Below are 53641 nucleotides of genomic sequence, written 5' to 3'. Positions count from 1 at the left end.
GCGGCCGCGACGAGTTCCTCGGGCGCTGCGGGATCAAGGCGCCGCATGAGAGATTGTAGTTGCTCTTTCGCGAGTTCCCGGTCGTCGAAGGGGTCAACGAAGCGCACTGACAGGGGATGCAGGTCATAGTCTGTGAAATCGATGCGAGCCGCGAGAACGATCTGGGCCGGCCTCAGCTTTGCGGCCAAGAAGGCAAACTTCATGACCGGGAACTCTGCATGCATCAGCCAGATGCCCCGCGCGACGAAGGTCGGCTCAGCGGCCCGATAGGCCGCGAGCTCGCGCTCGAACTTCGCCCGACTGACGCTAGGATCGACGACCTGGCTCATCCCGCCGCTCCGGTCTGAAGGCTGGCCACGAGGATCGCGCCGTCTTTGAGACCCAGCGCCCCGACCGTTTCGTCGAGGGAGAGCAACTCACCCGCCTCGTCGCGAAGCTCCCACTTCTCGACCGGCTGACCGACGTTCTCGGTCTCCTCAAGGGCCTTTTCGAGCAGCGCGCCGAGCTTGTCGTCCGGCTTCGCCCGAAGTTCCGCGGCAACCCCGTTCACGAGAATCGAAAGGCTGATCTTGCCTGGCGGCTTGCGGCGACGGCCGACGATCTGCTCGCTGCCGCGCTCACGCAGAGAGATCGTGCCGCCCCGCGCGACAACGATATCAGGATCGCCCTCGACGACGACGTCCTGGTCGGCTGGGATCTCCGCGATCAGGCGGACGTCAGCTTCGCCAATTTCGCCGATGCCCCATTCGAACCCGCGCTCGTTCACCGTGAAGTTGAAGGTCCTGTCGCTCTCGAAAGTGCGGAAGGAGCGCTCCGACTTCGACAGGTCGATTTTCTCCTCCAGGCCGACGGAGCGGGTCGAGCGATGAAGGATTTCGACGAGCACGTAGGCGCTCGCGGGGTCACGATCCGCGGCGTGCCTAATCTCGCGTCCGTCTACTTCGGCATCATCGAATGTCAGCTGCCGTCCATCGACCTGGGCCGTGTACCGCTTGCGCTCGTTCATCTCATACTCCGTTCACCTCACCGGACGCTCGACTCTTGATGCCGAGTCCCGGCGGGACTAGGGTCTGATTCGAGTCCAGATCTGGACTTGTATCTATATGGACCAAATGGCTGCATCAAGTCCGAATCTGGACTCCGCTCGGAAGGGGGTGCGCGTGCCTGCCCAACCCACGTCCCCGGAGCGCAATTCGACGACAACTTCAGAGCAGGAGGCCGCGGCATTTGCGTCTTTCGCCAGACTTGCCGACCTCTGGAGCCTGACCACCGAGGAACAGATCAAGTTGCTCGGATCTCCCGCGCGGTCGACATTCTTCAAATGGAAAAAGGACGGCGGCTCGCTCCCGCGTGACACGGTCGAGCGGATCTCGCATCTATTTGGGATCTACAAGGCCTTGCAAATCCTGCTGCCGGAGCCGAAGAATGCGGATGGATGGGTGCGGCGGCCCAACCGCTATTTCGACGGCCAGAGTGCGCTTGACGTTATGCTGAAAGGGCAGGTCGTCGACATCTACCGCGTGAGACAGTATCTCGATGCGCAACGAGGCGGTTAACCCGTCCAGGATCAAGGTTCGGGGTCAGCACTTCAACTTGATCCCGTCCCGCTTCCCGCCGGTGAACCTCTTTGAGCGGATCGGGCAGGGCGACGGCAACGACGTCGCCGAGATCGAAGCGTTGACCAATCCGAGGCTGCGCGAGCGGGAGCGTCTTATCGGGACCCGGGCCACAGACGTGGCATCGGCGAGGCTTCAGAACTGGAACCACGCCGCCTTTGCCTATGGCAATCCGGAGGGTAGCCGCTTCTTCCCGCCGACCATCCCGGTCCTCGAACTTGCCGCGGACCTCCAGACTGCCCTGTCGATCTCCGTTGCGCGGCGTGAAGCCTTTCTGGCGCGCACCGCGGAATCCGCCATCATGCTGGACATGCGAGTTCTTGTCCGAACGGTCGAGGGCACGTTCTCCGACCTTCGCAGCCTGCCCCTCGACATGCCTACCGAGGAGCGCTGGAAGCTGGGCCGCGAACTCGCTGAAACTGATTGCGCCGGCGTTATCTTCGAGTGCCCGGAACGACCGGGGGCGTCATGCGTCGCGGTTCTCGACCCCGATTCGTTGGGCCGAGCAACGCAATCCGAGCACTTCAGGTACGTCTGGAACGGCCAGAAGATCGAAGCGCTCTATTCGTTCGCTGACGGCTTGACGATCATCCCCGACGAGCTTCGGTCCGCGAAGTCGGTGCGGGCAGCGTAGCAGATGTTGCCACCCCCGCTCTGGTCAGCAGGACGGGCCACCTCTGTGGCTGAGCGCCGGGCCTAAAAAGTCGGATCTTCTGGCACCCGGTCGCGACTTATGTGGCGTACAAGAAGAGGGTGGCGCACCCGACACGATTCGAACGTGTGACCTTTGCCTTCGGAGGGCAACGCTCTATCCAGCTGAGCTACGGGTGCTTGCCGACGCGGCGGACCATAGGCGAGGCGGGCCGGAAGGGAAAGGGCTTTCTGCACGCGGCGGGTGACGCTGGGTTCTCCGGCCGGCCGGATGCGTCTCACGTGCCGCAGCCCTGGCGCATGATCTGGGCGGCCTGCCCGGCGCCGGCGAGCGGAAAGGTGATCACGTCCCTGCCTTGGCCATTGCGGATCGTGAGCGTTTCGCCTCGCGCAAATGCGGCCAGGAAGGCGGCTGGCAAACCGGCCTGCATCACCCATGCTTTCTCGGGCGCGTAGTAGACCAGCCTGGCCGGGAACGATGCCAGATCGCCACCGCCTGCGACGGCGAAGTGGACAGGTTCGTCCCGATCGTCGATGCGCCTGAGCTCGCTACCTGGGTAGCCGTAGAGCGATCCCCAGAAGCCCGGCCCTCCCGACCTGTTGCAGCTGCCGGAGAGCGTGACCCGCCGGTCTGCCGCCGTTCCGTTGAGGGTCACCCCGGGAGGATTGCTGCTCGCCCGAGCGACCCAGTTCGAGCCGGCCTTGCCGGAGGCGTCCCGCGTCTGCTCGCCGGTACTCTCCGCTTTCGCCGTCGCGCTGCAGCGCGAGAACTTGGCCCCCACGAGGGAGCTCACCTCGCGGCCATGATCCGGATGTCCCTCGTCGAGGGTCATCAGGCCCTTCTTCCCATACGGGGGAGGCTCGAGGACGAAAGCGTAGGGGCCATTCGGCTGCCTGCTGATGGGTAGCCACACCTGCTTGCCGCTCGCCCGCACGCCACCCATCCAGCTGTGACTGGCCGTCACGCCGGCGTAGCTGTGGCGCTCGCCCGCTATGCTGATCATGACCCTGTTCGATTCCAACGTGATCCGTGGCGCAACCGGGTCACCGCAGCGTTGGGCCCACACACCTCGGAATTCGGCAGGGATGACGTCTGCGGGCGCCTCGGAGGGCATCAGCGCGAGCACGGCGCCGCAGAGGACGCTGCACCAAGCCGAGCCTGTCATCGCCGCCCCGCGCACCGTACGAAGCGCTTCGGATCGAAGGCGAACCCCTTCTGGCCGACAAAGGTGAGGACGTCGCCATCCACCCGGACGGAGAACGTGGCCCGGCTCGATCCGCCCTCCCCGCGACAGCCCGTATCCAGCTCATAGACGTCGCCGCGCCGGCCCGCGCGGCGAACCGTGCAAACGGTCTCGAACGTGGATAGATCAAGCGTCCGTCGGCCCAGGACGATCTCGGTGGCGTCCGCCCCGCAACGCGGCGATGCCCAGCGCCCAATCCACGGATCCTCCTGTGCGAAGCCGGTCGGCGGCAGCGCTACGGTGGCGAAGGCCAAGCACAAGGGTCGGACACACCGGATCCTGGGCATGCGGCTCCCCCGGCAGGCTCGGAGAAGTCCCTGCGGATGACGGCCGCCCGCCGGAACTTGTCGCACGCAGCATAACCGGGGGAAATCAACACGCCCGTGATCTTTGGAAGAGATCAGGCGACCGAGATGATCTCGAAAGAACTTACGTTTACCTCGACCGAAAGCTTGACGTTTTTTGGATCTCCGCCTCGGGCGCTCGGCGCGGCCTGCCGCGGTGCGTCGGGCCTCGTCAGCCGGAGGGCTGAGCGCGCGGTCCGGCGTGCAGGGACATCAGCAGCGGCTTCCACTCCTCGGCCGGCTGCGCACCGGAAACTCCCCGGCCGCCCTCGAGGATGAAGAATGGCACGCCGCCAATCCCCATCTCGGCAGCGCGACGCTCCAGCGCGATGACCTCGCCGCGCAGATCATCGCTCGCGAGCGCCGCCGCGATCTCGTCGGCCGGAAGGCCGTGCGCGCGGCCGATCTCCGCCAGGACGCTCGGATCCCCGATGTCTTTCCCGTCCTCGAAATAGGCGTGGAACAGCGCCTCGTCGCGGTCCCGCCGGCCCGCATAAGCGATCAGCAGATGCGCGCGCCGTGTATTGGGTATGCGGGCCATGCGGTCGAACGCGAAGGTCACGCCCTCCTCGGCGCCGAGCGCCTGCATCCGTGCATCCAGCTCGGCGCTGCGCTCCGGCCCGAACTTCCGCGCCCGGTACTCGGCCCGCGGCATCCCGTCCTCGGGCATGTCCGGGTTGAGCTCGAAGGGCAGCCACCTCAGCCGCAGCGCTCCGCGGAGACCCGTCTCGTCGAGCGCCCGTTCCAGGCGCCGCTTGCCCAGATAGCACCACGGACAGATCACATCCGAGAAGACGAACATCTCCGGCATCCTTCCCTCCCATTCCCGCCTCAGCTTTGACGTAACGTCAGCCTAGACGATCCGCCTCGCCGGCCGGCGAGAAAACACAGGGTCGCGATCCGGAACCTCACTACTCGAGAGAGGTTCGCCATGGACAAGCGAACCCGAATATGTTGCACTGCACAAAAGCCGAGATTCTTTCCGGCTCAAGGACAAGACGCATGCGCCCGCCCCGCAAACCGCTCCCGCCGCCGCGTGTTCGGCGCGAACCGCCCACGATCGAAGAAGCGATCCTCGCCGCCCAGGGTCTGACGGACGACACTCAGGCGCAGATCGAGATCGCGGCAGGCCTGATGGGCGTCACCGAAGACGAGGTTCGCCCTCATCTCGCCCGCATGAACCGGCTCCGCAACGCCCCCGTCGCCTCACCCGCCTCGGTCATTACGGGCAAGCGGACGGTGGTCGTCGAGCGCAAGGTGAGCCGCGCGCCCGGCGCCCGGCCTCTGATTACGCTCTCCCCACGGACGAGCAGGGCCGGCTGAGCCGGCCCATCTCCCCTCAGCCGGCGAGCGCCAGCTTCGTGCTGCCCGCGCCGGTCGGGATTTCGATGTCGACCTCGAGCGTCGAGATCGAATCGCCGCGGTCCATGGTGACGCGGACCTTGTCGCGGTCGACGCTCACATGCTTGGCGATGACCGCGAGGATCTCCTCGCGCAGGAGCGCCACGAGGTCGCGCTGCCCGAACGCCGCGCGCTCGTGGGCCAGCAGGATCTGCAGCCTGTCGCGCGCGACCGGGGCGGAGCTGCGGCGGTTGAAGAAGCTCAGAAGGTTCATGCCGCCCTCCTGGTGAAGAACTTCGTGAACAGGCGCCGCTTCTCGGCCGGCACGGTGACGGGGATCGTCTCGCCCTTCAGGCGCTTCACGGCATCGATATAGGCGCGGGCGGGCGCGCTCAGCGGCGCGTTGAGGGTCACGGGCGAGCCGAGATTGGAGGCGCGCAGCACCTCCTCGCTCTCCGGGATGATGCCGAGCAGCGGGATCGACAGGATCTCGAGGATATCCTCCGTCTTCAGCATCTCCCCGCGGGAAGCGCGGGCTGCGTCGTAACGCGTGATGAGGAGGTGCTTCTCCATCCGCTCGCCCTTCTCGGCGCGCTCGGTCTTCGAATCGAGGAGCCCGATGATGCGGTCGGAATCGCGGACGGAGGAGACCTCGGGATTCGTCACCACGATCGCGACGTCCGCAAAGCGCATGGCCAGCGTGGCGCCGCGCTCGATCCCGGCCGGGCTGTCGCAGATGATCCAGTCGAACTTCTCGCGCAGCTCGTCGATGACGCGCTTCACGCCCTCTTCCGTCAGGGCTTCCTTGTCCCGCGTCTGCGAGGCCGGAAGGAGGGAAAGCGTCTCGATCCGCTTGTCGCGGATGAGCGCCTGCGGGAGCTTGGCGTCGCCCTGGACCACGTTGATGAGGTCGTAGACGACGCGGCGCTCGGCCCCGAGGACGAGGTCGAGGTTGCGCAGGCCGACGTCGAAATCGATGACGACGACGTTCTGACCGCTTTGCGCCAGCGCGGCGCCGAGGGATGCCGTGGAGGTCGTTTTTCCGACGCCTCCCTTACCTGAGGTGACGACGAGTACTTTTGCCATGTGGGTTCCCCCTTCTTGGGCGGTCCTTTCACCGGGGACGATCCTCGCCCCCGAATCTCGCTAGTCGAGGCTCGCCAGCGCGATCGCGCCGTTGTCGAGCCAGGCCTGAACAGGGCGGCCACGCAGGTCCGGCTGGACCTCGTCGTCCGTCCGGAACGAGCCGTCGATCATGAGGAGCTCCGCTTCGAGCTTGCGGCAGTAGATCCGGGCCCCGGGATCTCCGGACGAACCCGCGACCGCACGGCCGCGCAAAGCGCCGTAGACGTGGATCGAGCCGCCCGCGATCACTTCGGCGCCCGAGGCGACCGAGCCGACGATCGTGACGTCCCCTTCGGGGAAGCAGATGGATTGGCCGGATCGAACCGGCTTGTCCACGAGGAGCGAGGCCTTCTTCGGTGCACCCTGCGGGTCCGCCTTGATGCGGTCCGTCGGGATCTCGAGCTGCCCGGTCTTGTTCCCGCCCGCCATCGCAGGCGGCAGGTCCGGTCCGAGAACTGCAGGGTCCGCCCCCTCGAGGCCCATGACGCCGATCCCGCGTTCCGACAGGTCGGCAACCAACGACTTGAGCATCGCCCTGTCCGGCGTCAGGTGCGAGACGTCGAGGATCACGGGTCGATTGACGAAGAAGCCGGGCGAGCGGCTGGCCAGCCCGTCGAGGTGGACGAGCCATTCCGCCACCGGCTCCTCGGGCACCACGACGAGCGCGATGAAGGAGTGGCCGCGGAAACGAATCGATGGGCGGGCTGTGCTGGTCACGGGCACTTACGAAACCGTTTCGGAGGCCCACTTTGGCGCCCGATACGGTTACCCATCGGTTAACGCGATCCGATTCCCACAGGCGGGTGCAAGTCGTCGGCGAGCTGCCGCAGGCCTTTCAATGCATGTGCGGACAGGCGGAAGCCGGCGCCTCCGTACGGCTGCGCACGGAGGCTTGGGCCCGCCGGTGGAGCGTCATCGGCAGGTCCTCGCCCGGCCGCAGCGTCAGGCGGCAGATCGGCTCGACCGTATGGCCGGGTTTCAGGCGAAGCGAGAAGCGCTGCGCCAGCGTCGCCAACGAGAGGATCGCCTCCGTCTGGCCGAAGGAGAGCCCGGCGCAGATGCGCGGCCCGATCGCGAAAGGCACGTAGGAGAATTTCGACTTGGCGCCCGAGCCTCCCGGCATGAAGCGCTCCGGCCAGAAATGATCCGGCTTGTCCCAGAGCAGCTTGTGCCGGTGGATCAGCCAGGGCACGACCATCACGAGCGAGCCCTTCGGCACCGGCCGGTTGCGGATGGACTCGTCTTCCAGCGCCTCGCGAGCGAGGATCGGCACGGGCGGATACAGCCGCAGGGTCTCGTCGATCACGGCGCGCGTGTAGCGCAGCCTGGGGACGTCGGAGAGGCTCGGCGCCGCCCCCCCCAATACGCCGTCGACCTCCTCGTGCAGCTTGGCCTCCACGTCCGGGGCCTGCGAGAGCAGGTACCAGGCCCAGGCGAGCGTGTTTGCCGTGGTCTCGTGCCCGGCCATGAAGATGACCGCGGCCTCGTTCCGGATCGCCTCGTCGCTGAGCGGCTGGCCCGTCTCCTCGTCCACGGCGTCCAGGAGATGGCCGATGACCGAGCCCTCGGCGGTGTCGCCGCGCTTCCGGTAATCCGCGATGATGCCGTCCAGAACCCGATGGATGCGGTCCTTTGACTTGCGCAGGCCCGGGCGGTGGAAGCGCGGCAGCCAGTCCGGCAGGCCGAGCAGCGACAACGCATCCGTCTGTCCGACGAGCCGCTGGTAGTCCGAGAAGCCCTCGACGACCTCGCGGGCATGCTCGCCGCCGAGCTGCCGTCCGAAGATGGTCCGGCAGATGATCTCGGCCGTCAGTTCGGCCATCTCGGAGAGCGCGTCGACCTCCGCGCCGTCGGCGGCCGCCTCCCAGCGCCCTCGCGCCTCAAGGATCGTGTCGACCATGACGGGCGCGAATTCCGCCAGACGCGAGACGTGGATGATGGGCGCGACGACCTTGCGCCGCCGCCGCCAGATCTCCCCGTCCGAGATGAAGAGCCCGTCCCCGAGGAGCGGCTCGAGCGCGTGCCGCATCTGCGGTGACTTCCGCTCGAAGCTCGCGTTGTGGGTGCTGAACGCGTACTGGACCGTGTCCGGGAAGTTGCAGATAAAAACCTTGCGGGCCAGGAGCTTGGTCTGCATGAACTGCGCCTGGAAGGCCTTCTCGGTCCAGATCTCCAGGAAGTTGCGCCGGGCGCGCCGGATCAGCTCGAGCGCCGGATAGGGCTTCTCGGGCCGGGGCGGGTGCGGGGGAACGAAGTCGCTCAAATTCGGGCCTCAGCCGGCGGGCAGTCCCCAGGAAGCGCCTGCAATACGGGCCCGGCTGTCCAGCGGCAAGCCGAGGGCCGGCCAGCCCGGGCGGCGGCGGGAACGGAGCGGCAGGCGCCGAGTTCAAGCCGGGTTCCCGGACGAAACTGGATGTTGGGACGATGAGACTTCTCGGAATTTCGCTGGTGGCGCTTGGGATTTCGTTCGGCATGAGCGGGACCGCCGCGGCCCAGGACCGTGCCGTGAATACCGGCCTGGGCGCCGTCGCCGGGGCGATCGTGGGCGGCCCGGTCGGGGCGGTCGCGGGCGGCGCGATCGGGTATGGGGCGGGCCACCGGATCTCGCGCGGGCTCGGGCTCAGCGGGCGCAAGTCGAACCGGCACCGCCGGGCCTACCACCGCCGGCACCAGGAGCGGCGGGCAGCCCGGTAGAGCCGGCTACTTCGCCACCTTGACCCTGCCCGAGCCATCGCAGTTGATTGACGGTCTAAACTGCATATGTCAGCATTGCTGACGTATTCGAACGAGACCGGCGGCAGTCGGCGGCTGGAGCCCCGCGGGGCGTGGAGGACCGGGTCATGAGCCTCACCGAGGTAGCTCTCGACTCCGTATCGCTCGACGACAAGTACGACCTCTCGAAGGAGCGGGTCTTTCTCACGGGTACGCAGGCCATCGTCCGGCTGCTCCTGATGCAGCGCGAGCGCGACCGCCGCGCGGGCCTCAACACCGCGGGCCTCGTCTCCGGCTACCGCGGCTCCCCGATCGCGGGACTCGACCTCAATCTCTACAAGGCCAAGAAGCAGCTCGAAGCCTCGCATGTCGTCTTCCAGCCAGGGCTGAACGAGGAGCTCGCCGCGACGGCCCTCTGGGGTGCGCAGCAGGCCGAGATGCGCGGCGAGGGCAAGTACGACGGCGTCTTCGGCGTCTGGTACGGCAAGGGCCCCGGCGTCGACCGCACGGGCGACGTCTTCCGGCACGCCAACCAGGCCGGTACCTCCCGAAATGGCGGCGTCCTCGCCCTGATGGGCGACGACCACACGGCCGAATCCTCCACGGTCGCGCACCAGTCCGAATTCGCCTTCGTGGACGTGATGAGCCCGATCCTGAACCCGGCCGGGGTGCAGGAGTTGCTCGATTACGGTCTCTACGGCTTCGCGCTCTCCCGCTTCTGCGGCGCCTGGGTGGCCGTGAAGTGCGTGAAGGACAACATCGAATCCACGGCCTCCGTGGACGGCAGCATCGACCGGGTGAAGATCGAGATCCCGACTGACTTCGCGATGCCGCCCGGCGGGCTGAACATCCGGCCGCGCGATCCCTTCCTGGAGCAGGAGGCGCGCCTCCACGACTTCAAGCGCGACGCCATGCTGGCCTTCGTGCGGGCGAACAGCCTCAACAAGATAATCCTGTCCGGGGGCCGCAACCCGAAGATCGGCATCATCACGGTCGGCAAGAGCTATCTCGACGTCCGCGAGGCCATGGACGAGCTCGGCCTCGACGAGGTCAAGGCCAACGACATGGGCCTGCGCCTCTTCAAGATCGCCTGCCCCTGGCCGTTGCCGCAATCGGAGCTGGTCGATTTCGCGCGCGGGCTCGACCTCGTGATCGTCGTCGAGGAGAAGCGCTCGCTCATCGAGGTGCAGGTCCGAGAGGAGCTCTACGGGACCGCGAACCAACCTGTGGTCGTGGGCAAGAAGGACGAGGGCGGCAACTGGCTCTTTCCTGTCAAATATGCGCTCGACACGAACGACATCGCGATCGCCATCGGCGAGCGCCTGTTGCGCTATCACCGCAATGACGATCTCGCCGGCCGCCTCGCGAAGCTGAAGGAAGCGCAGGAGATCCTGGCCATCACGAGCGATGCCGGCGTGCGCACGCCCGGCTTCTGCTCGGGCTGCCCGCACAACACCTCCACCAGGGTACCCGAGGGCCACCGCGCCTATGCGGGGATCGGCTGCCACTTCATGGCCCAGTGGATGGACCGCTCGACCGAGGGCTACACCCAGATGGGCGGCGAGGGCGCGAACTGGATCGGCGAGGCGCCGTTCTCCAGGCGCGGCCACATGTTCCAGAACCTCGGCGACGGCACCTACAACCATTCGGGGTCGCTGGCGCTGCGCTGGGCCGTCGCGACCAAGACGAACGTCACCTACAAGATCCTGTTCAACGACGCGGTCGCCATGACGGGCGGCCAGCCGCACGAGGGCTCGCTCACGGTCGACATGATCGCCCGGCAGGTCGCGGCCGAGGGCGTGCAGACCATCCGCCTCGTCACCGACGAGCCGGACAAGTATCCGGCCGTCGTCCGCTGGCCGGCCGGGCTCTCGATCCACCATCGCGACGAGCTCGATGAGGTCCAGCGCGAGCTGGCCGAGGTGGGCGGCGTCTCCGTTCTGATCTACGACCAGACCTGCGCGTCGGAGAAGCGCCGGCGCAGGAAGCGGGGCGCCTTCCCGGATCCCGACAAGCGCGTGATCATCAACGACCTCGTCTGCGAAGGCTGCGGCGACTGCTCCGTGAAGTCGAACTGCGTCGCCGTGCAGCCGCTCGAGACGGAGTTCGGCCGCAAGCGCAAGATCGACCAGTCGAACTGCAACAAGGACTTTTCCTGCGTGAAGGGCTTCTGCCCGTCCTTCGTGACGGTGCATGGAGCCAAGCCGAAGAAGATGGAGCCTGCTGCGATCCCGGCGGCCGCCCTGCCCGCCGGCGAACTGCCCGAGCCGGCCGTCCCCGGGATCGACAAGACCTTCAACGTGCTCGTCACCGGCATCGGCGGCACGGGTGTGATCACGGTCGGCCAGATCATGGGCATGGCCGCGCATCTGGAGGGCAAGGGACTCGGTCTCATCGACATGGCCGGGCTCGCCCAGAAGGGCGGCGCGGTGACGAGCCACCTGCGTCTCGCCAACCGGCAGCAGGACATCACCTCGATCCGGGTGACGGCCGGCATGGCCGACCTCGTTCTCGGCTGCGATCTGGTCGTGACCGGCTCAAAGAAGGTGCTCGGCGCCATGAAGGCCGGCCGCACGGCCGCGGTCGTGAACACGGCCGAGGTCATGCCGGGCGACTTCGCCCGCAATGCCGATTACTCGCTGCCGGCCGAGCGCCTGAAGCGGGCGATCGCCAATGCAGCCGGGGCCAGGACGGAGCAGGGCCCAGGCCTCTCCTTCGTGGATGCCACGGAGGCGGCGCTCGCGCTCCTCGGCAATGCGATCGGCGCCAACATGTTCATGCTGGGCTATGCGTGGCAGACGGGCCGCGTTCCGCTGTCCCGGGCCTCGCTGCGGCGGGCGATCGAGCTCAACGGCGAAGCCGTGAAGATGAACCTGGACGCCTTCGAATGGGGGCGCCGTGCAGCCGCCCAGCCCGAGGCCATCCGGGCGATCGTCGCGGCCTCCAAGACTTCGGCCGACACGACGGAGCTGTCGCAGAGTCTCGACGAGATGGTCGCGCGCCGCATCGCGTTCCTCAGCGACTATCAGGACGCCGCCTATGCCAGGCGCTACCGCGACCAGGTCGAGCGCGTCCGGGCCGCGGAGGCCCGGGCCGTGCCGGGCTCGACGGCCCTCACGGAGACGGTCGCGCGCTCGCTGTTCAAGCTGATGGCCTACAAGGACGAGTACGAGGTGGCGCGCCTCTACACGAACGGCCACTTCGCCAAGCAGATCGCGTCGACCTTCGAGGGCGAGAACCTCCGGTTCGAGTTCCACCTCGCGCCGCCGCTCCTCGCCCGGATCGACCCGCATACCGGCGAGCCGAAGAAGATGAGCTTCGGCCCCTGGATGCTGAAGGCCTTCGGCGTGCTGGCCCGGTTCAAGGGCCTGCGCGGCACTGCCTTGGACGTGTTCGGCTATACGCATGAGCGGAAGGTCGAGCGCCAGCTCATCGCCGATTACGTGGCGCTCCTGGACGAGCTCGTCGCCGGGCTCGATGCGGCGAACCACGCCACGGCCCTGGGCCTCGCCGGCATTCCGGGCAAGATCCGCGGCTTCGGCCACGTGAAGGCGCGCCATCTCGAGGCCGCCAAGAAGGAGGAGGCGGAACTCCTCGCCCGCTTCCGTTCGCCCGCCCCCGTGCTGGCCCAGGCGGCGGAGTAGGGTCAGGCGTGCAGCCGCAGCCCCTTGAGGGCGCGGTCGACCGCGTTGCGGGCGCCATAGACGGCGAAGCCGGCGAGCGGGAGCGCCTCGGTCGCGACCGAGGCCACTGCGGCGCGGTTGTCCGCGTCGTGCCCGGTGCCGAACATCGCGTCGGTATAGACGGCCATCCGGAGCGCGCGTCCGAGCGAGCGCGAGAACGTCTCGCGCAGGAGGGCGGCATCCCCCGTCAATACCGTGACCGGCTGCCGGAAGAGCGTCGCATAGGCTGCGCCGGAGCCGTCCCGGTACGGCTCGCCCCTCGTCTCCGGCTCCGCGAAGGCGATTCCGCTGGCCATGAAGGCCGTCACGTTCAGCTTCTGCCAGGCCTGCAGGTCATCCCTCACGATGACCGCGATCTTGGTGTCGAACCGCATATCCTTCTCCCGAACCGACAGGACGGGTAAGAGGATGCGGCCCTCGGCGTCTTGAACGGGTGTGCGCCATGCGGAACCCCGCTTCGGAAGCGCGCGACGTGTTCCGGCGCCGGTTCGCCGGCCCGATCGAATCCCTGCACGCGCGGCTCGAGACCTGGAGCTACGGCCGGCACGCCCATGTCGATTATGCCGTCGGGATCACCGAAGCCGGCTCGCAGACCTTCACCTGCCGCGGCGTGCGCCACAGGACGCGTCCCGGATCGGTAATCCTGTTCAACCCGTTCGAGCTCCACGACGGGCATGCGACGACGTCGGCCGGCGTGCTCTACCGGATGCTCTACATTCCCGTCGCCGAGATGCGGGAAGCGGTCGGCGATGCCGCGGGCATCGCCTCGCCCGAGCCGGCCTTTCGCGTGCCCTCGCCGGACGATCCGGGGCTGTTCGCGAGCATCCGGCGATTGGCCGAGGCGAGCGAGAGCGGGGACGGCTTCCTTGTGGAGGAAAGCCTCGTCCTCCTCGCGGGCCGTCTTGCCGAGCTCCCCGCCCGCGAGCGGCGCACGCGCTCTGCGGTGGTGGACCTGCAACGCATCTGCGACCGGCTCCGTGCCGAACCGGCGTCCCAGCTCCGGGTCTCGGACCTGGCCCACCAGGCCGGGATCGGGCGGTTCGAGCTGATCCGGGCGTTTCAGCGCCGATTCGGCATGCCGCCGAGCGCCTGGATCCGCACGGTCCGGCTGGAGGCCGCGAAGGCGCTGCTGGCGAAAGGCCTCGCGCCGGCATCCGTCGCGGCCGAGACGGGGTTCGCCGACCAGGCGCATCTCACACGGTGGTTCCGGCGCAGCTACGGCGCCCCGCCCGCCGCCTTTTCCAGAGCCGCGATCCGGCCTCCGGAGGCGGATTAGACACTTCTCCCGCATTCCGTGCGACTTCCGTCGCGTTGCGGCTCCGCGACCCTCAGGCGAGATAGATGTGGCCGGGATTGATGCGGCGAACCGCCCGCCCGAGCTGGGGTCAGCGGACCTGCCGGGCAGGATCCGCAACTTCGGTCTCAAGGCGCGTGACCTCGGGTGGCCAAGAACGACAAGTGGGACCGCTGACCATCGCTGCAATATCCAAAAAGCGGGGAGTAGCCGGCCTGTCGTTCAGGGCAGGCCTGGGACGCCGAGCCAGGCCACCAGGAACGAGGCGCCGGCAGCCGCCACGACGACCCTGCTCGCGCCATCCTTGAGCGCGAACACGATCGGGTCGTCGTCGAGCTGCGAGCGACCCGAGACGAGCCACACCCGGGCTCCGAACAGGAAGACCAGAAGCGGGAGCGCCCAGAGCATGCGCGGCAGGGTGAGATGCGCCGCCACGAAGGCTTCCTGAGTCATGTAGAGCACCAGCACCACCACGGCGCCGATAAGGCTCGCCGCCCCGAACGCGAGCAGGAAGGGTGCGTCGCTGGACTGGTATCCGCGGCCGTGCGTGGCCGTCCGACGCTCAACCGCGCGAACCACCTCGGTGTGTCGCTTCGCGAGCGAAAGCGAGAGGAAGAACAGCATCGAGAACGTCAGGAGCCAAGCCGAGAGGTGCACGCCCGAAGCTGCGACGCCGAGCGCGAGGCGGAGGGTGAAAAGCCCGGCCAGCGTCACGACGTCGATGATCGGCTGCCGCTTGAGCAGGAGCGAATAGAGGACCGTCGCGACGAGATAGGCGGCCAGCACCACCAAAGCCGCCGTGCCCGCGACCGCGCCCAGCGCCGCCCCGACCGCCACCAGGATCGCGGCGGCCACATAGCCTTGGGCAGGCGAAAGGGCGCCGCTGGCGAAAGGCCGTCGCCCTTTCGACCAATGGAGCCGGTCGCTCGCCCGATCGAGGATATCGTTGACCAGATATCCGGCCGATGCCGCGAGGCACAACGCAAGCGCAGCTGCCATGCTCGCCAGCGCGATGGTTGGCTGGAACATGACCCCGCCAAGGGCGGGCGGCACCAGGACGAGGACGTTCTTCGCCCATTGATGCGGCCGTACTGCGCGGAATAGAGGATGACCTGGGACGGCGGGAGTCGGCGCGAACTCGGCGGCAAGCTGTTCAAGCCTCGCAAGAGCGGGACTTTCGAGCTGGTCGGCCCTGTCGGCAATGCGAGCATACTCCTCGGGGGAAGAGGATGGGAGGGCGGCTCGGTTCATCACCCTCGATCCTGCGGCACAAGCGTCACCGAAAGGTTGAACCGGTCGTTGGCGGGGGCGCAATCGCGCTGCGTGCCTTCGCGACCTCTGGACACCCGCCCGAATCCGGCGCCTCCGCACGGGTCGCTCGGAGCAGTCTCGCCGTCTCTGGCCGAACCGGGGCCAGATAGGTCGACATGGGGAAGCCACCGAAGCTCGACGAGCGCCAGGCAGAGACGAGATCGCAGCCCGCCGGCGGATTGAGCGGGAACAGCACGGCGCGGGTGATCTCGGCTGCTGGCGTCGCGAGGCCGAGGGCGAAGACGAGCGCATAAGGCACCAGCGCTCTGCGACTGGCCCGTGCCGCCGCCCGGGCCCTCTCGATCACCACCACGGCCAGAAGCGCGAGCGCCGGGATGGATGCCCGCATGGTGAAATCGTTGGAGAAGCCGATCTTGTAGAGCGGAAATGCGAGTAGGAGCACGCCGAGGAGCACGAGCTCGCTTCGCGACGCCTTGTTCCCGGAGCGGGCCAGGAGCCAGAAGAAGGGCGCAAGCTCGACCATGAGGAAGAGCAGGTAGGTAGGAACGAACTCCGGATCCGAGATCAGCAGCTCACGCTCAACCATGCCGCTCCCGAGCGTGAGATAGACCACCGCCGGGAGCGTTGCGGCCCCTACAAGCGCTGCGCCAAGAATGGCCCGCAGGGAAAGCTTTCGGGCGCGGAGGTCGGCCATCGCGGCGAGGATGACGAATGGCACTGCGCCCGCGATGGCAAGCGGCGACCACAGGAGGGCGAGGCACAACCCCGAAAGCACCTGCGGCGAACCGAGCTCACCCTCACGCCAGCGAATGAGCAGGACGGCCGCGAACCATCCGGCGAGTGCATGATGCGGCACCCAGAAGAGCTGGGTCGTGTGCGACGAATACTGAAACAATCCGTTCCAGTGCTCCAGGTGCCACGGCCAGGGCGCAGGTGCCCCGACGGTCGCCGCCTTGGCGGCTTTGGCGAGGAAGATCACGACGTCGGCCCCGCTGAACAGCAGGAACAGCGGGGCGACGACGAGCACGTCACGCAGCCCCGGCCGGCGTCCGGCCATGCGAAAAAGCAGCAGGCCGAGGATTGCCGTGTTCTGGAGAAGAAGCGCCAGATGGGCAGCCCACAATCCCGCGGCCTTCCCGACCAGCGCGGGGACGAGATACATGCCGACGGGCGCGCGGAGCACGAAGGCCCCGCTCTCGAGCAGGTAGCCGGGCGGCCAGGGCAGCCGGACGAGGTCGGCAAGCACTGCGTCGCGAACGACCCAATCGTCGGGCGCGTAAACGATCCTTCCCTGGCCGCCGAGCAGGCAGCCGACCAGCGCGATCATCATGCTGGCGAAGAGAGCCCGCCCGTCGACGGGTTCGCTGCATGCGAATCCGCGCCCCAGAAGCAGGCCCGCCACAAGAAGCGCAGCCGCCGGCAAGCCAATCGAGAGTTGCAGGAAACCGAGGCAGAAGGCGACGAACGGCGTCGCCATCAGAATCACGAGAGCGGCGGAAGGCGGTATGCGAAGGGCGGGCACGGCCTAGGAACCCTACGGGGGCATGGTTAACGGGAGCGCTCCCGCGGCCGCTGTTCCCGTGCGACTTCCGTCGCGTTGCGGGCCGGGAATCCGCGTGCGACATACTCCTTCAGGCCGGGCTTGAAGCCTTGAGACGCGGAGCCAATCCGCGCTTGGCCGTGGATGCTCCACCGGAGCTCAGGGAGGTTGCTGGTGACGGCTCCAGCGCAAGGCGCCGAGGACACGTTCCCCAAGCTGCTCGTGCGCAATGCCCGCATTCGGGGCGCGCGGCCGGCCTTCCGCCACAAGGACCTGGGCATCTGGCAGAGCTGGACCTGGGCGGAGGTGCACGACATCGTGCGCGCCTTCGCGGCCGGGCTCGACAAGCTCGGCGTGGAGCCCGGCTCCAAGGTCGCCATCGTCGGCCAGAACCGGCCGCGGCTCTATTGGGCCATCGCGGCCGCGCAATGGCTCGGCGCCGTGCCGGTGCCCGTCTATGCGGATTCCGTCGCCGACGAGATGGCCTATGTGCTCGACCATGCCGAGGTCACGCTGGCGGTCGCGCAGGACCAGGAGCAGGTCGACAAGCTCCTCTCCGTGTCCGACCGCCTGCCCAAGCTGCACCAGATCCTCTACGACGAGGAGAAGGGCCTTCGGACCTACGATCACACGCGCCTGACCTCGATCGACGATGCGGTGGAGCAGGGGCGGCGCCTTCTCGAAACGCTGCCTGAGTTGGGCGAGAAGCTCGACGCCTCGCTCGCCCGGGCCAAGGGCTCGGACCTGTCCATCATCCTCTACACGTCGGGGACGACCGGCCGGCCGAAGGGCGTGATGCTGACCTTCGACAATGTCAGGCTGGCCGGCGAGATCGGCTCGGCCTTCGACAAGCTCGACGAGACGGACGAGATCATCGCCTATCTGCCCGTCGCGTGGGTCGGCGACCACATCTTCTCCTACGCGCAGGCGATCATCACGGGGCTCTGCGTGAACTGCCCCGAAAGCCCGGACACGGTGGTGGACGACCGGCGCGAGATCGGCACCACCTATGCCTTCGCACCCCCGCGCGTCTTCGAGAACATGCTGACCCTCACGATGGTCCGCATGGAGGATGCCTCGGCCCCTAAGCGGCGGATGTTCCGTTATTTCCTCGACCATGCCCGGAGGGTGGGCGAGCCGATTCTCAACGGCGAGAAGGTCGGGCTGCTGGACCGGCTGATCTATCGGGTCGGCGACTGGCTGATCTATGCGCCGCTGCGCAATCGCTTCGGCCTGTCGAAGATCAAGGTCGGCTACACGGCCGGCGAGGCGATCGGCCCGGAGATCTTCCGCTTCTACCGCTCGATCGGCGTGAACCTGAAGCAGCTCTACGGGCAGACGGAAGCCTCGGTCTACGTGACCATGCAGCCCGACGGCGAGATCCTGGCCGACACGGTCGGCCGCCCGGCCCCGCAGGTCGAGATCCGCATCGACGAGAACGGGGAGGTTCTCTACCGCTCGCCGGGCGTCTTTCAGGCGTATTACAAGGACCCGGACAAGACGGCCGAGACGAAGACGCCGGACGGCTTCGTCCGCTCGGGCGACGCCGGCTTCTTCGACGCGCGCGGGCACCTGAAGATCATCGACCGCGCCAAGGATGTCGGCCGCATGCGGGATGGCGCTCTGTTCCCGCCTAAATACGTCGAGAACAAGCTGAAGTTCTACCCGAACATCAAGGAGGCGGTCGCCTTCGGGGACGGGCGCGACTTTGTCGCCTGCTTCATCAACATCGACCTCGTCGCTGTCGGTTCGTGGGCCGAGCGCAACAACGTCACCTACGCGTCCTACCAGGAACTCGCCGCCCATCCCCGCGTCTACGCGATGGTGGCCGAGCATGTGGACGAGGTGAACCGCTCGCTCGCGGCCGAGCCTCGCATGGGAGGCGCGCAGATCCGCCGCTTCCTGATCCTGCCCAAGGAGCTCGACGCCGATGACGGCGAGCTGACCCGGACCCAGAAAGTCCGCCGCGGCTTCATCGCCGAGCGCTACGCGCCGCTGATCCAGGGCCTGTTCGACGGCTCGCAGGAGGCGAGCATCCGCACGGAAGTGACCTTCGAGGACGGCCGCAAGGGCGTCCTGGCCGGCACGGTCGCGATCAGGGACATGATGATCCACCCCCCGGCCGAAGCCGCGCTCGAACTGGAGAAGGCGGCGTAGATGACGCTAGGCCGCCTCATCGATCGGCGCGACGCCGACCACCAGCTTCTGTCCCAAGGCTTCGAGAGCTTGCGCCAGGAGGGGCAGTTCCGTGGGGTCGAACGGGTCCAAGATGCTACGAAGCTCAAGGTCCGTCTTTCCGCCCAGCATGGCCGCAAGTTCCTCGCGCGTTCGGCTCGATGCCGCGAAGGCCTCCAGAACGGCCAGCTTGGCCGTCACGTCGGGAGCTGGGCTGATGTCGAGGCCGGACGTCCCGCTCGTTTGGGAGGGCTGCGTGGCTATGCCTTGACGCCTTTGGGGCAGCGGGCGTCCGCGCGCCGGGTAGGACAACAGGGCAAGCCCGAGCGCCTCCTGGGCGGCAATGCGGGCCCCCTCGACCGTCTCCGCTTGCGTGACAGCCTCCGGCACGTCCGGAAAACTAACGACCCAATCCGCCTCGTCTCCAGGCTCGATCGTCGCGCGGTAGGTGTAAGTTCTCACTTTGGGTCCTCGCGATCGCTCAGCATCGAGATCGCTCCCGACAAGACCTCAATCAAGCCCGAGCGCCTTCCTGATCTTCGCCGCCGTTTTCGGGTCGATCTCACGGCTGGGCAGCGTCGACACTCGATCACCGATCCAGATCATGGCGTGCCCTCCCTTACCACGCCCTTTGGTCAGCTCGAAAGACAACTCCTTCCGCCGCGCCTCCTCCCGCAAATCTGCAATGAAACGGTCGCGCTTCTGCAAGATTTGACCCCGACGGCACGCTCCATCATCGAGATGCCAGGCAGCATGCGCAAGTGGATACGGCGACCGTTCATCTTGGAGTCTCTTCGATGAGAGCCCCGGACGGACCGCTCATCGTGAAGGGCGAGGTTCTGCTCGCAGTCGAGAATGTCTCGCTCGCCTTCGGGGGCGTGAAGGCGCTGACGGATGTGTCCTTCGACATCCAGAAGGGCGAGATCCGCGCCATCATCGGGCCGAACGGCGCCGGCAAGACCTCGATGCTGAACTGCATCAACGGCTTCTACCATCCGACCGAGGGCGCTATCACCTTTAAGGGGCAGCGCCGGCCCCGGATGCGTCCCTCCACGGCCGCGCGCGGCGGCATCGCGCGCACCTTCCAGAACGTCGCGCTGTTCAAGGGCATGACGACGCTCGACAACATCATGACGGGGCGCTCGCTGAAGATGCACAAGGGCCTCCTCTGGCAGGCGCTGCGCTTCGGCCCGGCCATGGCCGAGGAGGTCGAGCACAGGCGGTTCGTCGAGAACATCATCGACTTCCTGGAGATCCAGGCTATCCGGAAGGTCCCGGTCGGGAAGCTCCCGTACGGGCTGCAGAAGCGCGTCGAGCTCGGCCGGGCGCTCGCCATGGAGCCCGAGGTGCTGCTCCTGGACGAACCGATGGCCGGCATGAACCTCGAGGAGAAGGAGGACATGTGCCGCTTCATCCTCGACGTGAACGCCCAGTTCGGCACGACAATCGCGCTCATCGAGCACGACATGGGCGTCGTCATGGAGCTCTCCGACCGGGTCGTGGTGCTCGAATACGGCCGCAAGATCGCCGATGGCATCCCGGCGGACGTGAAGCGCGACCCGAAGGTGATCGACGCATATCTGGGGGTCGCGCATTGAGTGGGCACTGGTTCGTTACCCCTCCCCGCCCAGCGGGGAGGGGTCGAGCAGGCCGCGGCAGCGGCCGTCCGGGTGAGGGGTGTCTCGCTGAGCCAAGCCCCTCATCCGGTCGCGCTGCCGCGCGACTCGACTTCTCCCCGTCTGCGACGGGGAGAAGAGGGCTTCGCTGATGGACCTCCTCTACAAGATCTTCATCGACCCCTTCGTCCAGATGGGCGGGGCGCCCGATCTCCTGGTCCAGACAATCTGGGAGGGGCTCGTCTCGGGCGTGCTCTATTCGCTGATCGCGCTCGGCTTCGTGCTGATTTTCAAGGCCTCGGGCGTGTTCAACTTCGCGCAGGGCATCATGGTCGTGTTCTCTGCTCTGACGCTCGTCGGCTTGGCCGAGAAGGGCGTGCCGGCCTTCCTGGCGCTGGCGATCACCATCGGGGTCATGTTCGTGCTGGCGGTCGGCATCGAGCGCGTCGTGCTGCGCCCGCTCGTGAACCAGCCCGACATCATCCTGTTCATGGCGACGTTCGGGCTGACCTACCTGCTGATCGGGCTCGGCGAGATCATCTTCGGCGGCAATCCGCGCCGCATGATCACCGAGCAGCTCTACCTGCCGAGCGGCGCCGTGGACCTGCCGATCCTCGGCGGGCTCGTGTCGCTGCAGAAGATCGACATCGCGGCCGCGATCATCGCCTCCCTTGCCGTCGCGACGCTGGCCGTGTTCTTCCAGAAGACGCGGATCGGCCGCGCCCTTCGGGCGGTGGCGGACAGCCACAAGGCGGCGCTCTCCGTCGGCATCTCGCTCAACCAGATCTGGGTCGTGGTCTGGTTCACGGCCGGCATCGTGGCGCTCGCCACCGGCATCATGTGGGGGGCCCGCTCGGAGGTCTCCTTCGCCCTCCAGGTGATCGCCCTGAAGGCCCTGCCGGTTCTCATCCTCGGCGGGCTCACCTCCATCCCGGGCGCCATCGTGGGCGGGCTGATCATCGGCATCGGCGAGAAGCTCGGCGAATTCTACTGGGGTCCGCTCATCGGAGGAGGCGTCGAGTCCTGGCTCGCCTATTTCATCGCGCTAGCCGTGCTGATGATCCGCCCCCAGGGACTGTTCGGCGAGAAGATCATCGAGCGGATCTAGCATCCGCCAGCGGCGCCAAGTCGATGCAGTTCGTTGAGGAACGGCAAAGCATGTTCCTCAACGGCCCATGAGGACCCGGATCGTATGTTGCATCCGGATCCTCGGGGTTTCCTGTCCGGATGTTCTTTCCTTCGCTCCAGGCGGGCGACCTTCTTTTCCTGCTCTCGGTCGCGGCGTTCTCGTTCGGGGCCGGAATTCTGATCGCCGTCAGGCTGTTGACCCGCTCCGCCGGTAGCAGGACGGATTCGCCCGCGGACCTGGAGGAGACCCAGGCCGAGACCCTCTCCATCCTCGACATCCTGCCGGACGCGATCGTGCAGCGCGATCCGGGCGGCCGGATCACGTTCACGAACGCCGCCTATGAGGAGCTCATCGGGACGCGGCGGCGCGGTGGCGATGCCCGGCTGACCGAGTTGGACGTCGTCGAGCGCAGGCCGGCCGAGCAGGTCGGGGATGGCCTCCGCCGAGTGGACGAGGCGATCCGGACCGAAGGCGGGACCCGCTGGTTCAGCTGGGCGGAATCGGACATCGTCGGCCCGGATGGCAGCAAGTCCGTGCTGCGCAGCGGCCGCGAGATCACCGACCGGATCGAGACCGAGGCGGCCCTCGAGGAGGCCCGGACCAAAGCCGAGGCGGCGAGCGAGGCGAAGTCCCGCTTCCTGGCGACCGTGAGTCACGAATTCCGCACGCCCCTGAACGGCATCCTGGGCATGTCGGATCTCCTTCTCGAGACCCAGCTCGAGCCCGAGCAGATCACCTATGTGCAGGCGCTGCGCGGATCGGCGGAGGCATTCCTGTCGCTCATCGAGGAGATCCTGGACTTCACCAAGATCGAGGCCGGCCGGATCGATCTCGTCCGCGAACCCTTCGAGCTGGAGAGCGTCGTCCAGGGCGTGGTCGAGCTCCTCGCGCCGCGTGCTCAGGACAAGGGCACGGAGATCGCCTCCTTCGTGTCCCGCGACGTGCCCAGAATGGTGCGGTCGGACCGGGACCGGCTGCGGCAGGTCCTGTTCAATCTCGCCGGGAATGCGGTGAAGTTCACGGACGCGGGCGGAGTATGCATCAAGGTCGAGCGCGGCATCGGCGAGGAGATCGTGTTCGCGGTCGAGGATACCGGGCCGGGAATCGGCGCAGACCGGCTCGGCACGATCTTCGAGGAGTTCGACCAGGGCGGCCTCGCCGCGGCACGCGGCGCGGGAACCGGCCTCGGCCTCGCCATCACGCGGCGGATCGTCGACCGGATGGCCGGCCGGATCGAGGTCGACAGCATCCCGGGCCGCGGGTCGAGCTTCCGTGTCCGGCTGCCCCTGGAGCCGGCGGTATGCGAGGCCCTGCCGGGCGATGCGGCAAGCGACCTGCGGGTGCTCGTGGTGGGTCCCTCGCCCCACGAGCCGCGCTGTCTCGAGCGACGCCTGCAGGAGGCCGGCGCGGAGACGGCACGGGCGCGTGATCCGGCAACGGCCGGCACGATCATGCGGGCCGCCCGCTTCGACGTCCTTATTGCAGATGCGGCGCTCGGCGAGGCCGCCGTGAAGGAACTCGCGCGCGCCGCCAAGGACAGCGGCGTGACCCGGACGATCGTGCTGCTATCCCCCTTCGAGCGCCGCGATTTCGGCTCCCCGCACGCGGCCGGCTACGACGCCTTCCTGATCAAGCCCGTCCGGGCACGCTCGCTCTTCGAGCGGCTTCGTCCCGGGGCGGGCATGGAGCCGCTTCACGATAGGGGAGCCGCGCCTCTCCCGGCGCCTTCGCCCGCCCTGCCGCCGCTTCGCGTTCTCCTGGCGGAGGACAACGAGGTGAACGCGCTGGTCGCCATGAAGACGCTGCAGAAGCTCGGCACCTTCGTAGACTGGGCGCGAGATGGGAGGGAGGCTCTCTCCCATGCGGAGGCGGCGCTCGCGGGCGACAGGGAGCCGTACGACGTCATCCTGATGGACATGCGCATGCCCGGAATGGACGGCGGGGAAGTGACCCGGCGCATCCGCGAGTTGGAGACCGCAATGGGCCGCGACGAGCGCATCCGCATCGTGGCCCTCACGGCCAGCATCATCGGCGAGCGGGAGCGCTACAGCGAGACCGCCGGGTTCGACGGCTTCCTCCTCAAGCCGTTCACCTTCGAGGCGCTTGCCTCTACACTGCGCGGGAGTACAGGGATGAGCGCCGTCGCGTGAGCGATACCAGCGCGTCAAAAATCCGTCAGGGCCGGGTGGTGTATGACCGTCTCGATCGCGGGACCACGCGGCCGATTCGCTGGAGCACACGCCACCCCATGCCTCCCCCGGCAGAGCGAGATTCGACGGCGCAGCCGCTTTCCATGACGCCCCTTCCGCCGGTTGCCCTGCGCGAGCGCATGCGCGAAACCGCGACGCGTCTTCTTCCGCGCCTCGCGCCCCCGATCGAGCTGCCCCAGGCGCTGGGCCGCCTCGGTTCTCTGGAGGTGCGGCTTGCTTCGGGGGAGCGCGAGGTCAAGCGCGCCCAGCGGCTGCGCTACAAGGTGTTCTATGAGGAGATGTCGGCCGTGCCGGTCGGGCTCGCGGCCCTGAAGCGGCGCGATATCGACGCCTATGACGAGATCTGCGACCACCTGCTCGTCCTCGACCACGACGTGAAGCCGAAGCCGTTTCAGGCCCATAAGCCGAAGGTCGTCGGCACCTACCGGCTGCTGCGGCAGCAGGTGGCCGATGCGCATTTCGGCTTCTACACGGCCGACGAGTTCGACATTGCGCCGCTGCTCGCACGCCACCGCGGCAAGAACCTGCTCGAGCTCGGCCGATCCTGCGTCCTGAAACCGTACCGGAACAAGAAGACGGTCGAGCTCCTCTGGGCTGGGCTGTGGGCCTATGTGCAGCGGCACCGGGTGGACGCGATGATCGGCTGCGCGAGCCTGGAGGGCACCGACCCGGACCGGCTCGCCGTGCCCCTGAGCTTCCTGCATCACTTCGCTGCCGCGGAGCCCGAATGGCGCGCCCGGGCGCTCCCCGGGCGCTACATCGGCATGGACCGGCTCGCGGCCGACGCCATCGACCGCAAGGCAGCGCTGCTGAGCCTGCCGCCCCTCGTGAAGGCGTATCTGCGGGTCGGCGCGAAGTTCGGCGACGGCGCCGTCATCGACCGGCAATTCGGCACGACTGACGTCTTCGTGGTGATGCCCGTCGAGGCGATCAGCGGCCGCTACCTGAGCTATTTCGGCCCGGCGGCGCAGCGCTACGCGGCGTAATTAAAGATCTCAGAGCAAGATCTGCGTCTCGATCGCGTCCGTCGTGACGTGCAACGCCGTTCCGCGGCGCTCCACGAGGCCGGCCTCCTCGAGCGCCTCGACATCCGCTGCGACCCGGGACGGGTCGCGGCCAAGCGCCCGGGCAAGGTCCTCGTTCGAGGCCTCGGGACTGGCATGGAGGTGTCGAAGCAAGGCTAGACGCGGCCCGGACATGATCGCGGAAAGACCTTCCCAGCTCTCGAAGCTGACGACACGATCCTCTACGAGGTCGCCCTGTTCAGCGCGGTCCCAAGCCTCGATGAAGGCTGCCGCATCGTTCAAGGCAGAGCCTCCCACAGCGAGCTTCAGCCTGGACTTCATAGCAGCCCTCCCCGCACCCGCCGGACGTCCGCCAAGAAGTCCGCCATCAATCGCCGGACATCGCTGAACGCGTAGGCCTGCTCTTGATCAGCATAGTGGCGATGATCGCCCTTCCCGCGTTCATTGTCATAGCCGACAAGCCGTCTTCCGCCCTCGCCGTAGTAGAGCGAGTATTTGAGCCGATGGCGCGAGCCGGGCACCCGTGCCGGCAACCTCCAGAGCTTCATCTCCAGTATTCCACCATCGTCATAGATCCGCTTACGGTGGAACAACAGGACGGCCTTCGCCATGTCCGATCATGATCTATTGCGACTGGCTCCGTCAAAGTTCTCCGCCAGCGACGCCAATCCTTCCCGATAGGTCGGATACCGGAACGTCACCCCGAGCTCCTCGCGGACGAGCCGGGACGACACCCGCTTGTTCTCGCTGTAGAAGCTGCGCGCCATCGGGGTCATGTCGGCGTCGTCGAACGCGACCTCCGGCGGCGGCGGCAAGCCGGCGAGATTTGCCGCATGCGCCACGACGTCCTGCGGTGGCGCCGGCTCCTGGTCGGCGACATTGTAGATCGCGCCCGCGCGCGGCTGCTCCAACGAGGCGGCGAGCACGGCCGCGATATCCGCTACATGGATGCGGTTGAAGACCTGGCCCGGCTTCACGATGCGTTTGGCGGTCCCGTCCAGCACCTTCCGGAGTGGCGACCGGCCGGGACCGTAGATGCCAGCCAGCCTGAAGACCTGGACGGGCTTGCCGCTGCGCTGCCCGAGCCGGAGCCAAGCCTCCTCGGCCGCGAGCCGCTGACGCGAGCGCTGGCTGACGGGCCGCGGCGGGGTCGCTTCGTCGACCCAGCCTCCGCCGTGGTCGCCATAGACGCCTACGGTTGAGAGATAGCCGATCCAGGCCAGGCTTGGAGACGCTTCGATCGCATCCGAGAAGCGGGCGAGAACCGGGTCCCCGTCTTCGCCCGGCGGGATGGAGACGAGCACCGCGCGGGCATCCGCCAGATCATTCTCGAGCGCACGCGCATCCCCCTCGTCCGGAAAGACGCGGCCCACGAGCCCCGAGGCGGAGATCCGGTCCGCCTTCTCCCTGCTGCGTGCGGTCGCCACGACCCGGCCGAAGCGGCCCCGCACCTCACTGGCGAAGACCTCGGCCGTATAGCCGCAGCCGAAGGCGACAAGGTTCACGCCGCAGCCTCCAGGCCCGGATGATCGCCGAGCGCTTCGCGCCATTCGGCCCGGACATGCGCGTCCGCTTCGGACGGCAGATGGCTCGCCGCGAGAGCGGATATCTCGCCGGGCGACAGCAGCCTCCCGGCGGCCCAGACCGCCATGGCACGGACCAGGGGGGACGGGTCGCCGAGCAGCCGCTCGGCCTCGGGCGCGAGCGCCGCGTCGCCCGCATTCCCGATCGCGATCAGGACGTTGCGCAGGAAGCGGTCCCGGCCCGTGCGCTTGATCGGCGTGCCCGCGAAGAGCTGGCGGAAAGAGGGATCGTCGAGCCGGGCGAGATCGCGCAGCTTCAACCCCGAGAGCTCGCTCCGCATCGCGAGCCGGGCGTCGTGGGAGGCCGCCGCGAACTTGTTCCAGGGGCACACGGCCAGGCAATCGTCGCAGCCGAATACGCGGTTGCCGATCGCCTCCCGGAATTCGCGCCCGATATGGCCCTTATGTTCGATGGTCAGATACGCGATGCAGCGCCCGGCATCGAGCACGTGCGGGCGCGGGAAGGCCGAGGTCGGGCACACGTCGAGGCAGCGCGTGCAGCTGCCGCAGCTCGGACGCTCCGGCTCGTCGGCCGGCAGGTCGGCATTCGTGTAGATCGCGCCGAGCAGGAGCCACGATCCGTGCTCGCGCGAGACGATCACCGAATGCTTGCCGACCCAGCCGAGCCCCGAGGCGGCGGCCAGCGCCTTCTCCATCACGGGCGCCGTGTCGACGAAGACCTTCACGTCCGCCCCGGCTTTTACGGCGAGGTATCCCGCGAGTTCCTTCAGCCGGCCCTTGATGACGTCGTGATAGTCGCGCCGCGTCGCGTAGGTCGCGAGCGCGGCCCGGTCGTGCTCCAGGAGGGCGTCGAGCGGATCGCGCTCGGGCGCGTAGGACAGACCCAGCATCACGACGGACCGGACCTCCGGCCACAGCCCGGCCGGCGAGGCGCGCCGCTCGGGCATCGCCTCCATCCAGTCCATCCCGGCGTGATGCCCGGCTGCGAGCCAGTCCCGGAGACGTCCCGCCGCGTCCGGTATCCCGTCGCGGGACGCCACCCGGACGAGGTCGAAGCCGAGCGCCTTCGCCCGCTCGGCGAGCTGCGCCTTCAGGTGCTCGCCCGTCAGAAATCCAGGTCCGCGTAGTGCTGGGGCGGGATCACGCCGGGGATCCGCTCCCCGAGGAGCGGACGGAAGGCCGGGCGGGATTTCACCCGCGCGTACCAGTCCTTCGCATGCTCGTCCTCGTCCCATGGCACGTCGCCGAGATAATCCGCGCAGGAGAGATGGGCGGCCGCGGCGAGATCCGCATAGGTCAGGGTGTCGCCCGCGAGCCATCTCCGGGCCCCGGCCAGGTACCCGATATAGCGCATATGGTAGCGCATATTCGCCCGTGCGGCACGGATGGCGGAGGCATCAGGCGACGCGCCGCGCTGGAACCGCTTCAGGATCTTCTCCTCGAGGAGGTAGGACGTGACCTCCTCGAAGAACTTCGTGTTGAACCACTCGACGAGGCGCCGGACCTCCACACGGACGGCCGGATCGGCGGGCAGCAGCCGTCGCCCGTTGAGCCGGGGCCCACGGGTCTCGTCGAGATATTCCGCGATCACGCCCGCACCCGGAACGGCGAGGTCATCCTCGCACAGGACGGGCGTCGTGCCGGAGGGGTTCAGCTCGAGGAAGCGGCGGTCGCGCTCCCAGGGCTTCTCCTCGGCGATCTCGGACGGGATGCCCATCTCGGCGAGCGACAGGCGGATGAAACGGGAATGGGGACAGAACGCGTATTGGTGGAGGACGGCCATACCGGCGGGCACTGCGTGGGATCGGGCGACTAGCCGCGCCGGCGGTTAACGGCGCGTAATCGCCTTTGTTCAATCCCGCATTTCTGCCCCTTGGCCATGCCAGGTCGTTAACGTAGCCCTTACCCTAACGGGACAAGCCTCCAGCCCGACCCGGCCCCGCCCAGACGGCCCGCGAGATCCGATGACCCTCATCCAGATGCTGCAATCGCTACTTCTCGGCACCGTCGAGGGGTTCACGGAGTTTCTGCCCGTTTCTTCGACGGGACACCTGCTGCTGCTCCAGCACTTCTTCGGCCTCGACGGCGAGGCGAACAAGACCTTCGCCATCCTGGTCCAGCTCGGCGCAATCCTGGCGATCGTGACCGCCTATTTCGGCCGGCTGAAGCGAGTCGCCATCGACCTGCCGCACGATCCCGCCGCCCGCCACTTCGTCATCGGGGTGCTGGTCGCCTTCCTGCCGGCCGCGATCATCGGCGCGCTCCTGCACGGCTTCATCAAGGGCGTGCTGTTCAACCCGGCCATCGTCTGCATCTCGCTGATCGCGGGCGGCTTCGTCCTGATGATCATGGACCAGATCGACCTGAAGCCCCGCTACCGCGACGCGACCGCCTTTCCCCTGCGCATGTATCTCGGCATCGGCCTCATCCAGTGCTTCGCCATGATTCCGGGCGTCTCCCGCTCGGGCGCCACGATCGTGGGTGCGATGCTGCTCGGGGCCGACAAGCGGTCCGCGGCCGAATTCTCGTTCTTCCTGGCCATGCCGACCATGGCGGGCGCCTTCGCGTACGACCTCCTGAAGAGCTACAAGCTGCTGTCCTTCCACGATTTCGCCAGCATCGCGATCGGCTTCGTGGCGGCGTTCGTGGCCGGGCTCTTCGTCGTGAAGGCCTTCCTGGACTACATCTCCCGCCACGGCTTCACGCCCTTCGCCTGGTGGCGAATCCTCGTCGGCTCGGCGGGCCTCGCCGGCCTGATCGTGGTGGGCTGAGCCGGAGGGCGACTTGAAGCGAGGGGCCGGGCGGCTTAAGTCCTTGCCCGCAATGCGATCCGCCGCGGGCGTGCCGGCCGGACCTCGCTCATGTCCTGCGGAGTTTCGCCCGAGCCCCTATGCGCGCGTATCTGGATTTCGAGAAACCCGTCGCCGAACTCGAGGCGAAGGTCGAGGAGCTACGGACCCTCACGGAGGGCGACGATGCGGTCGAGATCCGGGAGGACGTGTCGCGCCTGGAGGCTAAGGCCTTCGCGGCCCTCAAGGACCTGTATGACGGTCTCACGCCCTGGCAGAAGACCCTCGTGGCGCGGCATCCGGAGCGGCCGCGCTTCGTCGATTACTGCCGGGAGCTCATGACGGATTTCACGCCGTTGGCGGGCGACCGCAAGTTCGGCGAAGATCAGGCGATCCTCGCCGGCTTCGGACGGTTCCGCGGCGAGGCGGTGGCGATCCTCGGCCAGGAGAAGGGCTCGACGACCGAGACCCGCGTCCGGCACAATTTCGGCATGGCGCGGCCGGAGGGCTACCGGAAGGCCGCCCGCATCATGGAGATGGCCGACCGCTTCGGGCTGCCGGTGATCAGCTTCGTCGATACCGCCGGCGCCTATCCGGGCATTGATGCCGAGGAGCGCGGCCAGGCCGAGGCGATCGCGCGCTCCACCGAGGCCTGCCTCGCGCTCGGCGCCCCGAACGTCGCGCTCGTGATCGGCGAAGGCGGGTCGGGCGGCGCGATCGCGGTCGCGACCGCCAACAAGGTCCTGATGCTCGAGCATTCCGTCTACAGCGTCATCTCGCCCGAGGGCGCGGCCTCGATCCTCTGGCGCGATTCCACACGCGCGCAGGATGCCGCCACCGCCATGAAGATCACGGCGCAGGACCTCCTCCGCTTCGGCATCATCGACGAGATCGTGCCGGAGCCCGTCGGCGGTGCTCATCGCGACCGCGAGGGCGCCGTGCGGGCCGCGGGCGACGCGATCGAGCGGGCGCTGGCCAGCCTCGCGGGCCTCGGCCCGAAGGAACTCCGCGACCACCGCGCCGCGAAGTTCGAGGCGATCGGGCGAAGCTTGGGCTAGCCCCTCTAACCCGCCGCCGCGATCGCCTCCGCCAGCGCGACCGTGCGGGCGGCCATGTCGGCATGCATGCGCTCGACCATGCGGCCGTCGAGGGAGATCACGCCGCGCCCTGAATTCTCCGGCAGGTCGAAGGCCGCGATGATCTTGCGGGCCGCCTCGACCTCGGCGGCGGCGGGCGCGAAGACCTCGTTCGCCACCGCGATCTGGTTGGGATGGATCAGCGTCTTGCCGTCCATGCCGAGATCCCGCCCCTGCTCGCATTCGGCCCTGAAGCCCTCGGCGTCCTGCAGGTTGTTGTAGACCCCGTCCAGCACGTCGAGCCCGTGCGCACGGGCCGCCGCCAGCACGGTCGTCAGCCAGGGCAGCATCGTCCAGCGCCCGGGCACGAAGCGGGCGCGCGTCTCCTTGGCGATGTCGTTCGTGCCGAGCACGAAACAGGCGAGACGGGCGGTCTCGTGCCGCGCCGCGCGGGCGATCTCTTCCGCATGCAGGATCGCGACCGGCGTCTCGATCATCGCCCAGACGCGGAGTGCATCCGGAGCCCGGGCGGTCGCCAGCGCGAGTTCGACGGCTCCGATCGTCTCCGGATCAGAGACTTTCGGGATGAGAACGGCATCCGCGCCGGAGGATGCGGCCGCGACGAGGTCGTCGTGGCCCCAGGGCGTATCCAGCCCGTTCACCCGGATGACCACTTCGCGCCGGCCGAAGCCGCCGGCCGTCACGGCGGCGACGACCTGTTCGCGCGCCGATTCCTTCGCGTCGGGCGCCACCGCGTCCTCCAGATCGAGGATCACCGCGTCTGCCGAGAGCGTGCGGGCCTTCTCGATCGCGCGGGCATTCGAGCCCGGCATGTAGAGCACGCTGCGGCGGGGGCGGATGGCGGCGCTTGCACTCATCGGGTCACCTTGGCTGAACCGACGAGTGCCATGCCGCCTCGAGGGCGCGCCCGCAACCCTCCTGGGCTCAGCCGGCAGGCTCTCCCGCCCCAGTCTCGGCGAGCAGCCACGACAGCGTCGCCGCATCCGCTCCGGACGGCGAGAGGAAAAGGATGATGGGGGTCTCGTAGGGGTGGCGGGCCTTCAGGGCCGCCGCGACCGCCTCCCGCAAACCTCCCCGGGTCTTGATGATCCCCACCGCCTCGGCCCCGCGTTCGACGGCGCCGTTCCAGGCATAGACCGACCGCATCCCGGGGATGATGTTCACGCAGGCGGCGAGCCGCTCCCGGACGAGGCTTTCCCCGATCTCGAGGCCGACGGCCTCATCCGGAAAGGTCGTGTAGAGGAGAAGAGCCGTGTCCACGCCCTTGATCTCGAAAGGCGGGCGGCCTTGCCGGCCGCCCGAGTTGGTTCAGCGCGACGCCTTGTAGAGCTTCGTCGCGATCTCGAACATCTCCTCCGGCGCGTAGTTCGGCGAGAAGGCGGACGGCACGCCGGTGAGCTGCTGGATCTTGCCGCCATCCGGCATTCCGTCCACCACGATCAGCTCGCCCGGAGGATCGTCCGGCAGAGCCTGCTCGCCATTGCCCCAGATGCCGGACATCTCGCGATAGTCGCTCGGGCTGAAGGTGTAGAGCCGGCGATGCGAACCCTCCGCCAGGTATTTCTGGCATTCGGGAATGTTGCCGAGCGGAATGTTCGGCACGGGCAGCATCTTCTCGATATCCACGCCGGTGATCTTCTTGAGCGCCAGCGCATAGGCATGCGCATGGACGGAGCCGCGCACGAGGAGATAGCCGCACACCTCCCGGCCGGTCGGGTCGGAGAGCGTCTCGTAGACCCGCAGCTTGTGAAGCCTCGCGCCGCATTCGAGATGGAAGTTGTGCAGCAGGTCGAGCACCACGTTGCCGGTCGAGGTGATCATGTCGTTGTTCCAGCTATGCCCGTTGCTGTTCACGGGCATGGCGCCGCCGCCGCCCGACAGGAACGCCGCCGCGAGCCGGATGTCCTTCATGTCCGCGAAGGGCGCGTCGGAGATGTCGCCGCCGTCGCCTTCATCCTCGGCGCCGGTATCCGGGCCGTTGTTCAGCATCGCGACGCCATTCGACACGAGCTCCACGTGCCCGAGTTCCTCGGCCGTGATCGCGGCCACGAGGCTGTAGAACGGGCGGAGCTTGCTCTTGGAGCGAAAGTTGAAGCTCTGGAACATGTAGTTCCCGAGCGTCGACATCTCGCCGTACTTGCCGCCGAGCAGCTCCTGGAGCGCGGCGGCGGCGTTGGGATCCTGTTTCGCGGGCGGTGGAAGTTCGACCTGCAGCTTGTCGACGCGAAGGAACATCGGGGCGCTCCGTACTTCGGTAGGGTTTACGGCAACCGATCCTCGGACCGGTCCGTTCCCTCGTGTACGGAGATTGACCTCTCCCGCGGCGGCCTAGGGCCGGTGCGGCGCTCCCACCAGGTCGATCAGGGCTGGGATCAACGGCTCGTCTGCGGGCGGCATGGGATAGTTCCGCAGCTCGGTGGGGCGAACCCATTTCAGCCGCTGCCCTTCGAGCGGCTGCACCAAGCCGCTCCAGCGCCGGCACGCATAAAGCGGCATCAGCAGGTGGAAGGTCTCGTAGGCATGGCTGGCGAATGTCAGAGGGGCCAGGCACGGCTCCTCGACCGTGATGCCGAGTTCCTCCTTCAGCTCCCGGATGAGCGTCTGCTCCGGCCGCTCGCCGGGCTCCACCTTGCCGCCCGGGAATTCCCACATGCCTGCGAGTTGCTTGCCTTCGGGCCGCTCGGCGATGAGCACGCGGAAATCGGCATCGATCAGGGCGACCGCCGCCACCAGGAGAAGCTTCATCTACTCGCCGAACCGGTACTGGAGAGTGACGCCCGCGCCGAGGTCGCGCGTCGACCGGACCGTCGAATTGCGGATGTCGGTCGGCTCGATCTTGTTCGCCTCGCCGAAGAGTCCGAGCGTCGCCCGCCTCGACACCTCGAGCTCCAGGTCGGGGGTGCGATGACCTTCGAGGAGGCCGGACCTCGTGAACGGGGCCGTCACCTCGACCGGATCGCGGGCGGTCAGCGCGCCGGGACGCGCCGGCTGGTCGCTCGGCAGCACCCACCTGCTGCGCGAGGAGGAGGAGCCGGTGGTCTCCGGCATCTCCACCGGCAGCGGCCCGGATAGATCGAGGTTCCCGATGGAGACGGTGTTCGCGACCGGCGCATAGGCGAGCCCGGCGGCCGAGGTCGGCCCGGCCGTTCCGGCCCTGCGACGCTCCTCGTGCGCCCGGACGAACACCGCGATCCCCGCGCTCTCGAAGGAGCCGGCCGGCACCGGGGAGCCCGCGCCGGGCATGCGGAACTGCTCCGGCCCGGCCTGCGCAGCGGCCGCGCCGAGAACACCAAGGAACGCGCCTGCGCGGCAGGCCAGCCGGACCACTCCCGAATTCTCCGATTCCACCAAAGCTTGGCCGGAGGATACCTCGGCTACTGGCGCAACGCCCAGACCACCTCGACCTCGGACGAGAAGGTCACGGTGCCGGCCTCCAGGGGGACCGCCTTCCCGCGACCCTCGGCCGCGGCCATCCGCATCACCGGATAGGGCGGGGAAGGCCGCTCCGTCCGCGGGGGCGTGGTGATTCGCTCGACAGGACCGAGCGCCACGCCGGCAGCCTCGGCGACGGCTTTGGCACGCTGCATCGCATCGCGCGTCGCGGCAGCACCCGCCTCCTGCTCCGCCTTGGCCGGCTCGCGCAGGCCGAACGACACGCCGTCGATCCGGTTGGCGCCGCCCTCGACGGCCTGGCGCATGAACTCGCCGAGCTTCGCCATGTCGCCGAGCCTGACCGTCACGACGTTCTGCGCCTGGTACCCGTCCGGCTGCTGCTCGCCTCCGGCCGGGGTGCGGACCATCTTGAAGGCCTGCTGCAGGCTGACCGCGCTGGTCGCGATATCGCGCGCCTCGACGCCCGAGCTCTTGGCGAGCGCGATCGTGCGGGCGACGGCGGCCGAGTTGTCGGCCAGCGCGGCGGCCGCATTCGGCGCGCGCGAGGTCACGCCGATCTGGACGGCCGCGAAATCGGGCGGGACCTCGATCGTCGCCTGCCCGACGACGCTGATCCGACCCGGCTCCCGGGCATCGCCGGCGGCCGGCTGTGCCGAGACCGGAGCGGCGAGCGCTCCGAGGCAGAAGGCAGCGACAGCGATTGTGCGGAAGGTCACGAGCGGTAATCCCCGTTGATTTCGACATAGGCCTTGGTGAGGTCGCAGGTCCAAACCCGCGCCTTGCCCTCGCCGAGGCCGAGGTCGACCCTCACGGTGATCTCGTCCTTTTTCATGACGTCCGAGGCGGCCTCCTCGCTGTAATCGGGATCGCGGGCGCCCGCGACGGCGACGCGCACGTCCCCGAAGGAGATCGCCAGACGGTCGCGGTCGGCCGGCTCGCCGGCCTTGCCGACCGCCATGACGACCCGGCCCCAATTGGCGTCCTCGCCGGCCACGGCCGTCTTCACCAGGGGCGAATTGGCGATCGACATCGCGATGCGATGGGCCGAGCGGTCGCTCTCGGCGCCCGAGACCTCGACGGTGACGAACTTGCGGGCGCCCTCGCCATCCCGGGCCACCAGCTGGGCGAGCTCGACCAGGAGGTCGTCGAGGGCCTCGCGGAAGGCGCCGAGGGCAGGATCGTCCGCCTGCTCGATCATGCGCCCGCCGGCCTTCCCGGTCGCGAAGAGGAGGAGCGTGTCGGACGTCGAGGTGTCGCCATCGATGGTGACGCAGTTGAAGCTCGTCTCCGTGCCCTTCGCGAGCAGCTCCTGGAGCACGGGAGCGGCGATCGCGGCATCCGTGAACACGAAGGAGAGCATCGTGGCCATGTCGGGCGCGATCATGCCGGCGCCCTTGGCCATGCCGTTGATCGTGACCTCGGCATCGCCGAGCCGGACCCGCCGGGTCGCGACCTTCGGGAAGGTGTCGGTCGTCATGATGGCGCGCGCCGAATCCACCCAGGCGTCCGGGCTGACGCGCCCGGCGCAATCGGCCAGGACGCCGCGAAACTTGGTGGCGTCGAGCGGCTCGCCGATGACGCCGGTGGAGGCCAGGAAGACCTCCTCCGGCCGGCAGCCGGCCGCCTCGGCGGCGATCTCGGCCGTGAGCCGGACGGCGTCGCGGCCCTTCAGGCCCGTGAAGGCGTTGGCGTTTCCGGAATTCACCACGACGGCGCGGGCCGTCCCGCCCGCCAGGTTCTCGCGGCACCAATCGACGGGCGCGGAGGGGCAGCGCGAGCGCGTGAACACGCCCGCCACCTGCGTGCCCTCGTCCAGGGCGACATAGAGGACATCCGTGCGGCCCTTGTATCGGATCCCGGCCTCGGCGGTCGCGAGTCGCACGCCGGGGATGGCCGGCATGTCGGGATAGCTCTGCGGCGCAAGCGGCGAGACGGCGTGGGACACGGGGGCACCCTCATCATGGCCGGGTCGTCCCGGCCTCACATGGTGGCGGGGCGCCTCTCACATCCGGGCCGCCGCCACAAGCCCGGTCCATCCGGGCCGGCCGGATCAGTCCGCATCCCCCTCCAGAGCGGCACGCGCGACCGCATAGGGGAACCCGGCACGGCAGAGGGACGCGAGGTCCTTCTCGCGCGCATCCGCGGCGGGCCGCGTCCGCCAAGGCCCGAGGCGCTTGCGCTGGGCGTAGCGGCGGGCAAGCGCGAGTTCGTCCGGCTCCTCCTCGGCCAGCGCCGCCTCGGCGTGCTCCTCGCTCACGCCCTTGGCCCGCAGCTTCTGCCGGATGAAGCGTGTCGAGGTCCCGCGGCGGGTGAGCGAACTGACCTTGGCTTCCGCAAAGCTCCGGTCGTCGATGAACCCGCCTTCCACGAGTTTCTCCACGACGGCGGAGATCAGGTCGGCGATGTCCTCCGTGAGCGACACCTCGGGACCGAGCCGCCGACGGGCCTTGTTGGCCAGGATGCGGCGCAGGTTCTCCGACGAGGAGGCGTAGCGCTCCAGGTAATGGAGAGCCGCTCGTTCGAGATAGGCGCGCGTGACGGGGCGCGGGCGGATGTCGTCTCGCATGGCGGCGGGGGCTCATAGCATGCGCCGGACGGGAGCCCAGCCTGCCGGATGGCTCCGCCTTGCGAAGGCCGCAGCGCCGGGCCTAAGTCGTGGACCATGCCCGCCTTCCTGCTCGACCACGCCTTCCTGCCCTCGGGCTTCGCCCGCGACGTGCGCGTCGAGGTGGAGGACGGTCTCATCACGGCGGTTCAGCCGGGTGGCCCGGCCGCCGGGACGGAACGCCTTCCCGGCATCGCGCTCCCAGGCATGCCGAACCTGCACAGCCATGCCTTCCAGCGCGGGATGGCAGGGCTCGCCGAACGGCGGGGACCTGCGAACGACACGTTCTGGACCTGGCGCGAGGTGATGTACCGGTTCCTCGGCCGGCTCTCGCCGGAGGATGTCGAGGCCATTGCGGCCTTCGCCTATGCCGAGATGCTGGAGGGCGGCTACACGCTCGTCGGCGAGTTCCACTACCTCCACCACGATCCGGCCGGGCAGCCTTATTCCGACATCGCCGAGCTGTCGGGCCGCATCGCGGCGGCGGCGAGCGAGACCGGGATCGGCCTCACCCTCCTGCCCTGCTTCTATGCCCAGGGCGGCTTCGGCGGTCGCCCGCCCGTCGAAGGGCAGCGCCGCTTCATCAACGATCTCGATTCCTTCGCCCGCCTGCTGGATGGCGCTCGCCGCCACCTCGGGCAGGTGCCGGGCGCCCGCATGGGCGTGGCGCCGCATTCGCTGCGCGCCGTCACGCCGGCGGCCCTGGAGGCCGTGGTCGACCTCGTGCCCGAAGGCCCGATCCACATCCACGCGGCCGAGCAATGGCTCGAGGTCGAGGATTGCGTCGCCTGGTCGGGACGACGCCCGGTCGAGTGGCTGCTGGAGAATGCCGGGCTCGACGAGCGCTGGTGCCTGATCCACGCGACCCACATGACCGCGGACGAGACGGCGCGGCTCGCGGTATCCGGTGCCGCCGCGGGTCTCTGCCCGCTGACGGAGGCGTCGCTCGGCGACGGCACCTTCGAGGGGCCGCGTTTCCTCCGGAGCGGCGGCGCCTTCGGCATCGGCACCGATTCCAACATCCAGATCGACGCCGCCGCGGAACTGCGCCAGCTCGAATACAGCCAGCGCCTCGCCCATCGCGGCCGCAACCTGATGACGCTGGACGAGGGCGAATCCACCGGCCGCCGCCTGTTCGCCTCCGCCCTCGCGGGCGGCGCACAGGCGATGGCGCAGCCGATGGGCGCAATCGCCCCGGGGCAGCGGGCGGACTTCGTCGTGCTCGACGCGGAGCATCCGGCGCTGGCCGCCGCGGGCCCGGAGAGCTGGCTCGATTGCTGGATCTTCTGCGCCGGCCAGAGCCTCGTGAAGGACGTCGTCGCCGGCGGGGAACGGGTCGTCAGCGACGGCCGCCACCACCGCCGCGAGGAGATCGCTTCGCGCTACAAGGCGAGCGTAGCGCGGCTCGTGGGCGAGGTTTAACGGCCGACACCTCATCCCGCGCTGTCGCTGAACGCGGCGGGAAGCGTGGCGAGGAACGACATGACTCGCTGCGTGCGCACGGGCGGGCGGCGGCCGGATGTCCGCAGCATCCATAGCGGCTCCGGCGGGGCGCGCCAGGGCGCAAGCACCTCGACGAGACGGCCGGCGCGCAGATCTTCTTGGACAAGCCACGCCGGCCCCCAGCCAATGCCGAACCCATCTGCGATCAAAGCGAGCGCAGCGTGCGCGTCGTCGCAAATGTGCTTGGGTTTGGGCGCGACGCGAACGGCTTTCCTGCCGCGCAGGCCGGCGAAACGCCAGGTCAGGATCTGGTCGCTCGCGGGGTTGCGAAAGCCGACGTGGTCATGCGCGGAAAGCTCGTCGGGAGACGCCGGCGCGCCGCGCGCGCTCAGATAGGCGGGTGAGGCGCAAGCCTTCCAGGAAAACGTGCAAAGCCGCCGCGCCTGATGGCCGGGCGCGCGGTCGAGGGGTCCCGAGCGGATCGCGATGTCGACGCCTTCCGCCGTGAGATCGAGGATCTCGTTGCGGAATTTCACCTCGATCTCGATTTCCGGGTGCTCTCGCAGGAACGCGGGCAGTCGCGGCAGGATGCAGGAGCGCGCGAACGAGGCGGGAGCGGTCAGGCGCACCCGCCCGCCGTCGTTACGCGAAACCTCGCCGAGCGCGGATTGCACACGCGCGAGACTCTCGGCCAGCGCGCGCCCCGCCGCCATCAGCCGGTCGCCCTCGTCGGTCAGCGCCAACGAATGGGTGGAGCGGTGCAAAAGCCGTATCCCGCGCGCTTGTTCGAAACGGGCGACCGCCTTTGACATGGCCGAGGTGGTCATCCCCGCCCGCCGCGCGGCCTCTGCGAAAGAGCCCGCCTCGACAACGCGCACAAAAGCGAGGAGGCCCGAGAGGTCGGGAGGCAACGCCGGCGTGGACATCAAGTCCACATAGTCATGACGGTTTGGTTGCTACAAGGGCCGCTCCCGAGCGGCTAGGTCGGGAGTGTCGGCGCACGCTGCGTCGGTAGAAGCCGCGGGAAGTCCCATGAACCCCATCGAAATCACTCTGCAGGCCCTCGACGTCGCCGAGCGCGCGATTCCCCCCGGCCAACCGGTCTACATGCTCAATCTGCTGCGCTATCGCGCGCACGCGCGTTATGATGACGGCTTCGACGCCGCGCCCTGCTCGGGCCGAGAAGCCTTTCATGAGCGCTATCGGCCCGCATTCCGGCGTCTCGCGGCCGGTAAGCCGCTCGTGCGGGTGTTTTCGGGGCCGGTTCTGGCGAGCCTCGTCGGCCGGCAAGGCGAAGGCTGGGACGAAGCGGCAATCAATGAATACGGCGATTTCGCCGCCTTCCGCTCAATCGTCGACACCGAGGCTTACCGGCGCGAAGCCGCCCCGCATCGGCACGCGGCGCTGGACGGTTTCCGGCTGTTTGCGCTCGCCAAGGCGATGTGAACGCACCGAGGCGACGGCTGCCGGTCGAGGCTGCAGCGGGACCTCCGCCCAAATCGCTGCGGCACCGAATGGACTTCTCTCAGGTGTCGAGGAGCGCCTGGAACGCCATCATCGCAATACGAGGTCGATCGTCATCCATTTCAGGTGTCGATCGGCGCTCGCCATCGAGGTCTCGATGTCCACGGCCCCCGGCACCGCGCTTCCAGCGGCCGAGCCCCAATGCTCAGAGCGCGGCCCGACAAGCTCCACTGAAGGGAATTCACGTGGCCAAGCTGAACTGGAAAATACTGACGAAAAGGCGTGGCAGTTCAACCCAGGGCCTTCCACCCGGTAAGGAAGAACTCGCATGGATCAACAACACCGTCACGCTGATAACCGGAGGCACTGACGCGGTTCTGGTCGACACGTTTCTGCCCGCCGAGCAATCGAAGGCTCTCGTCGAGTGGGTCGCGGAAAGCGGCAAGGATCTCAAGACGATCTACGTGACCCACGCTCATGGCGATCATTACTTCGGCTTGGCCCTTCTGCTGGAATGGTTCCCGGCCGTGAAGGCGATCGCCGCGGGCCCGGTTGCAGAGGCGATCGAGCAACAGATAGATCCGGCGTTCATCAAGTCCTTCTGGGAGCCGCGCTTTCCGGGCCAGCTCCCGAAGTCTTTCGCTGCGCCTCGGGCTGCCGAGAGGAATACATTCGAGTTGGAAGGCGAGGAACTCAGGATAGTTCCCCTCGGCCACACCGACACGTCAGACACCACCGCATTACACATACCGTCTCTCGGCCTGGTGGTATCCGGCGATGCCGTCTACAACGAAACGCACCTTTATCTTGCGGAATGCGACGCAGCCGCTCGGTCGGAATGGCTGCACGCGCTCGACATCATCGAAGCATTGGAGCCCAAGGCGGTCGTCGCAGGGCACTCCGTCACGGACCCAGACAACTCTCCCCGCCACATCGATGCCACGCGACGTTACATCAAGGATTTCGATTCCTCGCTGGCTCTTTCCTCGAACCATCTCGATTTGTACGAGCGGATGCTTGCGTTCTATCCGGACCGTGTGAATCCGGGCTCTCTGTGGGCAGCGGCAAAGGCCGCGAAGCCTGGCGCTTGATTGTCAGGCCGACACTTTTCCGTGGAACCCCATCCAGGACTCGCGATGCGGCCCCGGTTGTCTCCGGTGCGCCATCAAGGGGCAGAGCCTCCCGACTGGCGATCCCCCGTCGTCCGGGCAGGTCAGCAAGTCCTTTGGTGGGCGCACCGACGGTTTCCGGCACCCTGGGCACCGGCGATGCCGGTCGCGGTCAGCCGCTCCGCGGCACGCGGCCTTCGAGCGGGTATTGCGGGTCGTTGTAGCCCGGCGTTGACGGATGACCCGGCGCGACCAGCCGGTCGACCAGCGCCTCGTCCTCCTTCGTGAAGGTGTAGGCCAGCGCCCCCACGTAATCCTGCCACTGCGCCTCGGTACGCGGGCCGCCGATCGCGGCGGTGACGAGGCGGTTGTTCAGCACCCAGGCGAAGGCGAACTGGCCCGGCGTGATGCCGCGCGCCTGGGCGTGGCGGGCGATCTCCTGGGCGATGTCGAGCGACTCGGTGCGCCACTCGGTCTCGATCATGCGCCTGTCCTGCCGGCCGGCGCGGGTCCCCTCCGGCGGGGGCTTCGCCGGGTCGTACTTGCCCGTGAGGACCCCGCGCGCGAGCGGGCTATAGGGCACGACGCCGAGGCCGTAGAAGCCGCAGGCCGGCAGGTGCTCGACCTCGGGCATCCGGTTCAGGGCATTGTAGTAGGGCTGGCTCACCACGGGGCGGTCGATGCCGAGCTCGTCCGCGAGGCGGCAGATCTCGGCGACGCGCCAGCCGCGATAGTTGGAGACGCCGAAATAGCGGATCTTGCCGGCGCGGATCAGGTCGGCGATGGCCCGCACGGTCTCGCCGAGCGGCGTCGAATGGTCTTCCTTGTGCAGGTAGTAGATGTCGATGGCGTCCGTCCCGAGCCGGCGCAGGCTCGCCTCGCATGCCTCGATGACGCGGCGGCGGGAGAGGCCGCGCTCGTTCGGGCCCTGCCCCATCGGACCCGCGACCTTGGTGGCCAGGATCCAGCGTGATCGCTCCGCCGCGATGGCGCGGCCGACGATCTCCTCCGAGAGCCCGTCGCTGTAGACGTCTGCCGTGTCGATGAAATTGATGCCCGCATCCCGCGCCTGCGCGATGATGCGGGCGGAGGTCGCCTCGTCGGTCGCGCCGCCGAACATCATCGTGCCGAGGCAGAGCGGCGAGACTTTCAGGCCCGAGCGGCCGAGATTGCGATAGTCCATCGCTCACTCCATCACGAAAGCGTTCAGCTTGTTGCCGTCCGGGTCACGGAAATACGCCGCGTAGAACCCCTTCGAGCGCTCGCCCGGCGCGCCCTCGTCGGTACCGCCCGCTGCGAGTGCGGCTCGATAGATGCGGTCGACATGGTCCCGATCCGTGGCGGCGAGCGCCACCATGACGCCGTTGCCGACAGTGGCAGGCTGTCCGTCGAACGGGAAGGTCAGGCCGATTCCGGCACCCCCGCCCGGAGCGCCCCAGGCGATGAACTGCTCCTCCTCCATCATCCGGCCGACGCCCATCTCCTTCGCGATGGCGTCGTAGAAGCGGGCCCCGCGCTCCCGGTCGTTCGTGCCGAGGGTGACGTACCCGATCATGCCGCTCTCCGCTCAGCTCAGCCGTGCGATCGCCAGCGCGAGCCCTTGCGCGCGTGGCACGATGGTGTCGACCTCCAGGTACTCTTCCGGCGAATGCGCCCGCCCGCCCACCGGCCCGGTCGCGCAGATGGTCGGGCACCCGACCGCGGACGTGAAGCCCGAATCCGCGCAGCCGCCCGCGAACTCGCCCTCGACGGGACGGCCAACCTCGCCCATCGCGCCCTGATAGGCCTCGAACAGCGCGCGCGAGCCGGCATCCTGCACGAGCGGCAGGAACTCGCCCTTGATCGCCAGGGTCGCGCTCGTGCCCGGCACGTTGGAATTCGCGACGATCTCCTCGATGCGGACGAGGGCGGCGGCGCGCTGTGGCGGCTCCACGTAGCGCAGATCGATGCCGATCTTGGCGTAGGGCGCGACCGTGTTCACCGACTGGCCGCCCGAGACGAGCCCGACATTCAGCGTGATGCCGTGCTCGAGGTCCGTGATGTCCTTCAGCTGCAGGATCTTGTAGGCGGCCTCGTTGATGGCGCTCACCCCTTCGGAGAAGTTGCCGCCCGAATGCGCGGCCTTGCCGAAGATCTCGCATTCCATGAACACGCCGCCCTTGCGGCCGGTCACGACATTGCCCGACGGGCGGCCCGGCTCGGCATTGAAGACCGCGCGGGCACCGCGAGCCGTCTCCTCGATGATGCCGCGGCAGGCCGGCGAGCCGATCTCCTCGTCGGACGTGATGAGCTGCACGAGCGGGGCGGGAGCGCCGCCGAAGCGGTGATACGCCGCCATCACGAAGGCATTCATGACGAGGCCCGCCTTCATGTCGGCGACGCCGGGGCCATAGGCGCGCCCGTCCTCGATGCGAAACGGCCGGCGCGCGGCCTCGCCCTTCGGGAAGACGGTGTCGCGATGGCCGAGCAGCAGGATCGGCTTGTTCGCGCCGCCGCTTCCCGCGACCTCGGCCGTGATCGCATCGCCATAGGCGTCGCGCAGGTGGACCGCCGTGCGGATCCCCTCGCGTTCGAAGAAGCGCCGGAAGCATTCGCCGACCGCATCGACCCCGGCCTTGTCGTAGCTACCGGAATCGACGTTCACGACCTCCTCCAGCAGTTCCAGCATCGCGCCCTTCTGCTCGGCGAGCCAATCGAGGATCTGCCGCGAGGAATCGGCCATGAGGGTCTCCGGAGGGGGTGTCGTCAGACGGGTTTGTGCAGACGCAGGATCTTGAAGAAGCCGCCCGGAAAGACGGGCTCGAGCGGCAACGGCTCGAGGCCGCGCGAGCGGGCCCAGTTCTCGATGCGGGAGGCCTTGAAGTCGGAACTCCAGCCGATCTTGGCGCAGAGCGGCGCGACGGCCCGCTCGACGCTGGCGAGCGGGCCCGCATCCTGGCCGAAATGGTTCACGAGCACGATCTCGCCGCCCGGACGCAGCACCCGCTCCATCTCGCCGAGCGCACCTTCGGGATCGGGCACGAGCGTGATCAGGAACTGCGCCGTGACGGCGTCGAAGGACTTGTCCTTGAAGGTGAGGTGGCAGGCATCCATCACCTCCAGGCTCTTCACGTGCCGGAGGCCGCGCCGGGCGACCTTTTCGCGCGCACGCTGCAGCATGTCCTCCGACAGATCGATCCCGTGCACCTCGGAGGTCGCGGAATAGTAGCCGAGGGACAGCCCGGTTCCGACGCCCACCTCGAGGATGTGAGGCCCGCAGGCCTCGACGGCACGCACCGCTGCGCGGGCGGCCGGCTCCGTCAGCTTGTCGTAGACGATGTCATAGACGGGCGCCCAGCGCTGATACGCCTTGCGCATCAGCGCCGTCGTCGGTTGAGCCCCCATGATCCTCCCGTCCCTCTTAGGCTGCGGCGGCGACCGCGCTCGGCTGGCGCCTGATGATCGTGCCGCCGCCTAGCACCCGAGCCCGCGGGCTCTCGTCCTCGTAGACCACACAGGCCTGCCCGGGCGAGACCCCATCTTCGGCATCGACCAACTCGACTTCGACGCCCGCTTCATCGCTGCGCAGCAGCGCCGCACGGGCCGGGCGCGTCGAGCGGACCTTCACGGCAACGGCCAGGCCCTCGGGGCCGATCTCGGCCAGGGGCGTGTCTCCCAGCCAGTTCACGTCCCGGAGCCGGACGACCCGGGTCGCGAGTGCCTCCCGAGGGCCGACGACCACGTGGGCCCGGGCCGGATCGAGACGGACGACATAGAGCGGCTCCGCCTCGGCGATGCCGAGCCCGCGGCGCTGCCCCACGGTGAAATGCGCGATGCCGCGGTGCCGGCCGAGCACCCGCCCGTCGAGATGGACGATCTCGCCCTCCCGGGCGGCATCCGGCCGGAGCTTCTCCAGCACATCGGCGTAGCGGCCCTGCGGGACGAAGCAGATATCCTGGCTGTCCGGCTTGTCGGCGACCGACAGGCCGAACTCCCGCGCGAGGCGCCGGGTCTCGTCCTTCGGCATGTCGCCGAGCGGGAAGCGCAGCATGGCGAGTTGCTCGGGCGTGGTGGCATAGAGGAAGTAGCTCTGGTCGCGGCTCGGATCGGCCCCGCGGACCAGCATGCGCCGGCCGCCCTCGCCCGGCCGGCTCGCCACGTAATGGCCCGTCGCGAGCGCATGAGCACCCAGATCCCGGGCGGTCGCGAGAAGGTCGCGGAACTTCACCGTCCTGTTGCACTCGACGCAGGGGATGGGCGTCTCGCCGGAGACGTAGCTCTCGGCGAAGCGGTCGATCACCGCGCGCCGAAAACGCTCCTCGTAATCGAGCACGTAATGGGGAATGCCGATCGTCTCGGCGGCCCGGCGCGCGTCGCGGATGTCGGCGCCCGCGCAGCAGGCGCCCTTGCGGGCGGTGGCGGCGCCGTGATCGTAGAGCTGGAGCGTGACGCCCACGACATCGTAGCCCTCGCGCTTGAGAAGGGCCGCGACCACGGAGGAATCGACGCCGCCCGACATCGCCACGACGACGCGCGTATCCGCGGGCGAGCCCGGCAGGTCGAGAGAGTTCAACATTCTGGCAGCGGTTCAGGGCAGAGGATCATTATAGGGAGCCTGGATAGGGGCGGCAAACTTTGCCGCCCGGGCCGGCATGTTCCTGCCGAGAGACAACGGCGCGGCCGAGCACAGCCCGGCCGAAAAGGCAGACACCTCAGCGACTTGGGCCCGATCCTCTCCTGGCCCATGCCTTGCGCCGGCTCTGACCGGAACCACACAGATGTCACGCGTCGAGACCCTTCAGACAACCGCCCCGCGGGCCCGCACCCCTGCCCGCGAAAGCTCCGCGCGCCCGGAGCGTGCCAGTTTCTCCCTGCCCGAGATGTTCGCCCAGGCCGCGACCCGGCAGGTTGCGCAACGGGCCACGGCCTTGGTGCGTTCCGGCGAGGCTCCGCAAGCCCCGGCTGCCGGCCGGGATGCCCAGCCGATGCGTCCGGAGAGCCGGCGCGGCAACCGGGATGACGCGGCGCGATCCGCAGCATCGGACCGCACCGGAGATGCACGGGACCGGCGCGAGGCGGGCCGGCCCGACCGGAGGCGGGCAGAGCTGCGCGAGACGAACGGCCCGAGGCGACCCGACGAGGAGGAGACGGCCGGCAAGGACGCAACCGGGACCGAAGCTGCAGCAGCGCTGTCCGAGGTCGAGCAACTCGCCGCGGAGGCCGTGGCCGACGGGGCGGCCGGCATGCAGCCCCAGGTGGGTCCCTGGGGGCCGGGGCTCCTCGCCGCCCTCGGGGCGGAGCCGGGCGCTGCGGGCAAGCTGCCCGCAGCAATCTCCGCGCCCGGGCTGGCTGGCGCGGGGAAAGGCCCCGGGGCCCATCCGGCGCTGATGCAGGCAGGACAGGGCGAAGGCGAGGCGGCTGCCGGCGGCCCCGAGGCCGCGGAAAGCGGCCGGACGGCCGGGGTCGAGGGCGCGGCGGAGCCTGCCGTGGCCGTGGCCGCCCTCTCCGGCCGGCAGGGCGGCGAAGGCGGAGAGCAGGGCACCTCCGGCGGCGGCGCGGCGGCCACACCGCCAAATCTCCATCACCTGCAACCCGGCCAGGACGGCGCCCTGGCAAAGCCGGCCTTCGGGGCCTTGCTCGATCAGGCAGGGGCGGCGACGGACACCAGGTCGGGGGCCGCCGTGCAGCGGGCTTTGGTGACCGATGTCGCCGTCGGCCGGTTGCCGGTCGAGATCGGCCTCAGGGCCCTGGAGGGAACGAGGAGCTTCGAGATCCGGCTCAGCCCGGACGAGCTCGGACGCGTGGACGTCAAGCTCGACATCGACGACGACGGGGGGGTCACGGCGCACCTCACGGTGGAGAAGCCGGAAGCCATGGCCCTTCTCACGCGCGAACGCTCCCAGCTCGAGCGGGTTTTCGAGCAGGCGGGCCTGAAGCCCGGCGAGGGCGGGATCGCCTTCACGCTGCGCGACGGCGCGGGGGAGAATGGCGGCCGGTCCATGTCGGACGGAGGCGGCGGCGATCCGCGGCATCAGGCCGGCCGGCGCGCGGAACCGGAGGAGGCGCCCCGGCACATCGAGACCGCCATCGCCCCACCGCGTGCGATCCTGTCCCGGCTCGGCGCCCTCGACATGAGAATCTGAAGGGGCTGCCATGGCCACTATCCCGAACACGTTCTCGGCGCTGGGCTCGTCCCAGAGCACCAGCGGCGGCTCGGCCAGCAAGGAGATCGCCGGCAACTTCCAGGACTTCCTGCTTCTGCTCACGACGCAGCTGAAGAACCAGAGCCCGCTGGACCCGCTCGACACGAACCAGTTCACGCAGCAGCTCGTGCAGTTCGCGGGCGTCGAGCAACAGCTGAAGTCGAACGACACGCTGAGCTCGATCCTGACCGCCATGCAGTCGACCTCCACGTCGACCGCCGCGAGCTATGTCGGCATGAAGGTCACGGCCGACGGCAGCACCGCCTCCCTGGCGGGCGGGGCCGCGACCTGGCCGGTCAGCGCCGCCAAGGACACCAAGCGGGCGACGGTCACGATCTTCGATGCCAATGGCGGCGCGGTCGCGACCAAGAGCGTGATGTTCAAGGCGGGGGCCCAGACCTTCACCTGGGACGGCAAGGACGCCAGCGGCTCGATGCAGCCCGATGGGGAATACAGCATCGCCGTCACCGCGCAGGACGCCACGGGCCAGAGCGTGCTGGTCTCGACCGAACTGTCGGGGACCGTCTCGGCCGTCGACGTCTCGTCCGGGGCCCCGGTCCTGATGGTCGGATCGAGCGCGATCCCCCTCGCGAAGGTCAAGACGATCGCCTACCAGTGAGGGCCCACATTTGATCGAGGCAGGATTGTGGCGCTTGAGTGATTCGCTTCAGCAAATCTTAAGCGCAGCCGCATACCGTCAGACCTAGTGCTGAGCGTAAGTGTGTGTGAGCGTAAGATGTCCGAGCCTCTTCGACCGCGCGTGAAGTATGTGATCGGGCCGGACGGGTCTCCGCTGACGATTGCTGACCTTCCGCCGTCGAATACACGGCGCTGGGTTATCCGGCGCAAGGCCGAAGTTGTCGCGGCTGTACGCGGCGGACTCTTGAGCCTGGAAGAAGCCTGCAACCGTTACACGCTGACGGTCGAGGAGTTCCTGAGCTGGCAGCAATCCATCGACGAGCACGGCCTGGCCGGCCTTCGGACCACCCGGATCCAGCATTACCGCCAGTAGGAATGACGCCTCTGGTGCGGCGTCCTTAACCGCCCGCTAACCACGAACTGGGAAATTCTTGCCGAGCGCTGCGTCGCATGACGCACGCCTGGAAGGGTTCTTGGGTTCGACGGTGCGCGGGGTTATCGAGCTTCTGACACGTTTCGGTCCGGCACGGCTCGCGGCAATGGGTGCCGTGACGCTGGCCCTGATCGGCTTCTTCGCCTTCGTGATCCTGCGCGTGTCGCAGCCCGTGATGGGCGTGCTGTTCACGGACCTGGCGGGCAGCGACACGGGCTCGATCATCCGCGACCTCGAGCAGCGCGGCATCCGGTACGAGGCCCGCGACGACGGCCATACGATCCTCGTCCCCAAATCCGACATCGCCAAGATCCGCATGGAGCTCGCCGGGAAGGGCCTGCCCTCCGGCGGCGGGGTCGGCTACGAGATCTTCGACAAGGGCGACGCGTTCTCGTCGACGAGCTTCGTCCAGAACATCAACCACCTGCGGGCGCTCGAGGGCGAGCTGTCGCGGACCATCCGGACGATCGGCCGGGTGCAATCGGCCCGGGTACACCTCGCGCTTCCCGAACGCCGCCTCTTCGCGCGCGACAAGGAGGCGGCGCGCGCCTCGATCGTCCTGAAGCTGCGCGGCGAGCTTACGGGCGAGCAGGTGCAGGCGATCCGCCATCTCGTCGCATCCGCCGTCGAGGGCCTGACGCCCGACAACATCTCGATCGTGGACGAGCGCGGACGACTCCTGGCCAATGGCGCCGGGGGCAGCGAGGCGGCCCTGGGTGGGGTGAACGCCGACGAGAAGCGCGCCGGCCTCGAGCGCCGTCTCCGCAGCCAGGTCGAGGAGATCGTCGCCGGCATCGTGGGGGTCGGCCGCTCCCGGGTCCAGGTCGCCGCCGAGTTCGACCTCGCCCGGATCGAGAGCCGGTCCGAGACATTCGATCCCGAAAGCCGCGTCGTGCGCTCCACCCAGACGCGCGGCGAAAATTCCACGAGCACGAGCAGCGAGGGCCAGGTCACGGTCGGGAACGAGCTCCCGGCCGCGCGCGACGCCCAGCCCGCGCCGCAGCAGCCGAAGGATCAGGCGAGCAAGAACGAAGAGACGATCAATTACGAGATCTCGCGGACCACCCGCACGGAGATCCAGCAGGCGGGCCGCCTGAAGCGCCTCTCCGTCGCAGTGCTCGTGGACGGAGCCTACCAGCGCAATCCGAACGGCGAGACGAGCTACCAGCCGCGCAGCAAGGAGGAGCTCGACCGCATCGCCGCGCTCGTTCGCACCGCGGTGGGCTTCGACGCGAGCCGCGGCGACCAGGTGGAGGTCGTGAACCTCCCCTTCGCCGAAGCCCCGCCCGTGGTCGAGCCCGAGAAGGTGCCGCTCCTCGCCTCGCTGCTCAGCCCGACCAAGGACGACGTGCTCCACTGGGCGGAGATCGGCATCATCGCGCTCCTGGTGGCCGTCGTGCTGCTCCTCGTCGTCCGCCCGATGGTGAAGCAGATCCTCGCGCCGGCCGCCGCCCTGCTGGCTCCGCCACAGCCGGATCTCGCGCTTGCGGGCGAGGGGGCATCCATCGCAGCGCTGCCCAGCCCCGAGGCCTCGCTGGCCAAGGCGCCGGCCGTCAACCTGCAGGATGTCGAGCACGTCATGCGCGCCAACGCTCTGGCCCAGGACAATCCGAAACAGGCGGCCGCCGTGCTGCGCGGCTGGATGGCGCAAGGCTGATGGGAACGGCACGCAAGTTCCTGTTCGGCGAGGATTTCCGGGGGCCCACGCCGGAGGAGGTCGCAGAACGGGAAGCGGCCGGCAGGGCCGCCCATGAGGAGGCGCTCCGCCGGGCCTATGCGGACGGAGTCCAGGAAGGGCTCCGGCAGGGCGCCGCCGAGAGCGCGAGGATCCTCGCGCAGGCGATGAACCGCCTGTCGACCGAGGCGGCCGCCCGCTTCTCCCAGCTCGACGGGATGCTGGGCGAGGTGGAGGTCGAGGCGCTCGCCTATTTCGAGGCCCTGGCGCGACGGCTTGCCGGCTCCGCCCTCGAGGCCCAGCCGCTCGCGGCCGTGGCCGATGCCGGGCGCGAGGCCTTCCGGCACCTTCGCGGCGTGCCGCATCTGGTGGCCCGCGTGCCGACGGCGCAGGTCGCCGAGGTCGACGAGCTCCTGCGCGCCTTGGGGCGGGAACACGGTTTCGAAGGGCGCATCATCGTGATCGGCGAGGAGGAGCTCGGCCCCGGCGATGTCCGGCTCGAATGGGCCGATGGCGGCGTCTCGCGCGATCGGGCGAGTTTCGAGCGGGCGGTGGCGAGCGCGGTTTCATCCGCGGCCGGCCTCGCGCCCGGGCACAGTGACTGGACGGCATGACGATGGCGGGCTCCACCGATCTTCCCCTCCCGCAGCTCGGCGAGGGCGACCTGTCCTTCGGGTCCGGCGGGCCGGGAGGAGGCGACGGCTCGATGCCGCGCGATCCCTCCGACCTCGCCCAGATCCTCCATGTCCCCGTGACGCTCTCGGCCGTCCTCGGCCATGTCCGGGTGCCGGTGGGGGATCTCCTGACGATCGGGCCTGGTGCGATCCTCGAGCTCGACCGCCGCGTCGGCGAGGCGATCGACATCCTCGTCAACGACCGTCTCGTGGCGCGCGGAGAAGTCGTCCTCGTCGAGGACCGGCTCGGCGTGACCATGACCGAAATCGTGAGGCCGGGCGCCTGAGCGCCGGCTGCAAACGGACCCCAACGATGCGCCTTCTCATCATCGGCCGCCTCTCCGGCGAGCTCGTCACGGCCTCCAAGATCGCGATCAGCCGCGGAGCCTCCGTCACCCAGGCGGACGGCCTCGCGCAGGGGCTCTCCGTCCTGCGGACCCGCGGTGCCGATCTCGTCATGATCGAGGTGTCGCTGCCGATCCGGGAGCTCGTCGCAGCGCTCGACAGCGAGCGTATCCGCACCCCCGTCGTGGCCTGCGGCACCGGCACGGATGCCCGGGCGGCCGTCGCGGCCATTCAGGCCGGCGCGAAGGAATACATCCCGCTCCCGCCGGATCCCGAAATGATCGCGGCCGTGATCGAGGCGGTCGCGGCCGACAACCGCTCCTTCGTCTGGCGTGATCCCGCGATGGAGAAGGTCGTGAAGCTCGCCGAGCAGGTCGCGCGCTCGGAGGCCTCCGTGCTGATCACGGGCGAGAGCGGCACGGGCAAGGAGGTGATGGCGCGCCACATCCACGCCAAGTCGAACCGCCGCGACAAGCCCTTCGTGTCCGTGAACTGCGCCGCGATCCCGGACAACCTGCTCGAATCGGAGCTCTTCGGCCACGAGAAGGGCGCCTTCACGGGCGCGATCGCGCGCCGGATCGGCAAGTTCGAGGAGGCGAACGGCGGCACGCTCCTCCTGGACGAAATCTCGGAGATGGATGTGCGGCTGCAGGCGAAGCTGCTGCGGGCGCTCCAGGAACGGGTGATCGACCGGGTCGGCGGGTCCCAGCCCGTGAAGGTGAACATCCGCGTGGTCGCGACCTCCAACCGCAACCTCGCCGAGGAGGTCCGCAAGGGGACGTTCCGGGAAGACCTGCTCTTCCGGCTCAATGTCGTGAACCTCAGGATCCCGGCGCTGCGCGACCGGCCGTCGGATATCCTCGAGCTGGCCGCCTTCTTCGGCAAGCGCTACGCAGAACTGAACGGGCTTCCGGCCCGGGCGCTGTCGCTGGAGGCGAAGCGGCTGATGGCCCGCTCTCCCTGGCGCGGCAACGTCCGCGAACTCGAGAACACCATGCACCGGGCCGTGCTCCTGGCCACGGGCGAATTGATCGAGGCCGAGGATATCAGGGCTCCCGACGGCGAAGCCCTCGGAGCCGCGCCGTCACCGGCCGACCGGGCCGTCCAATCGGCCGAGGCCGTCACGCGCGGCCTCGTCGGCCGGACGGTCGCGGATGTCGAGCGCGACCTCATCCTGGACACGCTCGACCATTGCCTGGGAAACCGCACGCATGCGGCCCGCATCCTCGGGATCTCGATCCGCACGCTGCGAAACAAGCTCTCCGAGTATCTCAGCGCCGGCATCGCGGTCGCGGAGCCCGGCGCGACGCGCGCGCTGGCACTCTGAGGCGATCCGCCGCCGGATCAGCGATTGGTCCGGCCCACATGCTGCGGGTCGACGCCGCCCTGCGGATTCGTCTCGTTCTCCACGTCGCCTTCGACGGTCGAATCCCCCTCAATCGTCTCAACGTCCTCGCCGGCCATCGTGGTGCCTTTCGACAGGCCGATCCCGGGATTGCCCTGGAGATCCGCATCGGTCGGCGTCGACGTGCGCGGTTGCTTGCTGGTGGACATCTGAACTCCTCGCCATGTCCGGGTGTCCTGGTGAACGACACGGTGTCCGGACCGTTCCGCCCCGGCCCCAAAAGCCGCCCGGAACGGCGGTCCTGCGCCGGCCGTTATCCCGCGAGAGCGCGCCGCCGCGAGCGGACGGCGCAGGCAGCAATTCCGGGAGGACGACATGGCCGGCCACGACCGCTGGACGAGCGACCGAGATCGCTTCCGTCGGAGCGAGGGTCGCGGGCGCGACCGGGACTACGAGCGCCTAGGCCCCGAATCCGACCACTTCACGCGGCGCGACCGCGAGAGCTTCGCGCGGGGCGACGAGTTCGGCCATAGCAGCCGCGACTATCCGGGCGGAGGATATCCGGACGATTACCGCCGCGAGCGCAGCAGCATGGGCCGGCGCGGCGAATACGGGGGCGAGTGGGAGGGTGCGCGAGGCCACCACGGGCGAACCTTCCAGTATCGCGGGCCCCGCGAGCGGCAGTGGGGAGCCTACCCACGCCCCGAAGCCGATTACTGGCGGGATGGCGACCGGCATCGCGGCGAGCATGGCCGCTCCGTCGGCGAGATGGCATTCGGCCGCGAGCAGGGCGGCCGCAGCGATCCGGGCGAGTTCGGCCGTGCCTCCGGGCGGCACCGCAGCGGATGGTTCGACCGGATGGGCGAGGAGATCGCGTCCTGGTTCGGAGGGGAGCACGACGAGGACCGCATCCGGCGGCTCGATCTGCGCGAAAGCGAGGGCCCGGGGCGGCATCGCGGCCGCGGGCCGAAGAGCTACCAGCGCTCCGACGAGCGCATCCTCGAGGACATCAACGATCGCCTGACGGAGGATCCGCAGCTCGACGCGTCGGATATCGAGGTCAGCGTCTCGGGACGCGAGGTCACGCTGAGCGGCACGGTCGCGCATCGCTTCGACAAGAGGCGCGCGGAGGACCTCGCGGACAGCGTCTCCGGCGTCACGCATGTCCAGAACAACCTGCGCGTCTCGGCGGCGGCGGACTGGTCCGCGGACCGTGCCCAAGGAAATGCCGAGGCGGGCGGCACCGCCCCGGGCGGCCCGGAAGCCACCCCCCGCAAGCCTGCAGGCTGACCTGGGAAGCCGGCGCCTCGCGCTCCGGCTCCTGCCTTAGCCGGAAAGCTTCCGAAGCCCCGAGGGCTTGTGGGCGGCGATCTTTCCGGACTTGTCGCTCTTCACGATGTATTCCGGGTTGGACGGCGAGGCTGCCACCTTGTGGCTCTTTATCTTGGTCGGACTGGTCTGCTTTCTGACGACCTTGCCGTGGGTCTCGCCCTGACTGGTCTCCCAGGCGACCTTGTCGCCGGCCTTCAGTTGCTTCGCCATCTGCCGTATCCCTGCATCGGCGGGCTGGGCGCAGGCTTGCCCCGGCTCCTTCCTCCTGAACACACGCCGCACGGACTGGGTCCGGGCCCCGTCATCACGATCCGGTCATGCCCAAGCGATGAATTACCGCCACGCCTTCCACGCCGGGAACTTCGCCGACGTGATGAAGCACGCCCTCCTGGCCCGCATCCTCGTTCATCTGCGCGGGAAGGATGCGGCGTTCCGGGTCGTCGACACCCATGCCGGAATCGGACGCTACGATCTTGCGGGCGACGAGGCGGAGCGCACCCTGGAGTGGCGCGCCGGGGTCGGTCGCATCGCCGAACCGTTCGGGCCGGAGGTCGAGGCCGTGCTCGCCCCCTACCGCGAGGTGCTGGCCGCGATC

General features: G+C 68.6%; 60 protein-coding genes and 1 tRNA gene (2 of these 61 cut by a window edge). 25 read left to right on the top strand and 36 right to left on the bottom strand.

The features are described 5' to 3' along the window. Together ACO2SS_RS04260 and ACO2SS_RS04255 are read right to left on the bottom strand one after the other, a co-directional pair. Window positions 1-329, bottom strand: the 5' portion of a protein-coding gene (locus ACO2SS_RS04260; RefSeq protein ID WP_423276345.1) for a putative metal-binding protein. 262 nt of this gene lie to the left of the window's left edge; only the first 329 of its 591 coding nucleotides appear in the window; its start codon is at window positions 327-329; its stop codon lies beyond the left edge, outside the window. Then, entirely contained in the window at window positions 326-1006 is a 681-nt protein-coding gene (locus ACO2SS_RS04255; protein WP_423276344.1) for a multiubiquitin domain-containing protein, read from the bottom strand. Before ACO2SS_RS04255 ends, ACO2SS_RS04260 begins: the two co-directional genes overlap by 4 nt. A 148-nt stretch (window positions 1007-1154) precedes the next feature. Between ACO2SS_RS04255 and ACO2SS_RS04250 the strand changes: the two genes are divergently transcribed. Together ACO2SS_RS04250 and ACO2SS_RS04245 are read left to right on the top strand one after the other, a co-directional pair. Further along, window positions 1155-1556 (top strand): MbcA/ParS/Xre antitoxin family protein, encoded by a 402-nt coding sequence (locus tag ACO2SS_RS04250; RefSeq protein WP_423276343.1) that lies wholly within the window; start codon window positions 1155-1157, stop codon window positions 1554-1556. Then, window positions 1537-2250 carry an RES family NAD+ phosphorylase gene (locus ACO2SS_RS04245; RefSeq protein ID WP_423276342.1) on the top strand — a complete coding sequence of 238 codons (714 nt, stop codon included), beginning with the start codon at window positions 1537-1539 and terminating at the stop codon, window positions 2248-2250. Before ACO2SS_RS04250 ends, ACO2SS_RS04245 begins: the two co-directional genes overlap by 20 nt. A 120-nt stretch (window positions 2251-2370) precedes the next feature. Here ACO2SS_RS04245 and ACO2SS_RS04240 read toward each other — a convergent pair. From ACO2SS_RS04240 to ACO2SS_RS04225, 4 genes are all read right to left on the bottom strand, one after another. After that, window positions 2371-2447 (bottom strand) — tRNA-Arg (locus ACO2SS_RS04240). 98 nt (window positions 2448-2545) lie between these two features. Then, window positions 2546-3271: a hypothetical protein gene (locus ACO2SS_RS04235; RefSeq protein ID WP_423276341.1), complete on the bottom strand. Its 726-nt coding sequence runs from the start codon at window positions 3269-3271 to the stop codon at window positions 2546-2548. Between the two features lie 158 nt (window positions 3272-3429). Further along, window positions 3430-3765 carry a hypothetical protein gene (locus tag ACO2SS_RS04230; RefSeq protein WP_423276340.1) on the bottom strand — a complete coding sequence of 112 codons (336 nt, stop codon included), beginning with the start codon at window positions 3763-3765 and terminating at the stop codon, window positions 3430-3432. Between the two features lie 262 nt (window positions 3766-4027). Further along, on the bottom strand, window positions 4028-4666 hold the full coding sequence (locus ACO2SS_RS04225; protein ID WP_423276339.1) for a DsbA family oxidoreductase: 639 nt from the start codon (window positions 4664-4666) through the stop codon (window positions 4028-4030). Window positions 4667-4857: 191 nt separating this feature from the next. Between ACO2SS_RS04225 and ACO2SS_RS04220 the strand changes: the two genes are divergently transcribed. After that, complete coding sequence (locus ACO2SS_RS04220; protein ID WP_423276338.1) at window positions 4858-5178, top strand: hypothetical protein; 321 nt, start codon at window positions 4858-4860, stop codon at window positions 5176-5178. A gap of 16 nt (window positions 5179-5194) precedes the next feature. Here the strand turns inward: ACO2SS_RS04220 and minE are convergent, their stop codons facing one another. From minE to ACO2SS_RS04200, 4 genes are all read right to left on the bottom strand, one after another. Beyond that, the gene (gene minE / locus ACO2SS_RS04215) at window positions 5195-5470 is read right to left on the bottom strand and encodes a cell division topological specificity factor MinE (RefSeq protein ID WP_423276336.1); all 276 of its coding nucleotides are present in this window, start codon (window positions 5468-5470) and stop codon (window positions 5195-5197) included. Further along, window positions 5467-6282: a septum site-determining protein MinD gene (gene minD, locus ACO2SS_RS04210; protein ID WP_423276335.1), complete on the bottom strand. Its 816-nt coding sequence runs from the start codon at window positions 6280-6282 to the stop codon at window positions 5467-5469. Before minD ends, minE begins: the two co-directional genes overlap by 4 nt. A gap of 60 nt (window positions 6283-6342) precedes the next feature. After that, window positions 6343-7044 carry a septum site-determining protein MinC gene (gene minC / locus ACO2SS_RS04205; protein WP_423276334.1) on the bottom strand — a complete coding sequence of 234 codons (702 nt, stop codon included), beginning with the start codon at window positions 7042-7044 and terminating at the stop codon, window positions 6343-6345. A gap of 112 nt (window positions 7045-7156) precedes the next feature. Beyond that, on the bottom strand, window positions 7157-8584 hold the full coding sequence (locus ACO2SS_RS04200) for a cytochrome P450 (RefSeq protein WP_423276333.1): 1428 nt from the start codon (window positions 8582-8584) through the stop codon (window positions 7157-7159). A gap of 161 nt (window positions 8585-8745) precedes the next feature. Between ACO2SS_RS04200 and ACO2SS_RS04195 the strand changes: the two genes are divergently transcribed. Further along, complete coding sequence (locus ACO2SS_RS04195; RefSeq protein ID WP_423276332.1) at window positions 8746-9015, top strand: hypothetical protein; 270 nt, start codon at window positions 8746-8748, stop codon at window positions 9013-9015. A 146-nt stretch (window positions 9016-9161) separates the two neighbouring features. Then, the gene (locus ACO2SS_RS04190; RefSeq protein WP_423276330.1) at window positions 9162-12677 is read left to right on the top strand and encodes an indolepyruvate ferredoxin oxidoreductase family protein; all 3516 of its coding nucleotides are present in this window, start codon (window positions 9162-9164) and stop codon (window positions 12675-12677) included. Window positions 12678-12679: 2 nt separating this feature from the next. Here ACO2SS_RS04190 and ACO2SS_RS04185 read toward each other — a convergent pair whose 3' ends face one another. Beyond that, the gene (locus tag ACO2SS_RS04185; protein ID WP_423276329.1) at window positions 12680-13090 is read right to left on the bottom strand and encodes a DUF2000 family protein; all 411 of its coding nucleotides are present in this window, start codon (window positions 13088-13090) and stop codon (window positions 12680-12682) included. Window positions 13091-13158: 68 nt separating this feature from the next. On the opposite strand from ACO2SS_RS04185, the gene ACO2SS_RS04180 reads away from it, so the two are divergent. Beyond that, the gene (locus tag ACO2SS_RS04180; RefSeq protein WP_423276328.1) at window positions 13159-13992 is read left to right on the top strand and encodes an AraC family transcriptional regulator; all 834 of its coding nucleotides are present in this window, start codon (window positions 13159-13161) and stop codon (window positions 13990-13992) included. 240 nt (window positions 13993-14232) lie between these two features. Here the strand turns inward: ACO2SS_RS04180 and ACO2SS_RS04175 are convergent, their stop codons facing one another. Together ACO2SS_RS04175 and ACO2SS_RS04170 are read right to left on the bottom strand one after the other, a co-directional pair. After that, window positions 14233-15261 (bottom strand): UbiA family prenyltransferase, encoded by a 1029-nt coding sequence (locus ACO2SS_RS04175; protein ID WP_423276327.1) that lies wholly within the window; start codon window positions 15259-15261, stop codon window positions 14233-14235. Window positions 15262-15286: 25 nt separating this feature from the next. Continuing rightward, the gene (locus ACO2SS_RS04170) at window positions 15287-16759 is read right to left on the bottom strand and encodes a hypothetical protein (protein ID WP_423276326.1); all 1473 of its coding nucleotides are present in this window, start codon (window positions 16757-16759) and stop codon (window positions 15287-15289) included. 207 nt (window positions 16760-16966) lie between these two features. On the opposite strand from ACO2SS_RS04170, the gene ACO2SS_RS04165 reads away from it, so the two are divergent. Further along, a complete protein-coding gene (locus tag ACO2SS_RS04165; RefSeq protein ID WP_423276325.1) occupies window positions 16967-18979 on the top strand; it encodes an AMP-binding protein in 2013 nt (670 codons plus the stop codon). Window positions 18980-18985: 6 nt separating this feature from the next. Here the strand turns inward: ACO2SS_RS04165 and ACO2SS_RS04160 are convergent, their stop codons facing one another. Both ACO2SS_RS04160 and ACO2SS_RS04155 read right to left on the bottom strand, forming a co-directional pair. After that, window positions 18986-19459: a type II toxin-antitoxin system HicB family antitoxin gene (locus tag ACO2SS_RS04160; RefSeq protein ID WP_423276324.1), complete on the bottom strand. Its 474-nt coding sequence runs from the start codon at window positions 19457-19459 to the stop codon at window positions 18986-18988. 48 nt (window positions 19460-19507) lie between these two features. Continuing rightward, window positions 19508-19705, bottom strand: coding sequence for a hypothetical protein (locus ACO2SS_RS04155; RefSeq protein WP_423276323.1), 198 nt, complete (start codon window positions 19703-19705; stop codon window positions 19508-19510). Between the two features lie 89 nt (window positions 19706-19794). On the opposite strand from ACO2SS_RS04155, the gene ACO2SS_RS04150 reads away from it, so the two are divergent. The 4 genes from ACO2SS_RS04150 (at window position 19795) to ACO2SS_RS04135 (ending at window position 24938) form a co-directional block, all read left to right on the top strand. Further along, window positions 19795-20595, top strand: coding sequence for an ABC transporter ATP-binding protein (locus ACO2SS_RS04150; protein WP_423276322.1), 801 nt, complete (start codon window positions 19795-19797; stop codon window positions 20593-20595). Between the two features lie 169 nt (window positions 20596-20764). Next, window positions 20765-21721 carry a branched-chain amino acid ABC transporter permease gene (locus tag ACO2SS_RS04145; RefSeq protein ID WP_423276321.1) on the top strand — a complete coding sequence of 319 codons (957 nt, stop codon included), beginning with the start codon at window positions 20765-20767 and terminating at the stop codon, window positions 21719-21721. Window positions 21722-21840: 119 nt separating this feature from the next. Continuing rightward, a complete protein-coding gene (locus ACO2SS_RS04140) occupies window positions 21841-23892 on the top strand; it encodes an ATP-binding protein (RefSeq protein WP_423276320.1) in 2052 nt (683 codons plus the stop codon). A gap of 179 nt (window positions 23893-24071) precedes the next feature. Further along, a complete protein-coding gene (locus ACO2SS_RS04135; RefSeq protein WP_423276794.1) occupies window positions 24072-24938 on the top strand; it encodes a GNAT family N-acetyltransferase in 867 nt (288 codons plus the stop codon). Between the two features lie 9 nt (window positions 24939-24947). Here the strand turns inward: ACO2SS_RS04135 and ACO2SS_RS04130 are convergent, their stop codons facing one another. Genes ACO2SS_RS04130 through ACO2SS_RS04110 form a run of 5 tightly spaced genes read right to left on the bottom strand, consistent with a single transcriptional unit; the run spans window position 24948 to window position 28304 of the window. Beyond that, window positions 24948-25259, bottom strand: a complete 312-nt coding sequence (locus tag ACO2SS_RS04130) for a MarR family transcriptional regulator (RefSeq protein ID WP_423276319.1) — start codon at window positions 25257-25259, stop codon at window positions 24948-24950. Window positions 25260-25294: 35 nt separating this feature from the next. After that, a complete protein-coding gene (locus ACO2SS_RS04125) occupies window positions 25295-25588 on the bottom strand; it encodes a toxin-antitoxin system TumE family protein (RefSeq protein ID WP_423276318.1) in 294 nt (97 codons plus the stop codon). Between the two features lie 6 nt (window positions 25589-25594). Next, window positions 25595-26482, bottom strand: coding sequence for an SDR family oxidoreductase (locus ACO2SS_RS04120; protein WP_423276317.1), 888 nt, complete (start codon window positions 26480-26482; stop codon window positions 25595-25597). After that, a complete protein-coding gene (gene queG / locus ACO2SS_RS04115) occupies window positions 26479-27615 on the bottom strand; it encodes a tRNA epoxyqueuosine(34) reductase QueG (RefSeq protein WP_423276793.1) in 1137 nt (378 codons plus the stop codon). Before queG ends, ACO2SS_RS04120 begins: the two co-directional genes overlap by 4 nt. 11 nt (window positions 27616-27626) lie before the next feature. Continuing rightward, window positions 27627-28304 carry a glutathione S-transferase family protein gene (locus tag ACO2SS_RS04110; protein WP_423276792.1) on the bottom strand — a complete coding sequence of 226 codons (678 nt, stop codon included), beginning with the start codon at window positions 28302-28304 and terminating at the stop codon, window positions 27627-27629. 181 nt (window positions 28305-28485) lie between these two features. Here ACO2SS_RS04110 and ACO2SS_RS04105 point away from each other — a divergent pair, with 181 nt between their 5' ends. Both ACO2SS_RS04105 and ACO2SS_RS04100 read left to right on the top strand, forming a co-directional pair. Beyond that, complete coding sequence (locus ACO2SS_RS04105) at window positions 28486-29292, top strand: undecaprenyl-diphosphate phosphatase (RefSeq protein WP_423276316.1); 807 nt, start codon at window positions 28486-28488, stop codon at window positions 29290-29292. A gap of 119 nt (window positions 29293-29411) precedes the next feature. Further along, window positions 29412-30368 (top strand): acetyl-CoA carboxylase carboxyltransferase subunit alpha, encoded by a 957-nt coding sequence (locus ACO2SS_RS04100; protein ID WP_423276315.1) that lies wholly within the window; start codon window positions 29412-29414, stop codon window positions 30366-30368. 5 nt (window positions 30369-30373) lie between these two features. Here the strand turns inward: ACO2SS_RS04100 and ACO2SS_RS04095 are convergent, their stop codons facing one another. The 8 genes from ACO2SS_RS04095 to ACO2SS_RS04060 form a co-directional block, all read right to left on the bottom strand. Continuing rightward, window positions 30374-31264, bottom strand: coding sequence for an HpcH/HpaI aldolase/citrate lyase family protein (locus ACO2SS_RS04095; protein ID WP_423276314.1), 891 nt, complete (start codon window positions 31262-31264; stop codon window positions 30374-30376). 67 nt (window positions 31265-31331) lie between these two features. After that, entirely contained in the window at window positions 31332-31667 is a 336-nt protein-coding gene (gene cutA, locus ACO2SS_RS04090) for a divalent-cation tolerance protein CutA (RefSeq protein ID WP_423276313.1), read from the bottom strand. 48 nt (window positions 31668-31715) lie between these two features. Continuing rightward, a complete protein-coding gene (locus ACO2SS_RS04085; protein WP_423276312.1) occupies window positions 31716-32642 on the bottom strand; it encodes a manganese catalase family protein in 927 nt (308 codons plus the stop codon). A 93-nt stretch (window positions 32643-32735) separates the two neighbouring features. After that, window positions 32736-33152 (bottom strand): (deoxy)nucleoside triphosphate pyrophosphohydrolase, encoded by a 417-nt coding sequence (locus ACO2SS_RS04080; RefSeq protein ID WP_423276311.1) that lies wholly within the window; start codon window positions 33150-33152, stop codon window positions 32736-32738. Next, on the bottom strand, window positions 33153-33734 hold the full coding sequence (locus tag ACO2SS_RS04075) for a hypothetical protein (RefSeq protein WP_423276310.1): 582 nt from the start codon (window positions 33732-33734) through the stop codon (window positions 33153-33155). A 47-nt stretch (window positions 33735-33781) separates the two neighbouring features. Next, entirely contained in the window at window positions 33782-34516 is a 735-nt protein-coding gene (locus ACO2SS_RS04070) for an SIMPL domain-containing protein (protein WP_423276309.1), read from the bottom strand. Next, the gene (gene argJ / locus ACO2SS_RS04065) at window positions 34513-35700 is read right to left on the bottom strand and encodes a bifunctional glutamate N-acetyltransferase/amino-acid acetyltransferase ArgJ (RefSeq protein ID WP_423276791.1); all 1188 of its coding nucleotides are present in this window, start codon (window positions 35698-35700) and stop codon (window positions 34513-34515) included. Before argJ ends, ACO2SS_RS04070 begins: the two co-directional genes overlap by 4 nt. Window positions 35701-35850: 150 nt before the next feature. Continuing rightward, window positions 35851-36366 carry a regulatory protein RecX gene (locus tag ACO2SS_RS04060; RefSeq protein WP_423276308.1) on the bottom strand — a complete coding sequence of 172 codons (516 nt, stop codon included), beginning with the start codon at window positions 36364-36366 and terminating at the stop codon, window positions 35851-35853. A 96-nt stretch (window positions 36367-36462) separates the two neighbouring features. Between ACO2SS_RS04060 and ACO2SS_RS04055 the strand changes: the two genes are divergently transcribed. Next, the gene (locus tag ACO2SS_RS04055; RefSeq protein ID WP_423276307.1) at window positions 36463-37827 is read left to right on the top strand and encodes a formimidoylglutamate deiminase; all 1365 of its coding nucleotides are present in this window, start codon (window positions 36463-36465) and stop codon (window positions 37825-37827) included. Between the two features lie 11 nt (window positions 37828-37838). On the opposite strand, the gene ACO2SS_RS04050 is transcribed toward ACO2SS_RS04055, so the two are convergent. Beyond that, window positions 37839-38774: a LysR substrate-binding domain-containing protein gene (locus tag ACO2SS_RS04050; RefSeq protein WP_423276306.1), complete on the bottom strand. Its 936-nt coding sequence runs from the start codon at window positions 38772-38774 to the stop codon at window positions 37839-37841. A gap of 106 nt (window positions 38775-38880) precedes the next feature. Between ACO2SS_RS04050 and ACO2SS_RS04045 the strand changes: the two genes are divergently transcribed. Next, window positions 38881-39294: a hypothetical protein gene (locus ACO2SS_RS04045; protein ID WP_423276305.1), complete on the top strand. Its 414-nt coding sequence runs from the start codon at window positions 38881-38883 to the stop codon at window positions 39292-39294. A 263-nt stretch (window positions 39295-39557) separates the two neighbouring features. Next, entirely contained in the window at window positions 39558-40403 is an 846-nt protein-coding gene (locus ACO2SS_RS04040) for an MBL fold metallo-hydrolase (RefSeq protein ID WP_423276304.1), read from the top strand. 190 nt (window positions 40404-40593) lie between these two features. Here ACO2SS_RS04040 and ACO2SS_RS04035 read toward each other — a convergent pair whose 3' ends face one another. From ACO2SS_RS04035 to mnmA, 5 genes are read right to left on the bottom strand one after another with little or no spacing between them, the layout of a single operon-like run. Next, complete coding sequence (locus tag ACO2SS_RS04035) at window positions 40594-41604, bottom strand: aldo/keto reductase (RefSeq protein WP_423276303.1); 1011 nt, start codon at window positions 41602-41604, stop codon at window positions 40594-40596. A 3-nt stretch (window positions 41605-41607) separates the two neighbouring features. Next, on the bottom strand, window positions 41608-41976 hold the full coding sequence (locus ACO2SS_RS04030; RefSeq protein WP_423276302.1) for a VOC family protein: 369 nt from the start codon (window positions 41974-41976) through the stop codon (window positions 41608-41610). Window positions 41977-41988: 12 nt separating this feature from the next. Beyond that, a complete protein-coding gene (locus ACO2SS_RS04025) occupies window positions 41989-43143 on the bottom strand; it encodes a M20 family metallopeptidase (RefSeq protein ID WP_423276301.1) in 1155 nt (384 codons plus the stop codon). Window positions 43144-43166: 23 nt separating this feature from the next. Next, window positions 43167-43805: a class I SAM-dependent methyltransferase gene (locus ACO2SS_RS04020; protein ID WP_423276300.1), complete on the bottom strand. Its 639-nt coding sequence runs from the start codon at window positions 43803-43805 to the stop codon at window positions 43167-43169. A gap of 16 nt (window positions 43806-43821) precedes the next feature. Next, window positions 43822-44973, bottom strand: coding sequence for a tRNA 2-thiouridine(34) synthase MnmA (gene mnmA, locus ACO2SS_RS04015; RefSeq protein WP_423276790.1), 1152 nt, complete (start codon window positions 44971-44973; stop codon window positions 43822-43824). A gap of 205 nt (window positions 44974-45178) precedes the next feature. Between mnmA and ACO2SS_RS04010 the strand changes: the two genes are divergently transcribed. The 7 genes from ACO2SS_RS04010 to ACO2SS_RS03980 all read left to right on the top strand — a co-directional run bounded on the left by ACO2SS_RS04010 (window position 45179) and on the right by ACO2SS_RS03980 (window position 51696). Then, window positions 45179-46543 (top strand): flagellar hook-length control protein FliK, encoded by a 1365-nt coding sequence (locus ACO2SS_RS04010; protein WP_423276299.1) that lies wholly within the window; start codon window positions 45179-45181, stop codon window positions 46541-46543. 10 nt (window positions 46544-46553) lie between these two features. Then, window positions 46554-47222, top strand: coding sequence for a flagellar hook assembly protein FlgD (locus tag ACO2SS_RS04005; RefSeq protein ID WP_423276298.1), 669 nt, complete (start codon window positions 46554-46556; stop codon window positions 47220-47222). Window positions 47223-47339: 117 nt separating this feature from the next. Then, complete coding sequence (locus ACO2SS_RS04000) at window positions 47340-47615, top strand: DUF1153 domain-containing protein (protein ID WP_423276297.1); 276 nt, start codon at window positions 47340-47342, stop codon at window positions 47613-47615. 112 nt (window positions 47616-47727) lie between these two features. Further along, the gene (gene fliF, locus ACO2SS_RS03995) at window positions 47728-49332 is read left to right on the top strand and encodes a flagellar basal-body MS-ring/collar protein FliF (RefSeq protein ID WP_423276789.1); all 1605 of its coding nucleotides are present in this window, start codon (window positions 47728-47730) and stop codon (window positions 49330-49332) included. After that, window positions 49332-49964, top strand: coding sequence for a flagellar assembly protein FliH (locus tag ACO2SS_RS03990; RefSeq protein ID WP_423276296.1), 633 nt, complete (start codon window positions 49332-49334; stop codon window positions 49962-49964). Before fliF ends, ACO2SS_RS03990 begins: the two co-directional genes overlap by 1 nt. 2 nt (window positions 49965-49966) lie before the next feature. Next, window positions 49967-50311, top strand: a complete 345-nt coding sequence (gene fliN / locus ACO2SS_RS03985) for a flagellar motor switch protein FliN (protein ID WP_423276295.1) — start codon at window positions 49967-49969, stop codon at window positions 50309-50311. A 26-nt stretch (window positions 50312-50337) separates the two neighbouring features. Further along, entirely contained in the window at window positions 50338-51696 is a 1359-nt protein-coding gene (locus ACO2SS_RS03980; RefSeq protein ID WP_423276294.1) for a sigma-54 interaction domain-containing protein, read from the top strand. A 17-nt stretch (window positions 51697-51713) separates the two neighbouring features. Here ACO2SS_RS03980 and ACO2SS_RS03975 read toward each other — a convergent pair whose 3' ends face one another. Beyond that, entirely contained in the window at window positions 51714-51923 is a 210-nt protein-coding gene (locus ACO2SS_RS03975) for a hypothetical protein (protein WP_423276293.1), read from the bottom strand. A gap of 166 nt (window positions 51924-52089) precedes the next feature. Between ACO2SS_RS03975 and ACO2SS_RS03970 the strand changes: the two genes are divergently transcribed. After that, entirely contained in the window at window positions 52090-53004 is a 915-nt protein-coding gene (locus tag ACO2SS_RS03970) for a BON domain-containing protein (RefSeq protein ID WP_423276292.1), read from the top strand. A gap of 36 nt (window positions 53005-53040) precedes the next feature. On the opposite strand, the gene ACO2SS_RS03965 is transcribed toward ACO2SS_RS03970, so the two are convergent. Further along, window positions 53041-53256, bottom strand: coding sequence for a DUF2945 domain-containing protein (locus tag ACO2SS_RS03965; protein WP_423276291.1), 216 nt, complete (start codon window positions 53254-53256; stop codon window positions 53041-53043). A gap of 118 nt (window positions 53257-53374) precedes the next feature. Here ACO2SS_RS03965 and ACO2SS_RS03960 point away from each other — a divergent pair, with 118 nt between their 5' ends. Further along, window positions 53375-53641, top strand: the 5' portion of a protein-coding gene (locus ACO2SS_RS03960) for a 23S rRNA (adenine(2030)-N(6))-methyltransferase RlmJ (protein WP_423276290.1). It continues 588 nt past the right edge of the window; only the first 267 of its 855 coding nucleotides appear in the window; its start codon is at window positions 53375-53377; its stop codon lies beyond the right edge, outside the window.

It is taken from the genome of Enterovirga sp. CN4-39 (genome assembly GCF_049446235.1).
Taxonomy (GTDB): domain Bacteria; phylum Pseudomonadota; class Alphaproteobacteria; order Rhizobiales; family Beijerinckiaceae; genus Enterovirga.
Note: the sequence above shows the minus strand (reverse complement) of the source record. Positions and strands in the feature narration are given on the sequence as shown.

Bases quoted from the DNA above. Each gene is read 5' to 3' on its own strand.
- ACO2SS_RS04080 (WP_423276311.1), bottom strand. From the start codon at position 33,152: ATGAAGCTTCTCCTGGTGGCGGCGGTCGCCCTGATCGATGCCGATTTC.
- ACO2SS_RS04225 (WP_423276339.1), bottom strand. From the start codon at position 4,666: ATGCCGGAGATGTTCGTCTTCTCGGATGTGATCTGTCCGTGGTGCTAT.
- ACO2SS_RS04005 (WP_423276298.1), top strand. From the start codon at position 46,554: ATGGCCACTATCCCGAACACGTTCTCGGCGCTGGGCTCGTCCCAGAGC.
- ACO2SS_RS04050 (WP_423276306.1), bottom strand. From the start codon at position 38,774: ATGTCCACGCCGGCGTTGCCTCCCGACCTCTCGGGCCTCCTCGCTTTT.
- ACO2SS_RS04010 (WP_423276299.1), top strand. From the start codon at position 45,179: ATGTCACGCGTCGAGACCCTTCAGACAACCGCCCCGCGGGCCCGCACC.
- ACO2SS_RS04220 (WP_423276338.1), top strand. From the start codon at position 4,858: ATGCGCCCGCCCCGCAAACCGCTCCCGCCGCCGCGTGTTCGGCGCGAA.
- ACO2SS_RS04190 (WP_423276330.1), top strand. From the start codon at position 9,162: ATGAGCCTCACCGAGGTAGCTCTCGACTCCGTATCGCTCGACGACAAG.
- ACO2SS_RS04165 (WP_423276325.1), top strand. From the start codon at position 16,967: ATGCTCCACCGGAGCTCAGGGAGGTTGCTGGTGACGGCTCCAGCGCAA.
- ACO2SS_RS04195 (WP_423276332.1), top strand. From the start codon at position 8,746: ATGAGACTTCTCGGAATTTCGCTGGTGGCGCTTGGGATTTCGTTCGGC.
- ACO2SS_RS04095 (WP_423276314.1), bottom strand. From the start codon at position 31,264: ATGAGTGCAAGCGCCGCCATCCGCCCCCGCCGCAGCGTGCTCTACATG.
- ACO2SS_RS03975 (WP_423276293.1), bottom strand. From the start codon at position 51,923: ATGTCCACCAGCAAGCAACCGCGCACGTCGACGCCGACCGATGCGGAT.
- ACO2SS_RS04170 (WP_423276326.1), bottom strand. From the start codon at position 16,759: ATGGCGACGCCGTTCGTCGCCTTCTGCCTCGGTTTCCTGCAACTCTCG.
- ACO2SS_RS03980 (WP_423276294.1), top strand. From the start codon at position 50,338: ATGCGCCTTCTCATCATCGGCCGCCTCTCCGGCGAGCTCGTCACGGCC.
- ACO2SS_RS04000 (WP_423276297.1), top strand. From the start codon at position 47,340: ATGTCCGAGCCTCTTCGACCGCGCGTGAAGTATGTGATCGGGCCGGAC.
- ACO2SS_RS04105 (WP_423276316.1), top strand. From the start codon at position 28,486: ATGACCCTCATCCAGATGCTGCAATCGCTACTTCTCGGCACCGTCGAG.
- ACO2SS_RS04020 (WP_423276300.1), bottom strand. From the start codon at position 43,805: ATGGGGGCTCAACCGACGACGGCGCTGATGCGCAAGGCGTATCAGCGC.
- ACO2SS_RS04055 (WP_423276307.1), top strand. From the start codon at position 36,463: ATGCCCGCCTTCCTGCTCGACCACGCCTTCCTGCCCTCGGGCTTCGCC.
- ACO2SS_RS04110 (WP_423276792.1), bottom strand. From the start codon at position 28,304: ATGGCCGTCCTCCACCAATACGCGTTCTGTCCCCATTCCCGTTTCATC.
- ACO2SS_RS04235 (WP_423276341.1), bottom strand. From the start codon at position 3,271: ATGATCAGCATAGCGGGCGAGCGCCACAGCTACGCCGGCGTGACGGCC.
- ACO2SS_RS04180 (WP_423276328.1), top strand. From the start codon at position 13,159: ATGCGGAACCCCGCTTCGGAAGCGCGCGACGTGTTCCGGCGCCGGTTC.
- ACO2SS_RS04245 (WP_423276342.1), top strand. From the start codon at position 1,537: ATGCGCAACGAGGCGGTTAACCCGTCCAGGATCAAGGTTCGGGGTCAG.
- minD (WP_423276335.1), bottom strand. From the start codon at position 6,282: ATGGCAAAAGTACTCGTCGTCACCTCAGGTAAGGGAGGCGTCGGAAAA.
- ACO2SS_RS04255 (WP_423276344.1), bottom strand. From the start codon at position 1,006: ATGAACGAGCGCAAGCGGTACACGGCCCAGGTCGATGGACGGCAGCTG.
- fliN (WP_423276295.1), top strand. From the start codon at position 49,967: ATGGCGGGCTCCACCGATCTTCCCCTCCCGCAGCTCGGCGAGGGCGAC.
- ACO2SS_RS04030 (WP_423276302.1), bottom strand. From the start codon at position 41,976: ATGATCGGGTACGTCACCCTCGGCACGAACGACCGGGAGCGCGGGGCC.
- ACO2SS_RS03965 (WP_423276291.1), bottom strand. From the start codon at position 53,256: ATGGCGAAGCAACTGAAGGCCGGCGACAAGGTCGCCTGGGAGACCAGT.
- ACO2SS_RS04060 (WP_423276308.1), bottom strand. From the start codon at position 36,366: ATGCGAGACGACATCCGCCCGCGCCCCGTCACGCGCGCCTATCTCGAA.
- argJ (WP_423276791.1), bottom strand. From the start codon at position 35,700: ATGCCGGCCATCCCCGGCGTGCGACTCGCGACCGCCGAGGCCGGGATC.
- ACO2SS_RS04025 (WP_423276301.1), bottom strand. From the start codon at position 43,143: ATGGCCGATTCCTCGCGGCAGATCCTCGATTGGCTCGCCGAGCAGAAG.
- ACO2SS_RS04150 (WP_423276322.1), top strand. From the start codon at position 19,795: ATGAGAGCCCCGGACGGACCGCTCATCGTGAAGGGCGAGGTTCTGCTC.
- ACO2SS_RS04145 (WP_423276321.1), top strand. From the start codon at position 20,765: ATGGACCTCCTCTACAAGATCTTCATCGACCCCTTCGTCCAGATGGGC.
- ACO2SS_RS04135 (WP_423276794.1), top strand. From the start codon at position 24,072: ATGCGCGAAACCGCGACGCGTCTTCTTCCGCGCCTCGCGCCCCCGATC.
- ACO2SS_RS04140 (WP_423276320.1), top strand. From the start codon at position 21,841: ATGTTCTTTCCTTCGCTCCAGGCGGGCGACCTTCTTTTCCTGCTCTCG.
- ACO2SS_RS03970 (WP_423276292.1), top strand. From the start codon at position 52,090: ATGGCCGGCCACGACCGCTGGACGAGCGACCGAGATCGCTTCCGTCGG.
- ACO2SS_RS04035 (WP_423276303.1), bottom strand. From the start codon at position 41,604: ATGGACTATCGCAATCTCGGCCGCTCGGGCCTGAAAGTCTCGCCGCTC.
- ACO2SS_RS04185 (WP_423276329.1), bottom strand. From the start codon at position 13,090: ATGCGGTTCGACACCAAGATCGCGGTCATCGTGAGGGATGACCTGCAG.
- minE (WP_423276336.1), bottom strand. From the start codon at position 5,470: ATGAACCTTCTGAGCTTCTTCAACCGCCGCAGCTCCGCCCCGGTCGCG.
- ACO2SS_RS04175 (WP_423276327.1), bottom strand. From the start codon at position 15,261: ATGAACCGAGCCGCCCTCCCATCCTCTTCCCCCGAGGAGTATGCTCGC.
- ACO2SS_RS04125 (WP_423276318.1), bottom strand. From the start codon at position 25,588: ATGGCGAAGGCCGTCCTGTTGTTCCACCGTAAGCGGATCTATGACGAT.
- ACO2SS_RS04085 (WP_423276312.1), bottom strand. From the start codon at position 32,642: ATGTTCCTTCGCGTCGACAAGCTGCAGGTCGAACTTCCACCGCCCGCG.
- ACO2SS_RS03990 (WP_423276296.1), top strand. From the start codon at position 49,332: ATGGGAACGGCACGCAAGTTCCTGTTCGGCGAGGATTTCCGGGGGCCC.
- ACO2SS_RS04100 (WP_423276315.1), top strand. From the start codon at position 29,412: ATGCGCGCGTATCTGGATTTCGAGAAACCCGTCGCCGAACTCGAGGCG.
- ACO2SS_RS04045 (WP_423276305.1), top strand. From the start codon at position 38,881: ATGAACCCCATCGAAATCACTCTGCAGGCCCTCGACGTCGCCGAGCGC.